The organism is Acidovorax sp. GW821-FHT10A04, assembly GCF_059415825.1.
This window is the reverse complement of the sequence record NZ_JBWKNZ010000021.1, coordinates 57672-113703: the sequence shown is the minus strand read 5'-3', so window position 1 is coordinate 113703 and position 56032 is coordinate 57672. Positions and strand designations below refer to the sequence as shown.

The window sequence follows — 56032 nt, the reverse complement described above, 5'->3', positions numbered from 1 at the left end:
TTCAGGAACAAGAGCGAAGTGACATTGCCCAGGCGCACGCGCCCCCAGCCGGGGTGCGCCAGCCCGACCCAGGCCGCGCGCGAGAACACCGGGTCCGCCGCGACGTTCACCGGCGCGGGCAGGGCGTCGCTGCGCCCGCTTGCGCCCGAGTCGTTGCGCAGGAAGGACGACAGCTCGAACGTCGCCGTGAGCCCGCCGCCCAGGTCCTCGTTGCCGCGCACGCCCCAGTGGCTGGTGGACATGCCGCCGCTTTCGAGCTTGCCGATGGGCCGGTCCAGCGCGTTCACACCGGCGGCAGCGCCCTCGAAATGGCCCACGGCCGCATCCACCAGGCCATAAAGCTGCAGGCCCGGGCCGGTGGCCGGCTGGGCGTGCACGCTGGTGGTGCCAAAGGCGGCCAAGGCGCTGGCCACGAGGGCGGATTTGTTCAGGGGGGATTTCATGGTCTGTCTCCAATCGGTGGTTGCTGGTGGATGGGGAGGAAGGTCGGGAAAAGGCCGCACCCGTCCACGGCGCGCTCGCAAGGCGAGCGTTCCGAGGGGCAGGGCGTGGTGGGGGGGCGCCGGGCAGGCGCTGTCTCTGGCGCCCCCGCCGTCCTGGCAGGGGCGCGCGCGGGCTCACGCACCGGTGGCATGCCACCGGTGCGTCGAAGCGGTGTCGTGGGGCTGCCTGTGCCGCGTCAGGGCGCGCCGGTCAGGCGCATGGACTGCGGGGCCATCAGTGCACCGGCCCGCCGCAGGCGCCGCGCATGCCGTGGGCGATGAAGCGCACCAGCAGCGGCCCGGCCGTGGCTTCGTCGCCGGGCTGGTTCTGGCCGAACGAGAGGCGCTCGATGCGCCGGTCGTTCACGTGGTGCAGCAGTGCACCCAACGCGAATTGGTAGCACCAGGCTACCTGGCCGCGTGTGGCCTGGGGCAGCGCGCTGGCGATGGCGTCGATGAAGGAGTGCGCGAGCGGGTCGAACAGCTCGCGGATGATGGGCTCGTCCTCTTCCAGGTGGTCGCTCATGCCCCGCGACAGCAGGCGCAGGAAGTGCTGGCCCGTCGGCTGGCTCGCCACCCCCAGCACCGGCAGCACGAAGGCCTTGACGATCTCGTCCAGCAGGTGCTCGGGGGCGGCGGCGCGCTGCGCATCGGCCAGCGATTGCAGGCGCACGCCGATGTAGCCCGCATGGGCGCGAAAGATCGCGTGGTACAGCGACAGCTTGGGGCCGTAGTAGTAGCCCACCAGGGCCAGCGGCACGCCGGCCTCGTCGGCAATGTCGCGGATCGACACGCCATGGAAGCCGCGCGCGGCAAACAGGCGTTCGGCCGCCTGCAGGATGTTGGCCTGGCGGTTCGGCGCCAGCTTGTCGTCGGGGCTGGCCAGGGCCTTGCCGGTGGTGCGCTTGCGCGGTGCAGGGAATGCCTCGGGCAAGGCGGGGGCAGTGGATTTGGTGCGTGGCATGGTCCGGTTTATACGTATGTACAAAACAATTGAACACTCGTACAAACCCCAGTGATGCAATGTTTGTACGTTCGTATAATTTTTCGCAGAGGCGGCTTGCACAGGGCCTGCCGCCTTCACTACGCCGTTTGTAGCAGCCATTGCAGTCCATTCCCGCAGGAGACAAATCCATGACCACCCGCCGCCGGTTCACCCAGCTTTCCGCAGCCGCGCTGCTGCCATCCACCTGGGCCCGGGCGTCTCAGGCCGCCACGGGCATCCCGGATGTCGCGCGCATCCTCATCGGCTTTCCGGCAGGCGGACCCATCGATGCGCTGGCCCGCCGTGTGGCCGACCGCATGCGTGGCAAGTACGCCGGCGCCGTGGTGATCGAGAACAAGCCCGGCGCGGGTGGGCAAATCGGCATCCTCAGCCTGCGTGACAGCCCGGCCGACGGCACCAACCTGCTCATCACGCCCTCGTCCATGCTGTCCATCTACCCCTACACCTACCCCAAGCTGCGCTATGGGCTGGCCGATGTGGCGGCCGTTTCGGTGGCTGCCCACACCGACCACGGCCTGGCCGTGGGCCCGGGCGTGCCCGACAGCGTGCGCACCCTGGCGGACTTCCTGGCCTGGCTCAAGGCCAACCCCAGCAACGCCAACTACGGCAGCCCCGGCGCGGGCTCCATGCCGCACATGGTGGGCGTGCTGCTGTCGCAGATCACCCAGCTGGACATGCGCCACATCGCCTACCGCGGCACCGTGCCCGGCGTGCAGGACCTGCTGGGCGGGCAGGTGCCGGCGTTCTGGGGGCCCATCGGCGACTACCTGCAGCACACCAGAACCGGCAAGCTGCGCGTGCTGGCCATTGCCGGGGGCAAGCGCTCGGTGTTCCTGCCCCAGGTGCCCACCCTGCAGGAGCTGGGTTATCCCCTCAAGGTCAGCGAGTGGTATGGCTTCTTCCTGCCCGGCAAGGCCACGCCCGAGGTGGTCAAGCGTGCGTCCGACGCGCTGCAGGCCGCGCTCACCCAGCCCGAGGTGGTCGATTTCGGCAAGCAGTACGGGCTGGAGATCCGCGCCTCCAGCGCACCCGACCTGGCCCGCATGCTGCAGGCCGACGCCGACCAGTGGCGCGGGCTCATCAAGCAAACCGGCTTCACCGCGGAATCCTGAGAAAGTCTTTCAGCCATGTCCACCCCATCCCCGCGCCGCATCGTCGATATCTCGATGCACCTTGAAAACGATGTCGTCTCCGACCCCCCGGGCCTGGGCCCGCGCATCAGCTACATCGACCACCACATGAGCTTCGACGACCTGGCGCGCTTCTTCCCCGGCGTGCGCAAGGAGGACCTGCCCGACGGCGAATCCTGGGCGGTCGAGGACGTGCAGCTCAACACCCACAACGGCACGCACCTCGATGCGCCCTACCACTTCGCATCCACCATGGACGGCGGCCAGCGCGCGCTGTCCATCGACGAGGTGGACCTCGACTGGTGCTTCCAGCCCGGCGTGAAGCTCGACTTTCGCCACCTGCCCGATGGCTACGTGGTGCAGGCCGCCGACGTGGCGGCCGAGCTCGCGCGCATCGGCCACACCCTGCAGCCGCTGGAGATCGTGGTCGTCAACACCCGTGCGGGCAGCGCCTACGGCACGGCGGGCTACACCCGCGCGGGCTGTGGCATGGGCTACGAGGCCACCATGTACCTGCTGGAGCGCGGCGTGCGCCTCACGGGCACCGACGCCTGGAGCTGGGACGCCCCCTTCGCCTACACCGCCGAGCGCTATGCCGAAACCCGCGACGCCTCGCTGATCTGGGAGGGCCACAAGGCCGGCCGCGACATCGGCTACTGCCACCTCGAAAAACTGCACAACCTCGAAGCCCTGCCTGCGAGCGGCTTCTACATCTCCTGCTTCCCGGTCAAGGTACGCGGCGCCTCCGCCGGCTGGACGCGCGCCGTCGCCATCTTCGACCCGGCACTCCCCCTGCGCAAGGAACCGGCATGAAGCTCGCCACCCTCAAGAACGGCCAGCCCGACGGCCGCCTGGTCGTCGTTTCGGCCGACGCCAGCCACTGCGTGGATGCCAGCCCCGTGGCGCCCACCCTGCTCGACGCGCTGCAGCGCTGGGACGCGGTGCTCCCGGCCCTCACGCGCCTGTCGCAGGCCCTGGACATCCCCGATGCCCGCACCAGCGTGGGGGCCATGGCCTTCGATCCACGCCAGTGCGCGGCACCGCTGCCGCGCAGCTTCCAGTGGCTCGACGGCTCGGCCTTCCTGAACCACGGGCGGCTCATGGAGCGCGCCTTCAAGACCCCGCCCATTGCCGACTTCGAGACCATCCCCCTCATGTACCAGGGTGCGGCCGACGACTTTCTGGGCCCGCACGACCCGGTGCCGCTGCCTTCGGAAGACGACGGCATCGACTACGAAGGCGAGTTCGGTGTGGTGCTGGGCGCCACGCCCATGGGGGTCAGCGCCCGGCAGGCGCTGCAGCATGTGCGCCTGGTCGTGCTGCTCAACGACTGGAGCCTGCGCGGCTTTGGCCCGCGCGAGGCCAAAAGCGGCTTCGGCTTCGTGCAGGCCAAGCCCGCCACGGCATTTGCCCCTATCGCCGTCACGCCCGACGAGCTGGGTCCCGCCTGGCGCGAGGGCCGCGTGCACCTGCAGTTGCAGACCTACCGCAACGATGCCTGGTGCGGCCACCCGCACGGCGGTGCCATGCACTTCGACTTTGGCCAGCTGATCGCCCATGCCGCACGCACACGCCGGCTGTCGGCCGGCACGGTCATCGGCTCGGGCACCGTCTCCAATGCCGATGCGGCCATGGGCTCCAGCTGCATTGCCGAGCGCCGCATGCTCGAAACCCTGGCCCAGGGTGCGCCGCGCACACCCTTTCTGCGCTTTGGCGAGCGGGTGCGCATGGTGGCGCTCGATGGGCAGGGCCACCCTGGTCCCTTCGGCCAGCTCGACCAGGTGGTGCAGTGCGCAGGGGCCCTCGCTGCGGGTTGATGTGAGCACAGCGGCTGCCGGGCGTCCATAGGGCGCTTTCCCCTGTTGTCGTTGTTTTCCCGGGGTCGGCTTGACCGGCCCGCGGGCCGCGCCTATTCTGGCTGGAGAGGACTGCCGTGCCCGGCAGTGCCCGGATCCCTGTGGAACCCCGCCTGTTGCCCATGCACAAAGAATTCAACCACGACGCCCTGCGCCGCCTGCAGGCGTTGATTGCCCGCGAGACAGGCGCCCCGCTGGGCGAGGCGGCCGCGGCCGAGGCGGCCGCTATCCTGCGCGGCGCCGACGGGCCCGAAGGCGTGCCCGCGGACGACAGCGTGGTGGCGGCACCGCGCGAGGTCACCATTTTGCTGGCCGACCTGCGCGGCTTCACGGCGCTGTCGGCATCGCTGCCCGCGGGCGTGGTGATCGCCGCGCTCAACCGCTGCCTGGCCGTGCTCAGCGAGGTGGTCTTCAAGCACCAGGGCGCCATCGACAAGTTCATGGGCGACTCCATCATGGTGCTGTTCGGCGCGCCCACGGCCAGCGACGACGATGTGGACCGGGCGCTGATGTGCGCCGTCGAGATGCAGATGGCCATGCGCGACCTGAACCTGGCCCACATGCGCGAGCGCCTGCCCGAGGTGTTCCTGGGCATCGGGGTGAACACCGGCACGGTGATGGCCGGGCGCTTCGGCTCCGACGTGTACTCCGAATACACCGTGATCGGCGAAGAGGTCAACCTCGCCTCGCGCATCGAGGCCTTCAGTCTGCGCGGCCAGGTGCTCATCAGCGAGGCCACCTACCAGCGCTGCTGGGGGCTGGTGTCGGCATCAGCCCCCATGCAGGTCTATGTCAAGGGGCGCCAGCAGCCCGTGGGCCTGCGCGAGCTGGTGGCCATCCCCTCGCGCAAGCTCAAGGTGCCGCGCCAGGAGTTTCGCCGCAGCCACCGCGTGGACACGCGCCTGCCCTGCCTGTGCCAGCGCATCCAGGACAAGATCATCGTGCCGCAGATCGTGCACACCGCCATCCGCGACATCGGTTACCACGGCCTGCTGGTGGAGATGACCGAGCGGCTCGCCCTGCACAGCGAGATCAAGCTCGAATTCGACCTGACCCTGGTCGAGTACCGCGCCACCGATGTGTATGCCCGCGTCATCACCCTGAAGCCCGAGGGCGAGCAGTGGCTGGCGGGCCTGGAGTTCACCTCCATCAGCCCCGAGTGCCACGCCAAGGTGCAGATGTTCGTGCAGCTGCTGGTGGCAGCGCGGTAAGGCTTCGTTCTTCTCCGCTGTCAGGGTTGATCAGGCGCTCAGCAGCCCAGCCGCTGGGCTGCGTCCACGATATCGCGGGTGTGCAGGTCATTGCCTGGCTGCGGAGTGCAGTCCTTGGGGCGGGCAGCGCCCAGTTCCAGGGGCCGCTCCACATAGATGGTGCGCAGCCCGCAGGCGCGCGCCGCCTCCAGGTCGTCGTGGTGGGTGGCCACCAATGCCACCTGGGCGGGCTCCAGGTCGAAGATGCGCGCCACGCCCAGGTAGGTGTCCGGGTGGGGCTTGTACGCGCGGAACACCTCCGCGCTGAGCACGCAGTCCCACGGCAGTCCCGCGCGCTTGGCCATGTGGGTCAGAAGGCTGATGTTGCCGTTCGACAGGCTGGTAATGGTGAAGCGCTGCTTGAGCCGCGTGAGCCCGGCCACGCTGTCGGCCCAAGGGTCCAGCCGCTGCCACACATGGTTCAGGTGCCAGCGCTCGGCCTCGGTGAGGTAGGCCAGACCGAATTTCGGCAGTATCTCGTCGAGGATGCCGCGGTGCAGCGCGTCGATGCGCGTCCAGCCCTGCTCGCCGCGCATCACGCGCGCCATGGCCGGCTGGTAGCCGCTGCGCCAGGCGATGGCGAAGGCATCTCCATCCACGGCAGGGTATAGCGCCTGCATCTCGCGCACGATGCTGCCGTGCCAATCCACCACGGTGCCAAAGATGTCGAAGGCCAATACCTTCACGGTGCTGGCAAGCTCGTCTGCGGTGCTCGGTGGTGTGGTCATTCGCTGGCCTTGGTTGGGAACGAAGGCCAAAGCGTAGCAGGCCCGCCGCCAGCGCGTTTTGGCCAGGCATGCTATGGTTACAGGATTCGGGTTTACCCCCGTAACTCCGTTTCTTCTCCACACCCTGCATGTCCTGCGCTGCGCCATCGCGTGCAATGCAGTGCTGCCCTGTTGCTGCTGCCGCCATGACCGCGCCCCTGTCTCCCACGTCGTCGCCCATCGCCCACACCCCCACCGACGACCGCACCCTGGTGCGCGCCGTGCTGGCCCTCGGGGTCGGCGGCTTTTCCATCGGCACGGGCGAATTCGTCATCATGGGCCTGCTGCCCGAGGTGGCGCGCGACATCGGGGTCACCATCCCGCAGGCCGGCCACGTCATCAGCGCCTATGCGCTGGGCGTGGTGGTCGGCGCCCCGGTGCTGGCCGTGCTGTGCGCCAACTGGGGCCGGCGTGCGCTGCTGATGGCGCTGATGGTGGTGTATGCGCTGGGCAACTTCGCATCGGCCCTGGCGCCGGGCTACCTGTCGCTCAGCGCCATGCGCCTGTTCACCGGCCTGCCGCACGGCACCTACTTTGGCGTGGCCGCCCTCGTGGCTGCGGCCCTGGCGCCGCCCGGGCGCCGCGCGCGCGCCGTGGGCTGGGTCATGCTGGGGCTGACCACCGCCACCCTGGTGGGTGTGCCGATTGCGGCGGCGCTGGGCGAATACTTCGGCTGGCGCGCGGCCTTCGTTTTCGTGGGGCTCATCGCCGTGGCCGCCGTGGTCATGGTGCGCCTGTGGGTGCCCGACATGCCGGCGTCGCACGGTGCCAGCCCGCTGCGCGAACTGGGCGCCCTGGCGCGCAAGCAGGTGTGGTTCACCCTGGGCATCGGCGCCATCGGCTTTGGCGGCATGTTCGCCGTGTTCAGCTACATCAAGCCCACGCTGCTCGAAGTGGCCGGCCTCTCGCCCGCCTATGTGCCCTTCGTGCTCTCGCTGTTCGGCCTGGGCATGGTGGCGGGCAACATCGTCGGTTCGCGCATGGCCGACAAGGCCCTCATGCCCGCCATCGGCAAGGTGCTGCTGTGGTCCATCGTGGTGCTCGCGCTGTTCGTGCCCGCCGCACACCACCCGGTCAGCGCCGCGCTGGCCACCTTCTTCCTGGGCACACTGGTCGCCATCGGCCCTGCGCTGCAGATCCGCCTGATGGACGTGGCCGGCGATGCGCAGACCCTGGCCGCAGCGCTCAACCACTCGGCCTTCAACGCCGCCAACGCGCTGGGCGCCTGGCTCGGCGGTGTGTCCATCGCGGCCGGCCTGGGCTGGACGTCCACCGGCTGGGTGGGCGTGGTGCTGGGCATCTGCGGCGTGGGCATCTTCGCGTGGTCGATGGGCAGCGAGCGGAACACGCAGCGCGCCACGGCGGGCCTCAAGGCCTGAGCGTAGCGGCGGCGCTACAGCGCCGCCCTCTGCAGACCGGCCACCGCGTTCTGCGTTACAGTGAACGCGGGCCAACCCCATTGTTGGCCACGTCGCTCGGACGGTTCCGGGCGCTTACGTGAAAGTTCACCAGCATGTCTGCTTCTCAGGGCAAGCGCCGCTTTGCGCGCATCGATCGCCTCCCCCCCTACGTCTTCAACATCACGGCCGAGCTCAAGCTGGCTGCCCGCCGCCGTGGCGAGGACATCATCGACATGAGCATGGGCAACCCCGATGGCGCGACCCCGCCGCACATCGTGGCCAAGCTCACCGAGGTGGCCCAGCGGCCCGACACCCACGGCTACTCCGCCAGCAAGGGCATCCCGCGCCTGCGCCGCGCCATCAGCCACTGGTACAAGGACCGCTATGCGGTGGACATCAACCCCGACACCGAGGCCATCGTCACCATCGGCTCCAAGGAGGGCCTGGCCCACCTGATGCTGGCCACGCTGGACCGGGGCGACACCGTGCTCGTGCCCGACCCGAGTTACCCGATCCACATCTATGGCGCGGTGATCGCCGGGGCCGACATCCGCAGCGTGCCCGTGGCACCCGACGTGGACTTTTTTGCCGAGCTCGAAAAAGCCATCCGCGGCAGCTACCCCAAGCCCAAGATGATGATCTTCGGCTTTCCGAGCAACCCTACGGCGCAGTGCGTGGAGCTGTCGTTCTTCGAGCGCGTGATCGCCCTGGCCAAGAAGCACGACATCCTGGTGGTGCACGACCTGGCCTACGCCGACATCGTGTACGACGGCTACCGCGCCCCCAGCATCATGGAAGTGCCCGGCGCCAAGGACGTGGCGGTGGAGTTCTTCACCCTGTCCAAGAGCTACAACATGGCCGGCTGGCGCGTGGGCTTCATGGTCGGCAACCCCGACCTCGTGGCCGCGCTCGCCCGCATCAAGAGCTACCACGACTACGGCACCTTCACTCCCCTGCAGGTCGCGGCCATCGCCGCGCTCGAGGGCGACCAGCAGTGTGTGAAAGACATCGCCGCCCAGTACCAGCGTCGCCGCGACGTGCTCTACAAAGGCCTCACCGAAGCCGGCTGGGCCGTGGACTGCCCCAAGGCCAGCATGTACATCTGGGCCCGCATTCCCGAGCCCTACCGCGCCCTGGGCTCGCTCGAATTCGCGCGCCAGCTGCTCGACAAGGCCAAGGTCTGCGTCTCGCCCGGCATCGGCTTCGGCGACCAGGGCGATGAGTACGTGCGCTTCGCCCTCATCGAGAACGAGGCCCGCATCCGCCAGGCCGTGCGCGGCATCCGCGCCATGTTCAAGGCCGATGGCTTGCTGAAGGTGCCGGCGGCGACCGGGGCAGCGTGATGCGGCATTGATGCCGGCCTGTCGTTGGGGCTGTGGGTGCGCGCGCCTGGGTTTTGGACCCGGCGCGCTGCACCACAATCGGCACCGTGAATTCACCTACCGCCATCCCTCGTCTCTTTTCTTCTGATTCTTCATTTGCATGCCTGGGCCGGGCGCGTTCCAGCGCTGCAGCAGCTGCGGCAGTAGCGGTTGTCGTGGCGCGGTCGTGTCTGCCGGTGCATGCCCAGGGCGCTGCGGCCCAGATGGCTGTTGCCACGCCCGCTGCGGCGTGCTCCTTTGCCGGCACGGGCGTGTTGCCCCGGGACACCATCGTGATTGCAGCGGGTAGCTACGGTGGGCGCCCCGCCGGCTTCCAGATCGACCAAAGCGGCAACGACGCCACGGTCTTCGACGTCACGGTGCATGCAGACAAGCCAGTGGCCCTGCTTCTGGCCGCGTACGAGCCGTCTGTCTGGTCCGTCGGCTGGACAGCGGGGACCCGGGTCGTCGCGGTGTTTGCCACGGGCTACCACCGCCAGGCTGTGGCCGGGCTTCCTGCCGGCACGCCCATCATCACCTCGGCCCACACTGAACAAGGCGAGTGTGGCTATGCCTATCTGGGCGAAAGCCTGGCCTGGGTCAACCCGAAGTCCCGCGCCGTGTTCGGCAAGGAGGCCAAAAGGGTTTACGACAAGGCGCCCGAGGGGGCCATCCTCATCACAGAGTCCTCCCGTGCGCCGACGGCGCCCATGCGCTCGCCCGATACGGCGGTCGAATCCTTTCGCAGTCCCGATGCGCTGCTGGCCGGCAAGGCCGGCCTGGAATTGGGCGTGCGCAAGGGCCTGCTGCGCATGGCGGTCGAGGGCGACGTCCAGGCCGTGCGCAGGCACTACCAGAAGCTGGCCGCAAACAACAGCCGAGCGGGCAAGGCCGACATACCCCCCGTCGCAGGCCAGGCACCCGGCGCGGGGCCTGCAGTGCAGATACCGAACCTGTACCTGGGCAACACCTACGTCGTGCTCAAGCCCTTCACCCTTCCCGCAGGGCTGTACGGGGGCACTCCGCTTCCTTCATCGTGCCCAAGGGCGTGCCCGCCCCCGGCGGAGACCTGGGGCACAGCATGGTCGTCAACCTCAACAGCAGCCAGGAAAAGCAGGCCTGCACGGGATCGGGTTGTCGTTGAGGGCGCGTGTTGGGGCCGCGAGTGTGCGAAACGCATGCAACAAAACCATACGTCTGCTTACCGCTGGAATGCCCAGTCGCGGTTTAGACTGGCAGGTATGCACATGCTCGACTACAACCCCGACGACCTGGATGTCACCATTTCTGAAATGCTGGTCGCCACCAGCGACTCCGCCGACCATGAACTTCCCGAAGTGGTTCCAGCGGTGTTGAAGCTGCTGCGCAAGCGCCTGGGCATGGACGTGGCCTTCGTCTCCCAGATCGCCGATGGCCGCCGCACCTTCAAGGCCGTGGACAACGCGCCCGACTTCCCGTTGCTTCAGCCCGGCATGTCCGATCCGGCCGAAGAAAGCTGGTGCCAGTATGTCGTCGAGGGCCGTCTGCCAGAGAAGATCGACGATGCAGCGCCCCTCGTCAAGGCAGGGAAGGCGCCCGACCCCGGATTTACCATCGGCACCCACCTGAGCACCCCCGTGCGCTTGGCCGACGGCCAGGTCTATGGCACCCTGTGCTGCTTCAGCCGGGGTGTGCAGAAGGATGCGGACATCGACCGGCTGCGGTACACGGCGAACCTGCTGGGCGAGAAGTTATCGGAGGGGGCAGGAGAGACTTCTCGTTGAACTCGCGGTGATGGGGTGGCGACCACGGCGCGCTTGTTGGGGCCCCGCTGCCCCTCAAGCCTTGCGCAACCCCTGCAGCGTCTGCAGCAGCACCACCCGCGTCTGCCCCAGCACCATGCCCTTCCACTCCTCGTTGTCGCAGTAGAACGTGTCGCGCAGCTGGGCGCGGATCTCGCGCTGCTGCGCTGCGGGTGCCTCGGGGTGGCGGCGCAGCCAGGTGTCCGCGCGCAGGCGGTACAGCATGTCGGGCTCGGGCACGGTGCCGAACTCCAGGCCCATGGGCGCGATGCGGGCGTTGGGGCATTCGTCGAATGCGGTGGTGACCACCGGGCCCGACACATCGGCCGAGGCCGAGTCGCCGGAGAACGGCGAGAACACGTCGGCGCCCCACCAGGACTGGGCCAGCGCCAGGTCTTCGGGCGTGTTGCGGCCCGGGTAGATCTTCTCGCCATGGCCATAGGGGCCCAGGCCCGTGTGCACGTCGATCCAGCCCAGGTGCGTGGCGGCTGCCGCGTACTTGCGCAGGATGGCGCGGATGGTCCTGTTGCTCCACGACGGGGCGGTGCCGCCGTAGAACAAGCCGTCGGGCGAGGTGTACTGCCCCTTGAACACGGCATTGCGGAAGGCGGCCATGCCGTGCCGGGCAATATAGGCGTCCACCGCTGCGTCGTCGGCGGGTGTGGGTGGCCAGGTGGCGGGCAGCACCAGCGGCTCGACCTCGGCATACGCCGTGTTCACCGGCAGCGGCGCGCTGAAGTCGATGTGGTTGCGGTTCAGGTCGATGTTGTCTTCGTTGGTGCGGTGCAGGTGCGAGAACCCGTGCGGGTTGACCGCATGCACCAGCAGCAGTGCCACGCCGGCCTGTTCGAGCCGCGCGAGCAGGTCGGCATCGTGGAGCGTGGCGACCTGCGTGCCCGAGCCGCAGAAGCCCTCGGGCCCATGCGTGCCCGAGGTCACAAGCAGGATCTTTTGCGCACCGATGGCGCCGACCAGCGCCACGTCGGTGGCCAGCTCTTCGCCCAGCGCACCCCGGTGCTCCGGGTGCACAAAGGACTCGATGGCCGCGCCGCTGTGCGCCGCGGCTTCGAGGAACTTGGTGCGGGCTTCGGCGTAGGTGCCCGAGAAGTGGCGCGTGGCCGCGCTGCGTTGCGGTGTAGGCATGGCGAATGGCTCCTGTGTGGGGTGTGTCGAGTGGGGCTACATCGCCCAGATCCGAGGCGCCTCGCCCTGCAGCGCCCACATCTGCTCGCGCCAGGCCACGCGCACGGCCTTGAGCAGCTTCATCGCCGGCTCCACCTGCGGGGCCAGCACGCGCACCACCACCATCTGCGCGTTGGGGCTGGTGGCGCCTGCGGTGGCGGTCAGGGTGGGGTGCGCATCCATCACCGCGCGCGCCGCGTCCAGTGCGGCGTCGCGGCGGTTGCGCTCCAGCGCGCTGCCTGCGGCAAAGAACATGCTGGCCATGCAGCGCTGGCCGGCCAGGCCCAGCGGGCTTTGTAGCAGGCGCTCGTCGGCGGCGTCGATCACGCCGCGCTCCAGCCACAGGCCGGGCACGGTGAGGTGCTGCACGAAGCGGCCCTGCACAAAGGGCTGCTCGGCATGGGGCAGGCCCAGGGCGGTCACGTCCCAGCCCATGCATTCGGCGCCAGGCGCCAGGTTCAGGGTGAGGTGGTTCTCGGCATTGCAGGCGCTGTAGCACAGGGCCTCCAGCGGCAGCCATTCCAGGCGCGCGCCCTCGGCCAGTGTCAGGTGGCTGCGCTGCAGCGCCAGCGGGCCGGTGGAGCGGTAAAAGCGCGTGGCGCCCGGCGTGGTCACCAGGCCGTGCGCGCCCGGGCCCACGGTGGCGGTGATGTCCAGCGTGTCGCCGCCCACCAGGCCGCCGGGCGGGTGCACCAGCACGTTGTGGCAGATGCCATCGCCCTCGGGGTACAGGCTTTGCAGGATGCGCAGCGGGCCGTTGTGCTCGTACCGTGCCACGGTGCGGGCGTTGGGTTCTTCAACGGTGTAGTCGAGCTGCAGGCGGGCGTGCCAGGACATGGATGAATCACTGCCGAGCTGCGCGGCTGCTATTAAATGAATAGCTGATTATGCCTCTGCGACTTTTTGCACGGCGGCTTTGAAGGATCGCGTTCAGCCGGATAGCTAGGCGGTGAGCCGCAGACAGTGCTTTTGCACGGCAAGGCTCCCCAACGACGCTAGCTGGTTGAAGGCAAATCCGCAGGGCACTAAGCCACCTTGGCTACAGGAGGTACCCAGCTGCGCAGCTTGCCGGGGTTGAGCAGGCCCTGTGGATCGAAGCGCTGCTTGATGCCCACCACTGCCGGGTCCAGGTTGTTCTGCTTGCCGTCTTCCACGATGTAGACGTGCGGGTTGTTGATCTGCACGCCATGGTCGCGGTAGATCTGCATGATCTGGTTCAGGCGCTCCTCGGTGCTGTAGCGGATGATCTGCAGCCCGCTGCAGTTGAAGGCGCCTTCCTTGGTGCGCAGAAACTCCAGGTGCATCATCACCTCGCCGCCCAGGGCCTTCTCCAGCGCCTTCACCTGCTCCAACCGGGTGGCGGGGTTGAAGCCGCTCTGGATGTAAGTGAGCGTCTTGTCCACCTTCAGCGCGTGCAGGGTGGTGTGGTTCCAGGTGTATTCGAGCAGGGTCTTGTGGCTCTTTTCCACCTCGTCGGCGGTCTTGCGATAGCTGACGCTGCCGCCATACTTGGTGGCCATGTCGCGCATGCCGTCTTCGGAGTGCGGGGCCACCAGCAGCATCACCGCATGGCAGCCCGCGGGCAGGTGCTCGGCCAGGCTGGTGAAGTAGGCGGGGATGGGCGCGGCCAGAAAGCACACCTCCTTTTTCTCCAGCCCCGGCGCGGCGCCGAAGCGGTCGGCAAACTCCAGCGCGGCGTCGAAGTCGGTGAAGGTGACGATGCATTCCGTCCACGCCACCGTGGGGGTCAGCGCCACCTCCAGCTCCAGCACGATGCCGTTGGTACCGTAGGTGTGGTGCAGCAGCATGGCCTCGGGGCCGCGCAGCTCGATGACCTGGGGCTCGGGCTCCACCGTCATGGCACGCACCGCCAGCACGTTGCCAGGGGCGGCCAGCGGGCCGTGGTTGATCGACCCGGCCCCGCCAAAGCCGCCGCCGAACAGCCCGCCCAAGGTGGCGCTGCGGTAGGTGGAGGGCAGCCAGCGCAGCTCCTGTCCCAGGGGCTTGGCCTGCGCGTCGAAGTCCGACAGGCGGATGCCTGCCTGCGCCCGGCCCACGCCGCCACGCACCCAGCCAAAGCCGTTGTAGCCCGACAGGTCCAGGATCACCCCGCCGTGCAGCGGCGTGCTCTGCCCGTAGTTGCCGGTGCCGCTGCCGCGCACGGTGAGAGGGATCTGCGCCTGTGCGCAAGCCGCCACCACCTGGCGGATCTCGTCCTCGGTGCGCGGGCGCACGGCCACGTCGCCGCGCTTGCCGGCCAGGTCGCGCTTGAGCACGGGGCTGAACCAGGCAAAGTCCTGCGACAGGCGGCCCACGCGCAGCGGGTCGGCAATCCAGTCCAGGCCGGGCAGCAGCTCGGGCAGTTGGTGGGCGGTGAGGGTGTTGGTCATGTCTGTCTCTCCTGTCGGTGCGGCGGGCGGCGTGGGGCGGGCAAAGCGCAGCCCCCACCACGCGTGCGCGGTGTCAAAAAATGGATGCGGTCCGGGTGGGTGGTGGGCTCAGTCGTGCGAGTTTTCGCTGGCGTGCCAGCTGCCCAGGGCCAGCCGGGTACCCCAGGCCATCAGGGCGAACAAGGCGACACCGGTCAGCGAGATCAGCAGCAGCGCAGCGAACATGCGCGGTATGTTGAGCTGAAACCCCGCCTGCAGGATCTGGTAGGCCAGGCCCGCGCCCTGGCCGCCGGTGCCGGCCACGAATTCGGCCACCACGGCGCCGATCAGCGCCAGCCCGCTCGATATGCGCAGCCCGCCGAAGAAGTAGGGCAGCGCGCTCGGAATGCGCAGGCGCAGCAGGGTCTGCATGCGCGTGGCGCGGTTGAGCTTGAAGTAGCTTTGCAGGTCCGGCTCCACGCTGCGCAGGCCCAGCGTGGTGTTGCTGATGATGGGGAACAGCGCCACCAGCGCGGCACAGATCACCATCGACGCGGTCGGGTCCTTCACCCAGATGATGATCAGCGGCGCCACCGCCACGATGGGCGTGACCTGCAGCAGCACGGCGTACGGGAACAGCGCCGTCTCGATGCGCTTGCTCTGCACGAACAGAAACGAGATCAGCACCCCGGCCACCGTGGCCACGGCAAAGGCCAGCACGGTGATCTTGACGGTGACCCAGAGCGATCCGCCCAGGGCCGCCCAGTCGGTGAACAGCGTCTTGAGCATGAGCAGGGGCGAGGGCACCAGGTAGGGCGGCAGCTCCATTGCCGTGACCAGGCCCTGCCACAGCGCGATGAGCACCAGACCCACGAGCAGCGGGTAGACCACGCGCTGCACGCGCGGTTGGGCCATGAGGGGCACGCGCGTTGCGGCGGGCTTGGGCGCCTTGGCGCGGGCGGGTTGCCCGCTGCGCTCGACCGGTGCGGGCGCTGCAGGTGCAGTAGGGTAGGGGGTGCTCATGTTGCGGTCTCCTCGGTGTCGGCGCTGGCGCGCAGCAGGCTGTCCTGCAGCTGCTTGGCATAGCGGCTGAATTCGGGCGAGACCATGAAGTCCGCCGTGCGCGGGTAGGGCGCGGCTATGCGGAACTCCTCGACCACGCGGCCGGGGCGCGCGGCCATCATCACCACGCGGCTCGACAGGAACACCGCCTCGTGGATCGAGTGCGTCACGAAGATCACCGTCAGCTTCTTCTTGCGCCACAGGTCCAGCAGGTCGGCATCGAGCTTGTGGCGCGTGATCTCGTCGAGCGCGCCGAAGGGCTCGTCCATCAGCAACAGGTCAGGCTGGGTCACCAGGCCGCGCGCGATGGACACGCGCATCTGCATGCCGCCCGACAGGGCGCGCGGCAGTGCATTGGCAAACTTCGATAGGCCCACCAGGGCCAGAGCCTCGGCCACGCGGCCATCGGCCTCCTGGCGCGGCATGCCGGCCAGGTCCAGCGGCAGGCGCACATTGGTCTGCACGCTGGCCCAGGGCATGAGCGTGGGCGACTGGAAGACAAAGGCCATCTTCTTGCCGCTTTCCTCCAGCTGCGCCACGGGCTTGTGCCACAGCTGCAGCCGGCCATCGGTGGGCTCCAGCAGGCCGGCCACCATCTTCAGCAGCGTACTCTTGCCGCAGCCCGAGGGGCCGAGCAGGGTGACGAACTCGCCTTCCTCGATGGTCAGGTCCACCGGCAGCAAGGCCTGCGTGCCGTTGGGGTAGGTCTTCTCGGCCGACAGCACCTGCACGGCGGGCGTGGGGCGGTGGGTCGTTGTCGGGTCGGCGGGGGTGGGCTCAGCAGACTGCATGGGGTCGCCTTTCGATGGATGCGGCCCGCTCCGCTGCGCGCGGGGCCGGGGCCGCTGTTTCAGGGCAGGGTGGGCTTACGGAAGAACCTTGAGGTCCTTGACGAAGGCTGTGCTGTACGTATCGGCCAGCTTCACCTTGGCCGGGTCGATCAGCTTGGCCTCCACCAGGAAGTCGTAGCTCGCCTTGGCGCGCGCATCGGTCATCACGCCGATGCCCATGCTGGCCGCGTCGCCACCCGTCACCATGCCCATCTCCTTGAGCTTGGCCACGCTGTAGGCCAGCTGCTCATCGGTCATGTTCGGGTTGTCCTTCTTGATCAGGGCATTGGCCGGGGCCGGGTCGGCCAGGTAGCTCTTCCAGCCTTCCATGGTGGCCTTCACGAAGGAGGCGACGGCGGTGCCGCGCTCCTTGACGGTCTTGTCCATGCAGCTCACCGTGGTGGCGTAGGCGGGGTAGCCCTGGTCGCTGAACATCAGGGTGTTGGCCTTCACACCGGCCTTGGCGATGGCGAAGGGCTCGGACGTCAGGTAGCCCTGCTGGGCGGTGTTCTTGTCGGCCACGAAGGGCTGGATGTTGAAGGTATAGGGCCGCGTCTGCGCGTCGTTGAAGCCGTACTTGGCCTTCAGCCACGGCCAGTAGCCGCGCTGGGCCGACGATGCGATGAGGATGGTCTTGCCCTTGAGGTCCTCGAACTTCTTCACGTCGTCGTGCGCGATCAGCACCTGCGGGTCTTTCTGGAAGACGGCCGCCACCGTGGTCACGGGCACGCCGCCCTCGCGCATCTGGATCATCTGCAGGTCGCTCGATCCCATCACGCACTCGGCCTGGCCGGCCGCCATCATCTGCACGATGTTGACCTGCGGGCCACCCATCTTGATGGTCACGTCCAGCCCGTACTTCTTGTACAGGCCCGTGGCCACCGCCTGGTAGAAGCCGCCATGCTCGGCCTGCGCATACCAGTTGGTCATGTAGGTGAACTTTTCCTGCGCGTGGGCCTGCATGGTGCCGGCGGCACCAACAGCGAGCAGTGCGGCTGCACCAAGTTTGGAAAGGCGGGAGGCGGTCTTCTTCATCATGGCAGTGCTCCGGTAGGTGGTGGAGGGGGAACAGGGACGAAAAGGGGGGATGGATACGGCTGCGTTCGCAGGTTTCAAGCCAGGGCGGTGGAGCTCTCCACATGGCCCGTGTGGTTGGCGCGGCCCCAGGTGGCTTCGGCGCGCGGGGCCCAGCGCAGCTGGTGCAGCTCGGTGATGGCGGCGGCCCAGCTCACGGCCAGCGAGTCGAGGATTGCGTGGCCCTGCTCGGCCGTGGCCGGCAGCGGGTCGCCGATGATGCCGCTGGGCCCGAAGTCGCGCGCGCTCCAGGCGCAGGCCGGGCGGCCGTCGGGCGACAGAAGGGGCGAGCCGAACACGGGCGGGTAGTTCACCACCGCGCGTTCCATGTGCACGGTGTCGGGCGCCAGGGCCAGCATCAGCGCCGTCTCGGCATGGCCGGCGTGCATGGCCAGCTTCTTCTCCTGCTCCGACAAATACTTGCCCGCCACGTGCGGCACGCGCCAGGTGAAGCTGGGCACCACGATGAAGTCGCCATGGCGCAGGCGCAGCTCGCGCGCGCACATCTCCATCACCTGCGGCTGGCCGCCATGGCCGTTGACGAACAGCAGCTTGCGAAAGCCCGCGCGGTAGACCGACTCGCCCACCTCGTTCATGGTGGCCAGCAGGGTCTCGCCGCTCAAGGTGACCGTGCCGGGGAAGTGCAGGTGCTCCTCCGACTTGCCGTAGGTGATGGGTGCCATGGCAAAGGCCGGCACCTCGGCGGGCAGGCGCGCCAGCGCATGGCCCACCACGCCCGCGCTGATCACCGTGTCCACCGCGCAGGGCAGGTGCGGGCCGTGCTGCTCGGTGGCGCCCGTGGGCAGCACGATCACGGTGTTCTCCTTGTCCGGCAGGTCGACGATCTCGGTCCAGCTCAGGTAGGGCAGGTAGCGGTGGGGCGGGGTGTAGCCGTGCAGCATGGGCGGGTCTTTCGTGAAGGGGGATGTGGAGATCAGCGCAAGGGGAGGTAGGCGGTCGCTTCCACCTCGATCAGGATGTCGGCCGTGGGCAGCATGCCGGTGACCTCCACCACGGTGGAGGCCGGCGGCTCGCCCGGGAAGAACAGCTTGCGCACGCGGCTGTACTGGGGAAAGTGGTCCAGGTGCTTGAAGTACTGCACCAGCTTGAACACGTCGGACATCTGGCCGCCCGCGGCCTCGATGGTCAGGCGGATGCGGTCGAGCACATACCAGCTCTGCGCCAGGATGGGCCCCTCCTTGATGTCGCTGCTGAACTCGCCCGTGCGGCCGATCAGCGTGGCCGCTTCGTCGGGGATGTCGGCGTAGCCGCGCACGATGCGGCTGGCCGCAGGGTCCACGGCGATGATCCCGGACAGGAACACCAGGTCGCCCGCGCGGCGCCAGGCGGCATAGCGGGCCAGGGGCTGGGCAATGCCCGAGGGGGTGGTGGAAGCGGTCGTCATGCAAGGCTCCGGTCAGGAATGGGGGAGGGGGCTGGGGTGGCGTTGGCCACATGCCACGCCGCGCTGGCATGGCCGCTGGTGACGCGGCCCTGGCGCAGCACCACGCGCTGCTGCGTGCGCGATGGAAAGCCCCAGCCATCGGCCTGCTGGAAGACGATCAGGTCGGCCGGCATACCGGGCTGCAAGGGCAGGGCATCGGGCCCGCGGTGCAGCCAGTCGCTGCGGCACAGCGCCTCGGACCAGCGGTCGAACGGCGCGTCGAGCTGCGCCGCCAGCACGCCGGTGGCCAGGGCCTCCAGCGGGTCCAGGCTGCCTACGGGGCAGAACGGGTCCTGGATGTTGTCGCTGGCCACCAGTACCGGAATGCCGCGCGCACGCGCCTCCTTGATGAGGGTGATGCCCCGCTGGCGCGGCGTGCGGCCCGTGGTGGCGTCCTGCAGCAGCAGGTTGGTGATGGGCAGGGTGACCAGGGTGATGGGGCAGCGCGCCACGGCGTCCAGCGTGGCCAGGGCGGTGGCCTCGTCCTGCGCGGCCAGCGCGCAGGTGTGGCCGCAGACCACGTGGCCCTCGAAGCGCAGCTCCTGCAGCAGCGCGGCCGTGGTGGCCAGGCCCTGGGCGCCGGGGTGCAGCTCCTCGTCCACATGCAGGTCCACGTTCAGGCCGTGGTGCTGCGCGGCCTCGAACAGGTGGCGCAGGGCCTGTGGGTCCCAGTTCGTGGAATGCACGAAGCCCCCCAGCAGCGCGCCCGGGCCGCTGTCGGCCACGGTGGCGGCCAGCCGCATGGCGGTGGTGCGTTCGGTGTACAGGTGCAGGGGGATCAGGGCGACGCGCTCCAGCAGCAGGCGGCCGGCCCATTCGTGCGCCAGGCTGCGCAGCACATTCCAGGCGAGCGGTTGCGCATCGGGCTCCCACCAATCGCAGTGGGTGCGCAGGTGCACGGTGCCGGCCTCGTACGCCCATTGCAGGGCGCGGCTGGCACGGGCGCGGATGTCGGCCTCGGTCCAGCACTGGCGGTCCACCATCATGGCCTCGATGGCGCCCAGCAGGCCAGGCTTCACCGTGCCCATGCGCGGCAGGGTAAAGGCCTTGTCCAGGTGGGTGTGCGCGTCCACCAGGCCGGGCAGCACCAGGGCGCCAGCCAGGTCCCAGGTAGCGCCTGCGGGGGCAGCTTGCGCGGGGCTGTGCGGCGCGATGGACTCGACGCGGCCCTGCACCAGGTGCACATCGGCCAGCTCGGGCTGGCTGCCTTGCGTGGGCCAGTGGTGCGGCAGCAGCCAGCGCGGCAGCCGCGCGCGCAGCAGGTGGTCGGGGGCGTTGGATGCGTGCATGGACAAGATCCCCTCAGGCAAAGCGCGCCATGGCCTGGCCCACGCGGGCCTTGAAGGCCTCGAGCCGCGGTGGCGTGGCCACGTTCATGTGGTAGTAGGCGTGGTAGTCCACGCGCGCCTTGCCGCCCGTGAGCAGGCGCATGTAGCGCGTGACGGACTTGCGCGGTGGGTCGCCCATGAGCAGCGCCGTCCAGCGCGGGCGGCCATAGGTCACCACGGCCGAGATGCGCTTGATGTGCGTGAGCGAGGGCTTGACGTTGTGCGGGTCGCTGATGTCGAAGGCCACGCCGGGCATCAGCACCCGGTCGAAAAAGCCCTTGAGCATGGCCGGCATGCCGAAGCACCAGGTGGGAAAGCAGAACACCACCGCCTCGGCCCACATCAGCCGGTCCACATAGCCCTGCACGGGCAGGCGGTTGCTCGGCACCTCGTGGTAGCCCAGGCGCTCCTCGCGGCTGAGCACGGGGTTGAAGTCCTCGGCATACAGGTCGCAGTCGTCCACCGCGTGGCCGGCGCCGCGCAGCTGCTGCACCACCTCGGCATGCAGGGCCGCGTTGTAGCTGGTCTCCACCGGGTGGCAATAGATCACGAGGATGCGCATGGCGGGGGCTCCTTCTTCAAAGGTCGAGCGTGAGCGTGGGCCCGTGGCTGCGCGCGCAGCACACGGCCACATGGGTGGCCTGCTCCTCAGGGCTCAGGCAGCTGTCGCGGTGGTCGGGCGCGCCGGCCAGCCAGCGCGTGGCGCAGGTGCCGCACACGCCCTGTTCGCACAGCGTGTCGATGGCGATGCCGGCGAGCTGCAGCACATCGGCCATGCTTTCGCCGGGCTCCACGGGCAGCCGCATCTGGCTGCGCGCAAGCACCAGTTCAAAAGAAGCCGGTTCCGTGGCGGGCAGCGGCGCTGCCGGGGCTGGGGTTTGCATGTTTGACCACTTGATTTGATCGATTGGTCAAACTATTGCAAATGCTGTGCCAGCAGGGCTTTTGGGGCTGTTGCCTGGCTTGCCCTGGGTCAAGGCGCTGTGTGGGCGCTGCTGCTACGCCCGCAAGCGTGCAGGCCTGTTCACTCTGGTGCGAAATCGGGTGCCAGGCCACAGCCCAGCAGCACGAAATTGGTGAGCTCGCGCACGATGGGTTCGCGGTCGATGGTTTCTTCAGGCGCCAGGCCCAGCATGATGTGCACCTGCACGCCGTAGTCGGCGTAGTGCTGCGTCATGCCCCAGATCTGCATGAGCAAGAGGCGCGCGTCCAACCGGCGCATGCGGCCCTCGGCGATCCAGCGGTCGATCAGGTCCACCTTCTGCTGGGTGGACTTCACGGCCACGGGCCAGTACCGGCCCAGGTTGCGCCCGCCGCCCAGCACCTCGGTGGTGAAGATGCGCGACAGGCCCGGGTTGTCCAGCGCGTAGTCGAGCTTCTTGCGCACATAGGTGCTCAGCACCTTCTTCGGGTCGTCGCTCTGGCTGTCGAACTGGAAGGCACCCGACCAGCCGTTGAGCACCGAGTACAGCAGCTCCTCGTACAGCTCTTCCTTGCTGGCGATGTAGTAGTGCAGCTGCGGTTTGGTCAGCCCCGCGCGCTCGGCAATGGCCTTGGTGGATGCGCCCTTGAAACCATGGCGGCTGAACTCGGCAATCGCTGCCTCGCGGATCGCACCCAGGATGCGCTCGCGCCCCTGCTTGGAGCGGCTGAGCAGGGCGCCAGAGACATTGCTGCTGCCATCGGCTTCGGGTTCGGTCACGGAGGGGGCTTTGGGCGGCATGGCGGGGATTGTCGCTGGTCGCTCACGATTTCCAGAAGCCGACATGGGGGGCACTCGCCTCTTCGAGCAGAGCTGGGCCAATGCACTCGATGGCGTGCGGCGATGCGGCGAACACGTCGCGGCACGACAGCTCGGCATCGCGCTGCTCCGCGCGCTCGCCGCGGAACTCGCGCAGCCGCACCGCGTCGATGCCGAACACCACCCGCCCGATGCCCGACCAGAAGATCGCGCCCGCACACATCACGCAGGGCTCGGCCGACGAATACAGCGTGGCCTGGGCCAGCGCATCGCGGCCCACGCGCGGGCTGAGCTGGCGCACCGCATTGGTCTCGGCGTGGCCGGTGCAATCGCCCGTTTCGGTGGCATTGCAGTAGGCCTCGGCCAGCAGCTCCCCATCGGCCCCCACGATAATCGCCCCGAAGGGCCGGTTGCCGCGCGCCCGCGCCGTGCACGACCAGGCGATGGCCTTGCGCAGGTAGGTGCCATCGGTGTCGTCGATGTCGGCAGGGTCGTCGAACTGGTGGTGCGGCACGGCGGCCATCAGGGCATGCATGGGTGTCTCCGTCAGGATGATCGGTTGCTGTTGCCACCGCTATGCATTTGGCATGCCACGAACAATGTGTGACATGTATGCATGCCTTTCCGGGCCCGGCCTCAGGTTTTCCACGCGCCCTGGTGCGAGGTCGAGCATTCCTCGATCAGCGCCGGCCCTATGCAATCGATGGGATGGGGCGAGCTGTTGAACACATCGCGGCAGAACAGTTCGGCATCGCGCTGGTCCAGCCGCTCGCCGCGGAACACGCGCAGGCGCACCGCGTCGATGCCATAGACCACGCGCCCGATGTTGGCCCAGTAGATGGCGCCGGCGCACATCACGCAGGGCTCGGCCGACGAATACAGCGTTGCCCCGGCCAAGGCCTCGCGGCCGTGCACCGGGCTGGCCAGGCGCACGGCCGAGGTCTCGGCGTGCGCGGTGCAGTCGCCGTTCTCGCCGGTGGAGTTCCAGGCCTCGGCCAGCACCTGGCCGTCGGCCGCCACGATCAGGGCGCCAAACGGCCGGTTGCCGCGCGCGCGGGCCTTGTCAGCCAGGGCGATGGCCTGGCGCAGGTATTTGCCGTCGCGCTCGTCGATGCTTGCCTCCTGCGGCAGCAGCTCTACCGGGGCGGCGCCGTTCATGCCACCACCTTGCGGTCGGCCAGCGCAGGCAGGAAGGCGGCGTTGAACACCCGCTCGGGCGCAGGCTTGCGCGCCAGGTTGAACACGGCCGCCACCTCCTCGATCTGGTGCGCCAGCACGGTGCCCTGCACGCCGCCCAGGCCCACGGCCTGCGATTCGGCCGTCTGCAGGTACTGGCGCGTGATGGCCCAGCGATCGCGCTCCACCTCCATGTTCAGGATGGCCTCGCGCGCCTTGATGGCGGCAAACGCCGCCTCGGGGTTGGCCAGCGTCTCGCGCAGCGCGCGGTTGCTGGCGCGCAAAAAGGCCTTGGCCACCTCGGGCTTCTCCTGCAGCAGCTTGCCGGCCAGCACGGCATTGCCATACAGGTTCAGGCCCGCCTTGTTGTATTCGAGCACCGACAGGTCCTTGGGCGGCACGCGTGCGAACAGCGACACGGCCGAGTCGTGGAAGTAGGTGGCGGCATCGACATCGCCGCGCACCACCACGTTGTCGCGCGCGCTGAAGTCGGTGGTCACCCAACTGAACAGCTCGGGCGGGGTCTTGAGCGCGCGGGCCACCATGGGCCAGCTGCGGCGCGTGGCTTCCACCGCGGCTGCAGCCACCTTCTTGCCCTTGAGCGACTGGAAGTCGGTGGTGATGCCCCGATCCTTGCGGCCGATGATGACGAAGGGCGCACGGTTGTAGTACTGGTAGATGGCCTGCACCGGCGTGTCGCCGTTCTGCGCGTGGAACTCGGCCAGCGAGCTGATGTCGCCCAGCCCGATGTCGTAGGCCCCGCTGGCCACGCGCGTGATCGATGCCACGGAGCCTGCGCCCACGTCGATGGTCACGTCCAGGCCCTCGTCCTTGAAGTAACCCTTGGCCTGCGCCAGGAAGAAGGGCGAGGTCTGGCTGGTCACGCGAAAGTCCAGCGTGAACTTGAGTGGGGTCAGCGCGCCCTGCGCATGCACCACGGCAGGCGCGGCCAGGCTGGCAGCGCCCAGCGTGGTGGCGATGGAGGAGGCGAGGGTGGTCGAGAGAAAGCGGCGGCGTTGCATCAGCATGGCGGTGGCCCAGGTTCGGTGGAATGTCCCGGGCCCACAGGCGTGTGCCGCCGCAGGACCGGGTCGAACTGAGCAATTTCCGGGCGCCACCAACAGCAAAGAAAGGTGGCAGCGCTGAACGCTTCTACTCGGCAGGGGCTGATGCAGAAAGCGTGCCCGGTGCCGCAAAAGCGCCGCGCTGGGCTGCGCCCCAGGTCCCTTTTTGCCAGTGCCTTGCCTTGGCGCAAGCCACTGCGGGGCCGCCTGTGCATCGTGTGCAAAAAGGGTTGGCAAGCGCTGCGCACGCACCTGTGTTGCGCAGGCTTGGTGCGTTGCTGCCCTGGTTTGGTGAGTGTGGGGGCCCCGGAACTACGCGGCGCCGTGGTGCCTCCCTGTGGGGCGCCCGAATGTGTTGCTGGCCTGCTGTTTGCTAGCATTTGCACTGAGAGTAGAAGCGTTCAGTCCAGCCCATCCGCATTGCGTGGACCGGCTGGCGGGTCATTGCTCTTGAAGCCGGTGGCGGCTTGCGTGCGGTGCGCGTGCCCTTTGAGGGCCCGCGCAGCCTGCGGGCCGTTGCCATTGTTCCCTTCAAGAGCCACATGGCGCCGCGCCGCTTCTTCTGCCTGCGGCCTGCCGTGTGCCTTGTTTGCCATTGATCCAACGAGGAAACCACGCCATGCACAGCAGCACCACTGCCACCCCCACGGCATCGTCCGTCTACGAGCCCACCGTCGCCCCCGACGTGCTGGGCGAGCTCGAAAAAGAATCGCGCATGGGCGGCGCGATGGACGGCGAGACCTCCACGCGCGAAGTGCGCCGCATCGACATCTCCAACTTCGACGAGCGCAAGGAAGAAATCGCCGAGCAGCTGTGGGCCGCATCGGTCGACATCGGCTTCTTCCAGGTGACGAACCACGGCATCCCCATCGAGGACATCCGCGCCGCGTTTGCACGGGCGCAGGCCTTCTTCGACCAGCCCAAGGACACCAAGGCCCAGTGGCCCCTGTCGCGCAACTCCGGCTGGGAGCACAAGGCGCAGATCCGCCCCTCCACGCGCACGCCGGACCAGAAAGAGTCGTACCAGGTCACGCGCCCGCGCATGGCCGGCCTGTGGCCCACCGAGGCCGAGCTGCCCGGCTTCCAGGCCGCCACCCTGGCCTTCGAGCGCCAGTGCTGGGAGGTGGGCATGCGCCTGCTCTCGTGCTTTGCCTACAAGCTGGGCTTTGATGCGGACTTCTTCACCCGCGCCCACCAGCCCGACCTGCCCACCTACCAGAGCACGCTGCGCATGCTGCATTACTTTGCGGTGGACCCTGCCCTCAAGGACGAGCTGGGCCTGTGGCGCGCCGGCGCCCACACCGACTTCGACTGCCTCACCCTGCTGTTCCAGCGCCCCGGCCAGGGCGGCCTGCAGGTGCTGCCCGGCAAGGAGGCCGAAGGCCGCCAGTGGACCAGCGTGGAGCCGGCCGAAGGCGTGATCACCTGCAACATCGGCGACATGCTCACGCGCTGGAGCGACGACCAACTGCCCAGCAATTTTCACCGCGTGCGCAACCCCCTGCCGCACGAGTACCAGGGCGCCCGCTACAGCCTGGCCTTCTTCTGCCAGGCCAATGAAGACGCCGTCATCGAAGGCCCCGCCAAGAAGTACCCGCCCATCACCGGCGCCGAATACCTGCGCCAGCGCATCAGCGCCAACTTTTCCAACAAGTACTGATTGAGGGGGGCGCGCGCGCGGGGCTCGCTCAGGCCCCGCCGCGCATCCACAGGTAGGCAACCACAGTCGCCACCAGCACCACGGCCACCACGATCCAGTTGCCTATGCCACCGCTAGGCTGCTGGCCGGGCGAAAGGCCCGTGGTGCCCGCACCCATGCCGATGGATGCCGGCTCGGCCATGGACTGCTCGATCGCATCGGCCCGCTCCTTGGCCTCCTTCAGGCCCAGCCCCTCATGGTCGCGCAGCAGGCGGATGGCCTCGATCTTGTTGCCCTCGGCCAGGGCCTGGCGCACGGCGTCGGGCACGTGGAAGCTGCCATCCACCGGCTGCGCCGCACGGGCTGCCACCGACACCGCTTCGCCACGCTGGTGCGCGTCGATCAGGTCCTTGGCCTCCTTGAGTCCCAGGCCCGTGGCGGCGCGCAGGCGTTTGATGGCTTCGATGAGCTGGCCTGCATCGAGTGCGGCCAGCACGTCGGGTGGGAGGGAAGGGCCGGCATGGCGCATGGCAGTTCTGTTCAGCAGTGGCGATGAAAGGGGTTCTATCACGGCCGGGTGCGAATGTGCAGGGGCCCGGCCCATCCTTGCATTCCGTTGCAAGGTGAGGCGGCTTGCTGCTTGGACTGGCCAAAGGCAGCCAACTCACTGGCCGCCATACGGTCGAAGAAATCTCGGTCTTCTACTTGGAGCGTGGCGCCAGGCAGGTCGTTGCCAAACTTAGGCCTGCAGGCACTTACTACGCGCAACGCAACGGCGCATCGGGCATCGCACCTGGCCTGCGCGTCGAGCGTGTGGTCGATATCGTGGGGGCTGGTGATGGACCGGTCTGAAGAATGGTGTCTAAAACACAAATCAGTGTAAAGTTGGAGCTATGGATAACAAAATCAAGTACTACCGCGCTAAGCGTGGGCTAACTCAAGCGCAACTTGCAGAGCTGGCCGGTACAAGTCAGCAGCAGATTCAAAGGCTAGAGACAGGGAAGATTGCTGCCCGACTCGAACTGGCTACAAGCCTAGCGAAAGCTCTGGAAGTGACCATGGCCACCTTGTTTCCAGGTTCTGCTCGCGCACTCACGGCAATGAAGAAGGAACAAGAAGGCGAGCCGAGATATCTTCCAGCCGATAAGACCTACGGACGGGTAGCAGCGACAGGTGTAGAAGCCGATTCGCGTTATTGGATCTTCCGCGTTCAGTTGCGTGGTCAGTCCGATGTGCTTGACTTCTACGTGGAGCCGGAAGAAAAGCGACGACTGTTTAGCGCGGTTCAGAGCGAGTCAGGTGATGACGAAGAGTTGAGCTTTATTGTGTTCGATACAAAGGACGAACGGATTGGGCTGAACCTTGCACATTGTCTCTACTGTCACTTCATCTATGAGGCAAGGGAGATGGGCTCGTCGGATGAAAATGATAGCGACGAGGAAGAAGCAGGTGGCGTGCAAGCATACTTCGCTGATCTGTTGACCCCTGTGAGGTTCTCCGTTGATATGGATCGTGGAGAGCCGGGCGATGAAGAGGATGCAGGCTGTTTCAGAACGATCTTCTTCTATATGGACATCAATGTCGAGCGTAACCAGCGCTTCTACTTTGAAGACGGTGATGGCGAGAACGTTTTCATCCGGGCAGCTGATTTGGCACTCCTCAAAGTGCCTCTTTGGGTTGTTGACCCTGACTTCTTGCTGATCGACGACGAGGACGAAGAGCGCACTGAGAACGCCTGACTATGCGGCCGAATGTGTGAATCGCGAAAGCGCGAGGATCCCAATCGAATGGCGTGTTGCCCCACAATCTTTTCCACATGCAGTGCCATGAAGGCGAGATATCGTTGCGCGCGATGGCTTATCACCTGTAGGTGGCGAAAGATACGCTCCTTTTGGCGGGGGCTTGTGCGCTGGCTACCTCGCGCGCCTAGTCAATGCGCTGGCGGCCATTCCGATGACCGCCCAGAGGTTCGCTGTCGCCGGTAAACCTCGGCTCTTCCAGTGATACCTACGCAGCGCTTGAAGGTGGCTTTCATTGCTAGAGGGAGGTACGTCAATCAGTTGGCTAACATTCACCAACTGTTGTGGCACCATGCAGGCAGCAACCGCTTATAAGAACCTAGAAACGGGGGAGGCCAGCCATGCAGGTGGACATCGTCGGACGGATTCGCAATCTCCAGTTGCCTGTCACCCAGCCGCTCATCCCGCTGTTTGAATGCTTGGTGAACTCCATCGAGGCCATCGAAGACGCTGGTATTTCAGATGGCCGCATCGACGTTTATCTGGAGCGAGAGCCCCGGCAGGTGGCATTGGCTGGCAGCGAAGAGACGGCAATGGCCGCTATTCGGGATGTCACGATTGTCGACAACGGCGCCGGTTTCAATGATGGCAACGTCCGCGCCTTTTTCTTGTCCGACTCAACCCGAAAGGTCACGCGCGGCAACAAGGGTATCGGGCGCTTCACTTGGCTAAAGGTGTTTCGTGAAGCCGCCATCGACAGCACCTACCTGCAGGACGACAGCGACTGGATGCGTCGGACCTTTCGGTTCGTGGTAACGACCGAAGGGGTTGAAGGCGAGGAGGTCAACGACGCCGAGAGCAAGGAACGCCGAACGTCAGTGAGGCTGACCGGGCTCCGTGCCGAATATGAGAAGCACTTCCCTAAGTCATTGGAGACCATTGCCCACAAGGTCATCGACCATCTGCTCATTCACTTCGTAGGTGGCCAGTGTCCTCAAATTACCCTGCACGACGCCGATGGCCAGTCCTGCAGCCTGAACTACATCTTTGCTGAGGAGGCGAATGAGCGGGCTCAGGAGGTCATCTTCAAACTTAAGGGAAACGACTTTAAGGTGACCGTGTTGCGTTACCAGTCGAGCGCGGTCAAGAACCACACTATCTCTTACTGCGCCAATCAGCGCGAGGTGATCGGGTGGAAGGCCAGCAAGGCCATCCCCGACCTGCAGGGGCGTCTGACAGATGATCAGGGCGAACCGTTCGTCTTCCGCACTTACGTGGCCGGCCCATATCTTGATGCCAAGGTCAACTCGGAGCGCACTGCTTTCATGTTTATGCAGGAGGCAGACCTCGACTTCCCCGATGAGATTACGCGCGAGGAGCTCGATGGCGAAGTAGTCCAGGCGCTCAAGCAAGTTGCCGAACCGTACACGACCCAGCTGCGCGATGAAAAGCGCCAGATTATCGAGAACTTCATTCAGCAAGATGCGCCGCAATACCGCTTTCAGCTCCGGGAGCGTTATCGCGAGAGGTTGGAGCGCATTCCTGCCAACATCTCACGGGACCAACTCGACGTCGAGCTGTACAAAGCCCAGAAGGACATTGAGCTTGAGCATCGCCAGCGTGCGGCCGAAATCAAGAAGGTCCCCCTCGACACCTCGGTCGGCTCGCCTGAATACGCGGCCCTGTACAAGCAGTATCTGGATGAGGAGAACGAGCTTGGCAAGGCAGCCCTTGCCAAGTATGTCGTGCATCGTCGCACTATCCTGGAGATGCTGGATACGGCGTTAAAGGTGCAGGACTCTGGTGCCTACGCACGCGAGGACCTCGTGCACAGTCTCATATATCCAATGCAGGCGGACTCAGAAGATGTCGAGTTCTCGCGGCAGAACTTGTGGGTCGTTGATGAGCGGCTGGCCTATCACTCGTATCTGGCGTCCGATCTCCCGATGAGCAGGCTAAAGGCTGTAAATGCGAAGGGCGGTGATGAACCCGACCTAGCTATCTTCAACACAGCACGTGTGTTTTCTGAGACCAAGAGCCCATATCAGTCGGTTGTCATCGTCGAGTTCAAGAGGCCCGAGCGCAACGAGTACCCCGCAAAGGATGAAAACCCCGTGGAACAGGTTCTTCGTTACGTCCGAAAAATCAAAGCAGGCACAGCCAAGGACAAGGACGGCAAAACTATTAATGTCGGGACTATTCCGTTCTATGCCTACATCCTTTGCAGCCTGACGCCGCGAATCAAGTCCATTGCCGAAACTCACGACTTCGTCAAGACGCCTGATAACGAGGGCTATTTCAGATACCACCAGTCGGCAGGCTGTTACATAGAAATCGTTTCCTATGACAAAGTGCTGAACGACGCCAAGAAACGCAATCGCGCGTTCTTCGAGCGGCTACAGATACCGATGACTTGATGCTCGGAAAGCTGCACAGGGATTGGTCCCTTGTGCCGCAAGCTTGTTGCTTGAAATCAATTCCACGGTACCCCGGTGGTGGTGGCTCGCACTCCCTAATCTATCGAGCCCCCACACACCCTTCCCCCATCCCCGCCATCCCAGCCAACTTCTGCAAACTCGACCGCTTCTCCAGACAAGCCTTGTACTCCGCCTCCCGCACCTTCTCCTGCGCCAATTGCGCAGCACGCGCACGCTCGGCATGCAACTGAGCTATCCGCTCGCGGATCTGCGGCATAGCGGCCAGGGCGGCTTTTTCGCCTTCCAGAATGGCGCTGGCGCGCTGGGCGAAATCGGCGGGGCCGATGTCCAGCACCTGGGGCCGGATCACCACGTCCGCGCGGGTCAGTTCGGCCTCGCCGAGCTTCTGGCCCATGATGGCGATGGACTGGCCCAGGGTGCCCAGCATGTCGCCGGGCGACTTGCCCCGGGCCTTGTTCGAGATGTCCACGGCCACCACCACGTCGGCGCCCAGCTGGCGCGCGGCGTCCACGGGCACGGGGCTCACGATGCCGCCGTCCACAAAATGGTACTTGCCGATGGTGACGGGCTGGAACACGCCGGGCACGCTGCTCGATGCACGCACGGCCTGGCCGGTGTTGCCGCGGGCGAACACGGTGCGCTCGCCGTCTTCCAGGCGCGTGGCGACCACTACGAAGGGCTTGGCCATCTGCTCCAGGCTCTTGCGGCCGACCTGCTCGTTGACGTAGTCCTCGAGCTTCTTGCCCAGCACCAGCCCGCCGGTGGAAAACTGCAGGTCGCGGATCTTGGCTTCGTCCAGCGCCACGGCCTTTTCCTGCATCTCGAAGGCGTTCATGCCGCTGGCGTACAGCGCACCCACCACGGCGCCCGCGCTGGTGCCCGAGACGACGGCGGGCGCAAAACCATTGGCCTCCAGCATCTTGATCACGCCGATGTGCGCAAAGCCCTTGGCCGCGCCGCCGCCCAGGGCAATGCCGACCTTGATGGGGGCTGGCGCTGTGGCTGTAGTGGTGGTGGCTGGTGCTGCAGCCGCTGCCGTGGGCTGGCTGGGGGTGGTGCCGCCGCCGCATGCGGACAGGCCGGCCACGGCCAGTGCAAGCGCCAGGGGGTGCAAAAAAGTGTCCAGGCGCATGGTGCCGAAAGATCCTGTGGTTACAGGGCGGCGAGTATATCGACGGGCGCTTTCCGGCGTTGCTGCCAGGGTCGGCCTGGGCAGGCTCAGCGCCAGAAGTCGCGATGCAAGGCCGTGATCTCGGCTTCAAGCGCCGGCACCGGGCCCAGCACCTCGGTGGCGCGCTGGCCGGCCGCAAACACCGTGCGGCAGGGCAGGTCCAGTGTCGGGTTCTCGGGGTGGTCACCGGTCAATGCCTTCAAGGCCGACTCTTCGGCGCCGTAGAGCACCCGGCCGATGCCGGCCCAGTAGATGGTGCCCGCGCACATGGCGCAGGGCTCGAACGTCGTGACCAGTGTGCACTGCGCCAGGTAGGCCCCCGGGTAGTTGGCCGCCGCCGTGCGCGCCAGCGTGCTCTCGGCATGGTTCACCGTGTCGATGTTGCCCTGCTCGGCCAGCACGGTCTCGCCGTCGGGCGCGACCAGCAGGGCGCCAAAGGGGTGGCGGCCCATGCCCATGGCGCGCTGCGCCACGGCGTTGGCGCGGCGCAGCAGGGTCGCGGCCTGGGCTTCGCCCAACGCCATCGTGTTATTCACCCTGGGATCCGCGGTGTGCCCAGCCCGTGGTGCGCTTTTCGACCCAGCTGAACAGCTCGTACATCACCATGGCCATGGCGCCCACCACCATCAAGCCGGCAAAGGCCAGGCCCATCTGCATGGACGAGCCCGCGCTGATCAGCAGGTAGCCGATGCCTTCGTTGGCGGCGGTCATCTCCGACACCGTGGTGCCCACGAAGGCCAGGGTGATCGCCACCTTGAGCGAGCCGTAGAAGTACGGCATGGAGCGCGGCAGGCCCACCTTGGTGAGCACGTCCCAGCGCTTGGCGCCCAGCACGCGCAGCACGTCTTCCAGCTCGGGCTCCAGCGTGGCCAGGCCGGTGGCGATGTTCACCATGATCGGGAAGAAGCTGATGAGGAAGGCCGTGAGGATGGCCGGCCCCACGCCAATGCCGAACCACACCACCAAAATGGGCACGAAGGCCGCCTTGGGCAGGGCGTTGAAGGCGGTCATCAGCGGGTACACGGCGGCATACGCCAGGCGCGAGCTGCCGATCAGAAAGCCCAACAGCACGCCGACCACGATGGCGAGGCCAAAGCCCGCCATGGTGACCCAGAAGGTGCGCCAGGCGTGTGCGGCGATGACGCCGGCAAACTCCACCAGCTGCACGCCGATGGCCCAGGGGCTGGGGAAGATGAATTCCGAGACGTTGAAGGCCGAGCAGATGATCTGCCACAGCAGGACGATGGCGACGAGCAGGATCCAGGGGGACCAGCGTTCCGCGGTTTTCTTGTGCATGGTGTGTCTGGATGCTTATCTATTGCTGGATGGGCGCGCCGGCCTTGCGCATGGCCCCAATGTGGCCGCGCAGCTCGTGCACGATGTCGGTGAACTCCTTGGTGTAGGTGATCTCCAGGTCGCGCGGGCGTGGCAGCTCGATGTCGCGGCGCACCACGAAGCGGCCGGGGCTCTTGCTCATCACGTACACCGTGTCGGCCAGAAAGACCGACTCGCGCAGGTCGTGCGTCACCAGGATCACGTTGAATTTCTGCTCGGCCTGCAGGTCGCGCAGAATGCACCACAGCTCTTCGCGCGTGAAGGCGTCGAGCGCGCCGAAGGGCTCGTCCAGCAGCAGCATCTTGGGCTCGTGGATCAGCGCGCGGCAGATGCTGGCGCGCTGCTGCATGCCACCCGACAGCTGCCAGGGGAACTTGTCCTCATACCCACCCAGGCCCACCTTCTGCAGCAGGGCGCGGGCGCGGGCTTCGTACTCCTTGCGCTTTTGCTTGAAGTTGCTGCGGTGGGGCTCCACGATCTCCAGCGGCAGCAGCACGTTGTCCACCGTGGTGCGCCAGGGCAGCAGCGAAGGCGCCTGGAAGGCCATGCCCGAGATCTTGAGCGGCCCGGTCACGGGCTGGCGGTCGATCAGGATCTTGCCCATCGAGGGCATCTTCAGGCCCGTGGCCAGCTTCATGAAGGTCGACTTGCCGCAGCCCGAAGGCCCGACGATGGCGATGAACTCGCCCTGGCGGACCTGCAGGTCGATGGCTTCGACAGCGAAGTGGTTCTGGGCGAGCAGCTCGTCGTTGTAGGCGAGCCAGACGTCACGAAAGTCCACGAAATAGGAATCGGCAGCCGTCATTGGATGGTGTTCTTGTGGGGCTGGGCCCGCCAGCCCGACACTGCGGCGGGGCGGGCGGGCCGGGGGAGGGAATGCATCAGCCAGCGGCACGCCGCTGGCCGCGGGGTCACTTCTTGGGCAGGATGTTCAGCTCGGCTGCGGGGGGCAGGAAGCTGTCGGTCCACACGTCGTCGGCCTTCACGCGGGTCTTGGTGTTGAAGGCGTCGGACACCTGCGATGCCATCAGCGACAGGCGGCCGGGCACGGCCTTGCCAAAGCCTTCGGCGCGCGCGTCGGGGCTGTTGATCACGGTGTCTATGGCCAGCTGCAGGCGGCGGGTTTCCAGCGGCACGTTGACGATGCCGTCACGGGCCTTCACATGCTCGATAGAGGCAGCCGGGTTGGCCATGACTTCCTTGGCGCCCTTGGTGAAGGCCTTCAGGAAGGACTTGATCGCCTCGGGGTTCTCCTTGATGAGCTTGGGCGAGGCGATGATCACGTTGCCGTACAGCTTCACGCCGAAGTCGGCATAGGGCAGCACCACCACGTCGGCGGCCTTGGCGCCGCGCGCCTCCAGGTTCAAGAGCGAGGTGAAGGTGAAGCCGGTGATGGCGTCCACGTCGCCGCGCACCAGCATGGTTTCGCGCAGCGGTGGGTCCATGGCGGTCCACTGCACGTTGCCCACGCCATTGGCCTTCTGGAAGATCGGGAAGGCGCGGCGGCCGGCGTCGAACACCGGGGCACCGAGCTTCTTGCCCGCCAGGTCGGCCGGCTTGGTGATGCCGCTCTTCTTGAGCGCCATGACCGAGGCCGGGGTGTTGTTGTAGACCATCATCACCGCCACGGGCTTGTTCTGCGCGTCGGGGTTGTTGGCGTGGAATTCCATCACCGCGGCCAGGTCGGCAAAGCCCATGTCGTAGGTGCCCGAGGCCACGCGCTGCACGGCGCCACCCGAACCGTTGCCTGCATCCACCGTCACATCCAGGCCTGCTGCCTTGAAATAGCCCTTGGCCACGGGCTGCAGGAACAGGGCAGCGGGGCCCTCGAAGCGCCAGTCGAGCTGGAACTTGATGGGCGTGGTGGCCTGTGCATGGGCGACGGAGAAGCTGCCAGCAGCGACCAGCAGCGCGGCGGCTTGCAGGAGGGATCGTTTGTTCATAGGTGGATTCCTGTCAGAAGACGGCAGGGGAAGTTGCGCACATGCGCTGGCGGTCCGGATGCACCGCCCCCGTGCCTTGGTGGGGAGTCAGCAAAAACGATGCCCGCTTTCAGGAGCGCCAAGGCGGGATGGAGCCTATTGTTCGCCAGATTGGTGCACGCCCTTCTAGAGGCTTTCCCGAAATGGTGCACCAGCAGTGCATACCACGGTGGTACATCGTCGATTCACCAGGCCGGTGCGCACATTGGGGCAAACGCGCACCCACGGTCGGCGTGCCAGTGGTACAACGAAAGTCCATTCGAATCCAACGGACAAGGAGGGAGCCCCATGGCGAATATCCAGGAATTCTTCGAGAACGTGCAGTTGCCCACCATCCCCGACGTGGCGCGCGAGCTGATCGCCACCATGAAGGACGACGACATCCCCTTCGAGAAAGTGCGCGGGGCGATCTCCAAGGATCCGGCCCTCACGGCCAAGCTCATCCGCCTGGCCAACAGTGCGCGCTTCGGCCTGCCGCGCCAGGTGGCCTCGCTCGACGACGCCATCACCATGGTGGGCCTGAACCAGGTGCGCACGCTGGCCCTGGCGTCGTGCATGTCCGGCGTGTTCAAGGACGCGCAGGGCGTGGACGCCGAGGCTTTCTGGAAGGAAAGCATGGCCATCGCCGGCTACTCGCAGTGGCTGGCGCGCACCCTGGGCTCGGACGTGCAGGAGTCCTGGCTCGCCGGCTTCCTGGTGCGCCTGGGCGAGCTCATCATTGCGCAGAAGATGCCCGAGCAGATCCCCGCCATCGAGCAACTGCCGCACCACGCGGGCGGCCGCTGGGAGCGCGAGCGATCCCTGCTGGGCTTCACCGAGGCCCAGGTCACCGGCGAACTGGCGCGGCGCTGGCGCTTTCCCGACACCATCGTGCGCGCGCTGGAGACGGCCGAGGACCCCGTGGCCTCCGCCCCGTTCTGCCGCCTGGGCGGCATCCTGCATGTGGCCACGCTGCTGGCCGAGATCGGGCTCGAAGAACCCAAGTCCCCCGCCGACACTATCGCCAGCCTGCCGGCCGAGGTGACCAAGGCCCTGCAGCTCGATGCCGACTGGCTCGTGGAGCACCTGCCGCCGGTGGCCAACTACGTGGACGTGTCAGTACGCTGAGCCCGCACGGCGGCTCGAAAAAAAAGAGGCCCGAGGGCCTCTTTTTTTGTGGGCGCTGCTGCAGCAGATCAGCGCGCGCGCGTGGCTGCGCTGGCAACGGCCAGGGCAGTCATGTTGAACACCCGGCGCACCGTCGCCGCGGGGGTCAGGATATAGGCCGTGGCCGCACCGCCCATGAGGATGGGGCCCACGGTCACGCCGCCGCTGGTCGTGGTCTTGAGCACGTTGTAGAGGATGTTGGCCGCATCCAGGTTGGGGCAGATCAGCAGGTTGGCCGAATCGGTGAGCGTGGAGTCCGCCATGTAGGCATTGCGGATGTTGGGCTCCAGCGCGGCGTCGCCGTGCAGCTCGCCGTCGCACTCGATGTCGGGGTGGGCGGCCACGAACAGGTCGCGTGCCTCGCGCATCTTGCGGGCCGATGGGCGCTTGGACGAGCCATAGCTCGAGTGCGACAGGAAGGCCACTTTGGCCGGCAACCCGAAACGCTGCACCTCCTGCACCGACATCCAGGCGATGTCGGCCAGCTGCTGCGCCGTGGGGTTCTCGTTCACGTACGTGTCGGCAATGAACAGCGTGCCGCGGTTGGTCATCAGCGCATTGAGCGCGGCGTAGTCGTTCACGCCCTCCTGGCGGCCCAGGATGCTGTGGATGCGTTCCAGGTGGGTCTCGTAGGTGCCCACCAGGCCGCAGATCATGGCGTCGGCATCGCCCAGCGCCACCATCAGCGAGGCGATGATGGTGTTGGAGCGGCGCACGGACGCCTTGGCCACTTCGGGCGTGGCGCCATCGCGCTTCATGAGGCTGTGGTAGTGCTCCCAGTACTGGCGAAAGCGCGGGTCATCCTCGGGGTTGCACACCTCGACGTCCTTGCCCAGCTGCATGCGCAGGCCGGCCTTCTCGATGCGGGCGGCGATCACGGCAGGGCGGCCGATGAGGATGGGGTGGGCGATCTTGTCGTCGATCACCATCTGCGCGGCACGCAGCGCGCGCTCGTCCTCGCCATCGGCGTAGGCCACGCGCTTGTTGCCTTCGGGCAGGGCTTTGGCCGCGGTGATCACCGGGCGCATCAGCATGCCGGTCTGGTAGACGAAGCGCGACAGGGCCTCCTTGTAGGCCTCCATGTCGGTGATGGGGCGTGTGGCCACGCCCGACTCTGCCGCCGCCTTGGCGACGGCGGGCGCGATCTTGAGGATCAGGCGCGAGTCGAACGGCGTGGGGATCAGGTAGTCGGGGCCGAAGGTGAGCTCCTTGCCGGCATAGGCGCTGGCCACCTCTTCGCTGACGTCGGCCTTGGCCAGGTCGGCGATTTCGCGCACGCAGGCCAGCTTCATGGCCTCGGTGATCTTGGTTGCGCCGCAGTCCAGTGCGCCGCGGAAGATGTAGGGGAAGCACAGGACGTTGTTGACCTGGTTCGGGTAGTCCGAGCGGCCCGTGGCGATGATGCAGTCCGGCCGCACGGCCTTGGCCAGTTCGGGGCGGATCTCGGGTTCGGGGTTGGCCAGCGCCAGGATGATGGGCTTCGTGCCCATGGTCTTGACCATCTCGGCCGTGAGCACACCAGCGGCCGAGCAGCCCAGGAACACGTCGGCACCGTTGACCACGTCGGCCAGGGTGCGTGCCTCGGTCTTTTGCGCGTAGCGCTGCTTGGAGGCATCGAGCCCGCCGGGGCGGCCGTCGTAGATCACGCCCTTGGAGTCCACCATGAAGACGTTCTCGCGCTTCACGCCCAGGCCCACCATCACGTCCACGCAGGCAATGGCCGCGGCGCCCGCGCCCGAGACGGCGATCTTCACCGCGCCGATCTCCTTGCCCACCAGCTCCAGGCCGTTGAGCAGCGCAGCGCTGGAGATGATGGCCGTGCCGTGCTGGTCGTCATGGAAGACGGGAATGTTCAGCCGGTCCGACAGCTTCTTCTCGATGTAGAAGCACTCGGGTGCCTTGATGTCCTCGAGGTTGATACCGCCCAGCGTGGGCTCCAGCGCCGCGATGATCTCGACCAGCTTGTCCGGGTCGCGCTCGGCCAGCTCGATGTCGAACACATCCACGCCGGCGAACTTCTTGAACAGGCAGCCCTTGCCCTCCATCACCGGCTTGCTGGCCAGGGGGCCGATGTCGCCCAGGCCCAGCACGGCCGTGCCGTTGGTGATCACGCCCACGAGGTTGCCGCGCGAGGTGTAGTCGAAGGCCTTGGACGGGTCGGCCTCGATATCGAGGCACGGATAGGCCACGCCCGGCGAGTACGCCAGCGACAGGTCGCGCTGGTTGGACAGGGGCTTGGTGGGGGTGACGGCGATCTTGCCCCGGCTGGGGTTGCGATGGTATTCGCGGGCCGCGTCGCGCAATGCCTCTTCGGCAGCGGAAAGGTTCTGTGTCATACGGAAATCCTGCAGGAGATTCTCAGCAAATGCCGAAAATGAGCTTACTCCAAGGAGAGAGCTGTCGGAGTGAGGGTTAATGCGTTGATTGCATGGGATCCAACCTTGATGCCATGGGTGCCATGGTGTGGGGGGTGGAGGCCTGGCCTTGCCCGGTGGGGCTGGTGAGGCGGTGGGGGTTGTGGGCCCCGGTACATGGCAAAAACCGGATTGTCTTCCTTTTCAGAAAGCCAATAGGCCTATCCAGGTTTGGTCAGTCGTGCCTTTTTGTTGGCCTCCACCTTGCGGGTGGCCGGCGCCAGGCCGGGGATCTCCAGCGTGGACAGGTCCAGCTGCGTCACGCCCATGCTGCGCAGCAGCAGCAGAAAGTCGGACGCCTTGAAGGCGCCCCGGCTCTGCTTGGTGGTCAGGTTGTTCGGGGTCTGGTCGATGCCCAGCTCGGTGAGCAGCTCCGACACCTCCTGCCAGCCCCAGCGCTTGTCGTTCTTCGCGGCGGTCAGGGCCCTGCGCACCTGGTCGCGGGCCAGGGCGTTGACGTCGTCGCTGCCGCTGTTCATGGCCTGGCCTTCACAGGCGCAACTGGCTGCGCACGCGCTTCATCTCGGCATGCAGTTCGTCGGTGGTGCGGTGCTTGAACTTCTCGGGCAGCAGGCTGCGGCGCGAGGCCTCGGAGATGGCCAAGAGCTCCATGTACTCGATCATCAGCGTGTCGCGCGTGGGCATGTAGTCCACTGCGGCCTGCAAGAACACCTCGCGCGTGAGCCGGCCATCGCCGCGCTCGGCCAGGTCGATGGACAGCAGGGTCAGCGCCTCCAGCTCGGCGTTGGAGAACTCGGTGTCTTCCAGCGCCGCCTCCATCCAGCCTTCGCCGATGCCATCATCGTCATCCTGCGGCGCCGGCTCCTCGACCGCCTTGCCAAAGCGCTTGAGGATCACGCGCACGATGTTCGCGCGCTCCGCCCCGTTCTCGGGGAAAAACAGCGGAATCTTGGTGTCGAAGCGGCCGGGCCGCTTCATGTCGGCGTCAAGCTTGTCGGGGCGGTTGGTCATCATGATGAACAGCACCTGGCCGCGGTTGTCGGTGTCCGACATGAACTCCTTGAGCCGCGCCGTGACGCGCGACGACGTGCCGCCGTCCTCGTCGCCTTCGCCGCCCAGGCTGCGGTCGCCCTCGTCGATGATGAGCGCGATCGGCCCCATGGCCTTGACCATGGCCAGCACCTTCTCCAGGTTGCTTTCGGTCGCACCCACCCACTTGGAGCGGATGTTCTTGAGCATCACCGCCGGTATCCCAGCCTCGCGCACGAAGGCCTTGGTGACGAAGGTCTTGCCCGAGCCCATGGGCCCCACCACCAGGATACCCATGGGGATGCGTGCCACGTTGCCCGAGCGCACGGCCGCGGCAATGGCGGCCAGCTCGGCCTTCACCATGGTCATGCCGCCCACGCCCTCCAGGCCCATCTTGGGCTCGACGAACTCGATCAGGCCAAAGCACTCCTGCGTCACCAGCTCGCGCTTGCGCGTGCGCAGCAGCGCCGCGATCTCCTCGAAGGCATTGCCCTTGGCCGGTGCCTTGCTGCCCGGCTGCAGCAGGTGGCGTATCTGGTCATTGGTCTGGCCGCTGGTGAGCTTGGTCAGTTGCTTGGCACGCGCCTCGGCGTCCTCGGTGCCGGCGATCAGCTCGCGGATCAGCGCCTCGCGCTCGGCATCGTTGGGCGCGGGTGCCTTGCTGTCGTTGCCCAGCAGCCCGAACAGCTGCACCAGGCGCAGGCCCGAGGCCTGCTGCGCCAGCCGCGTGACCTGGCCGGCATCGAGCGAGGCATCGGCCATGCGGATGGTGGTCTCGCGCTCGGCCTGGCCGGGCATGGGGATCTCGACGGTGGCGATGCGCGGGTTCGACAGGATCTGCGCGTTCAGCTCGGTCAGCGATTCGACCAGCAAAAACACCACGTTGTCGCTGTCGCCGATCTGCGGGTCCAGCGACCAGCGGTGCAGCTTGGCAATCGCCTGGCGGTCCTGCATGGTCATCATCGACGGGTCGCCCGCCGGGAACAGCGAGCCCGCGTAGTGGATCACCACGGCCGTGCCGCTCTCGTGCGTCAGTGCCTGCTCGATGCCCTCGAGCGGCTCGGCCTCGGCATCGAAGGCCCGGCCCGCCAGGGCCTGCGTGCCCGAGGCGATGCTGTGCGAGAGCACGCGCTTTTTCTTGCCCTCCAGCAGCGAGCGGAACAGGTACTGCTCCAGCTCCACGAACTTGCCATCCAGCAGGATGCGGTCGTAGATGTTGCGGTACAGCACGAAGACCGAGGCATCGCCGCCCAGGTAGCGCCGGCGCACCGTGTCGACCCAGGCAGGCGTGGCAGGCGTCGCGGTCGTTGCGGAAGGGGAGGGTGTGCTCACGGGATTCCTCGGGCGGTGGCAGGCGTGCCGCTCTGGTGGTCTTTGGGCTTACATCTGCTTGGCGCCAGCACCTTGCGCGCGGGCGGCCTTGAGCTGGGCCAGTTGGGCTTCGGCCGTGGCGCGCGAGGCGCCCTTTTGCAGGCCCTTCATGCGCACGTCCAGGTCGGCGCCGCGCAGCTCGTCACCCAGGTTGGCTTCGGAGATCACGTTGGCGATGTGGCCGCGCACGTTGTCCAGCGCACGGATCTCGGCATCCACCGACAGGCCTTCGAGCTGGCTGTGGATCTGGATCTTGGCCTTGGCGCCGGCCAGCTTGGCCAGGTTGCGGTCGCGCTCGTCCTCCACGCGCTTGATCTCGCTCTTCATCTCCAGCAGCGCATCCTTGATCTTCTCGGCCTCGGCCATGGCCGTCTCGGCCTCGGCCGTGAGCTCGGTCACCGACTGGTCGTTGTCATTCTTCATCTGCAGGATGCTCACCGCCAGGTCGTCCTGGTTGGTGTCCATGGCCTGCTGCAGGTTGGCTTCGAGCTGGGCTTGCTTCTGCTTGGCGTTGTGCAGGCGCGTGGTCACGTCGTCGCGCTGGCGGATGATGGCGCCCGCCGCCTTCTTCAGGCGGTCGTAGTTGGCCTTCATGCTGTTGATCGAGTTCTCGTACGCGATCTCGGGGTTGTTCTTTTCGATGCCCGAGACGAACAGCGAGAGGAAGCCGGTGAACAGGTTGCTCAGGCGGCCGAGGAAGTTGGAAGAAGCCATGGTGCAGGTTCCTTGCTTAGCTGATGTTGACGTTGTCGAAGAAGGTGCGGTGGTCCTGGGCAAAGGCGGCAAAGCCCTGCTCGACCTGGGCCAGCATGGCCGCGCGCTGTGCGGGGTCGATGAAGTCGAAGGCGGCGTTCACGCCCTGGGTGGCCCACTCGAAGTGGTCGGCCTCCACGGCGCCGCCCTCGCCCGAGTGGATGCCCACCCAGGACAGGGCCTTGTGCTGGGTGCCGCCGATGTCCACCTCGGTGTGGAACAGGCGCTCGGCCAGGCCGCCGCCAGCCTCGCGCAGCGTGGCGCCGATCACGGTGAACTCGCGGTCGGCCAGCAGCTCGCTGCCCAGGTGGTAGCCCATGGCGCGGAAGATCGCCTCCAGGGTGTCTTCCTGCCCGCCGCCGTAGCCGCGCAGCACGCCCTGGTTCAGCGCCTTGAGCCAGGCGGGCTCGGCCGCCAGCGCATTCACGGTGGCCATGTCGGCGCCCGGCATCGTGGTCTGCACGATGCCCTTGAGGAAGGCCTGCGCCAGGCTGCGGTGGGGGTCGCGGGCGCGGGTGGAGTGGTCGTCGAACTCGTCGCGCGCCGCATCGAAGATGTAGCTGGCCACCAGCACATTGCGGTCGGCCGCCGGCAAAAAGGGCTCGGCCGGGTCGGTGAACAAATGGCGCGCGCAGCCGATCTTGCCCGCCAGGGATGCCACGCTGCAGCCGAAATAGCCGTTCCAGGCGATGTAGCGCGCGAAAAAGCGCACCAGCCTGCCCGGCTCGTCGGACACGATGGCGGCCTTGAGCGCAGCCTCCATCAGGCGCGTGTACTCGTCGAAATCGACGAGGGTCTGCAGGTGCGATTTCTGTACGGTGGTGGTCGTCATGGCAGGGGTCATTTCATGGCTTGTGCCGTGGGGCGGGGGACAGGGGCGGCCGCGGCCTTGGCCACGGCGGGGCTGGGCACATGGACGCCGATGGTGTCCAGCTCCTCGCTGATGTCGGCTTCCAGGTTCTCTTCGATGGCCAGGCGGTCCACGCTCTCGCGCAGCCGGGCCGAGGCATCGCTGGCCATGGGCATCGACACGGCCTGCTGGAACACCTCCTCGATGATGTCGGGCATGGACACCATGGCCGCTTCGATGGCGAACATGCGGCTGCTCAGGCGGCTGCTGCTCTCCAGCAGGCGCTGGTAGTCCTTCTTCGCCTGCAGCAGCTGGCGGCGCTCGCGTTCGTCGGTGGTGGCGGCCAACTGGTCTTCCACGCTGCGCAGGCGGTCGGCAATCTCCCGCTTGCTCAGCTGGCTCTGGCGCTCGTTGGCGCTCACGATGGCCAGCCAGCGCGCCAGATAGTCGCGCGTCACGTCCTTGAGGCGGTCGATGTCCTCCACGCTCAGCGCGCAGGTGCGGGCCTTGACCATGCGCTCCAGTGCGTCGATGCGGTCCAGCGTCTGCAGGTACACGCGCATGCGCTTGGAGCTGGGGTCGCACTCATTGCGGTCGCCCAGTTCCTTGAGCAGGCTGTCCACCTGCGCCTGGTAGCGCAGCGTGGCGTACTTGCGGCGCACCGCGTAGCGGAAGGTGGACATCCCCGGCACGTACAGCAGGGCCAGCCCCTCCACGGCCGCATAGGCCGTGCCCACGAAGATGAAGCCCGGCAGCCCATAGGGAAAGGAGGCCAGCACCGCCAGCGCCGCCGCACCCAGCGAGGCCGTGACGTTCCACTTGCCGGTCAGGAACTCCTGGATATAGGGGGGCTCTTCCCGTTCGCCCGGGGCGAATTTCATACGCTCAGCGTGATCTGGCCATGGCCCTTGGCGTCGCGCAGCGACGTGAGGATGCGGTCCTGCATGCGCAGGGTCTCGGTCGAGCGCGCCCAGGCCTCCGAGCGCGGGTGCTCGGCATGGATCACGAAGTCATCGGCGATCTTCGCGGGCTGGGGCGAGAGCACGATCACCCGGTCGCCCAGGGCCAGGGCCTCGCTCACGTCGTGCGTGACGAACACCACCAGGCAGGGGTTGGCCTTGCACAGTGACAGCAGCAGGCGCTGCATCTCCTCGCGCGTCTGCGGGTCGAGCGCGCCGAAGGGCTCGTCCATCAGCAAAATGCGCGGGCGCAGCACCAGGGCGCGCGCCAGCGCCACGCGCTGGTTCTGCCCGCCCGAGAGCTGCGCCGGGCGCATGGCCTTCTTGTCGGCCAGGCCCACGGCGGCGAGGATTGTGTCCACGCGCTCCTTGATCTCGGCCTGGCTGATGCGCCCCTTCCAGAGCTTGAGCGTGAACGGAAAGGCCACGTTGTCCCACACCGTCAGGTCGGGGCGGTTGGCGTACTGCTGGAACACGGTCACGGCGTCGTCGTGCTGGTCCAGGCACTCCTTGCCATCGATCGCCACCCGGCCGATGGTCGGCGTCTTCACGTTGAACGGGCGCACCCCGCCCATCATGCGCATCAGCGTGGACTTGCCGCAGCCCGAGGGGCCCAGCAGCATGTTGATGCTCGGGTTTTCCAGGTGCAGGTCGATGCCGTCGATCACGCGCAGCACGCCCCGGCCGTTGGCGGCAGGGTACTCCTGCACGATGCCGGTCATCTGGATGGAAATGCTCACAGTGCTCGATGTCATGCTTGGCTTGTGGTTGTCGGGGTTCTCAGGGCGTTCACACCGTGCTTTCCCACGGGAACATCTTGCGTTTGGCCCAGGTCATCACGCGGTGCGTGATCAGCGCCAGCGCGATGATGGTGATGATGCCCGCGAACACCTGGTCCATGGCCGAGAAGCGGCGCGCGTTCTGGATCAGCTGGCCCAGGCCCTCCTTGGCGTTCACGTACTCGGCCACAGTGATGTAGGTCCACATCACCGAGATGGCGATGATGATGCCGTCCACGATGCGCGGCATGGCCATCGGGATCACCGCGCGCCGGATGCACTCCCACGGCGTGGCGCCCAGGTCGCGCGCGCTGATCCAGTACGACTGCGGCACCGAGCGGATCGCATCGCGCACCAGGGGGATCAGGTAGACCACCGCACCCGAGAACAGGAAGACGATCTTCATCTCCTCGCCAATGCCGAACCACATCACCATGATGGGCAGCAGCGCCACGATGGGCGCCGAGCGAAACGGGTCGATCAGCGGCGACAGCGTGGCGTTGATGCGCGGCGAGGCCCCCATCAGGATGCCGATGGGCAGGCCGATCAGGATCACCAGAATGCCGGCCACCACCAGCCGCCCGCCGGACCACAGCACCGAGGTCAAGAGCAGGCTCTCCTGGCGCACCGGGTCCCAGGCCAGGCGCGAGAAAGCCATGGCCACCTCCCACGGTGCAGGCAGCCGGTTCGAGTTGACCAGGCCCGAGGCGCTTACCAGCGCCCAGGCCACCAGCACCACCACCACGGCGCCCACGCCCAGCATGCGCTGGGTCTGGGGCGAGATCGGATGGCTGGGGTTCCAGAATTGCGCCATCGCCGGCCCCTCAGCGTGCCAGCACGGCGATGCGGGTGGCGCGGTTCATCTGGCGGCAGGTATCCAGGTCCACCTCCAGCGCGCCGGGGTTGCCTTCATTGCAGATCGGGTTGTTCGATCCATTGCCCACCACCTTGAAGCGCGCGGCCGGAATCTCCCACTGCGTGACCACGTACTTGGTCACCGCATCGGCACGCGCCTTGGACAGGCGCTGGTTGGCCTGCGCGCTGCCGGTCGAGTCGGTGTTGCCCGAGATCTCGAAGTACGCCGAGCCATTGCTGTTGATGAACGGCACCACCTGGGTGTCGATCACCTCCTGCGCCTTCTTGGTCAGCTCGGCCTGGCCCACGGGGAAGTTCACGCTCACCGGCTTGGTCAGCGCGGCGGGGCGGGCTTCGGCCTTTTGCATGCCGGCCGTATCGAAGGTGAACTCGGGCTTGGCGGCGGCAGCGCGCGCGGCCTGGTTGTCCTTGAGCAGGGCGTTGATGAAGCGGTAGTCGAACGAGTTCTGCGGCGAGACCACGGGCGAGTTCGGGTTGGCCAGCGAGCCGGCGGCGCGGTAGATCGCGTCGAACTCGCGGTACACGCGCTCATAGTGGTTGGTGTCGCCCGCCAGGCCCAGGATGCGGGCGTTGTCGTCCAGCCCCGTCCACACCAGGTTGGAGAACAGGCTGCTGACGAAAGGCATGCCTTCCTTCTTGGCCAGTTGGTCGAAGAAGGGCTCGGTGCGCACCAGCGCCTCGGCCGCGCCCGCGGGGTTGGCGCGGGCGGCGGTCACGCCATCCATCCAGCCCTTGACGAAGCCCTGGAAGGCCGGCAGGTTGGCCGGGTCCTGCAGCAGCTTCTGGTTGCAGACCATCACGTCATAGATCAGGTTGGTGGCCACCTTGGTGGAGTACACCACGCGCGCGCCGGGCGTGGCCTTGACGGCCAGCGACAGGTCCGGGTCCCACAGCACGGCTGCGTCCACGCTGCCTGCGGCAAAGGCCGCGCGCACGCCGGGCGTGCCCTCGTCGGCGTTGATGTAGACCACGCGGTCGAGCACATTGGCCTTTTGCTTGGCGCTCAGGCTGGAGTTGTTGATGGCGTTGATGAACAGGCCGTGCGAGGGCGTGTACTTGAGCAGCGCGACCTTCTTGCCCACCAGGTCCTCGATGCGCTTGATGTCCGGGTCGCGCGCGATCACCGCGTCGGCGCCCTGGGTGTTGTCCACGATCATGATGGCGCGGCCATCGAGCTTGGTGTTGATCAGGTTGGGCTGCTCCTGCGCCCAGAAGTCCGAGGTGCGCCACGCGCACTGCGCCGTGTTGCTCTCGAAGATGGTGGTCAGCGTGGGGATGTCGTCCTGGATGATGAACTCCACGTTCACCCCCGCCTTCTGGAAGATCGAGCCCGGTTGGGTCTTCAGGCTGTTGCCGTTGGCCACCAGGGCCGGCGCATAGCCGTGAAAGCTCACGATGCTGACCTTGAGCGGGTTGCCGGGCGAACCCAGCGCGCCGCCCTTGGGCGCGGCCACCGCAGGCGATGCCGCGGGCGCATTGCCGCTGCTGCCGGCCGCCACGGCAGGCGCCGAGCCGCTGCTTTGGTTGGCGACCTCGTGCGAGGCCTCCGTCTTGCCCAGCTTGTCCTGCACCCACATCTTGCCGCCCATGTTCCACAGAACGGAGCCGGCAGCCCCCACGACGATGACCGCGATCAGCGCCTTGCCCAGACCAGTCAGTTGCATTGCTCTACTCCTGTTATTTTTGAATCGGTGAACCACCGGCGAACGTGATGACGACCTGGCCGAGGCGGTTCATTTCCGCATCCAGCCGGGCCGACTCCCTGTCCCCCGCCTCCTGGTTCGTTCTGGCGGCCGCACGCACGTCGGCCGTCTGCTGCGCGGCACGTGCCACGCCGCGGTCCAGCAGCGCCGTCAGCTCGGCAATCTGCTTGCGCACCTGGGCGCTCTTGTCCTGCTCCTCGGCCTGGATGGCCGCGATCTCCCGGTCCGCATTTTGCAGCGCCGAAGCCACTTGCTGGGCGATTTTCTGCTTGGCGACGGCCAGCGCCTTCACCTTGCGTTGCGCGTCCAGCACGGAATCGTCCACCGTCCAGCTCTCATCGGCCTCGTCCATGGCGCGCACGGCCTGCTTGCGCACTTCCATGGGCATGCTTTCCAGCCCCGCCATCAGCTTGAGCAGCTTCTCTGCGGTATAGGCCACCACGGGCACATTGGCCTCGCGGTACAGGTCGGCAAAGTCCTTTTGTTCCGCCACCACGCTCTGCTCGGGCGCGAGCACGGGCTGTGGTACTGCGGCGGGCGCAGGCGAGGGTTCCGGCTCCGGCTCGGGTTCCGAATAGGCCTCTGGCGGTGGGTCGTCCTGGGTCTGCTCTTCCGGGTCGAGTGTCACGAGTCCGGTGGCCGCCAACATCTTGCTGAATTTCGTGCGCATGGGATTCCTCGCAAAGGAGCAATCAATGTAACGTACTGCACGGTACGTCAGCTTGCACGGGTGCAAGTTGCGCACTGCCTGAGCGCCTGTGGTGCCGTGCGCCAGAGGAGAAACAGCCCACGGGGGCTGTACCTGCTTTTCCATCGGTGTTGCATGGGCTTTTTTGCACAGCGGCCCCCACCGGCCTCCTGGAAAGCAAAAAAGCCCCCGGCGGACAGCCGGGGGCCTGGTGGATTCGAGCGGGCCGGGTCAGTGGGCTTCGGCCTGGCGCGCTGCGTTCACGGCAGCGCTGGTGTCCTTGCTGGCACCGTTGAAGAACACATTCAGCGCCACTGCCGTGATCGAGGCCAGCAGGATGCCCGACTCGATCAGCGGGTGGATGGCATGCGGCATCCACTGGCGGAAGCTCGGGGCGATCAGCGGGATCATGCCCACGCCGATGGAGACCGCCACGATCATGCCGTTGAAGCGGTTGTTGCGGAAATCCACCCCGCCCAGGATGCGGATGCCCGTGGCCGCCACCATGCCGAACATCACCAGCCCCGCGCCGCCCAGCACCATGGTGGGCAGCGACTCCACCAGTGCCGCCATCTTGGGCAGCACGCCCAGCACGATCAGGATCACGCCGCCGGCCACGCAGACAAAGCGGCTCTTCACGCCCGTCACCGCCACCAGGCCCACGTTCTGCGAGAAGCTGGTGTACGGAAAGGTGTTGAAAATGCCGCCCAGCAGCGTGCCCAGGCCGTCGGTGCGCAGGCCGCGGGTCAGGTCGTCCTGCTCGATCTTGCGGTCCGTCATGTCCCCGAGGGCCAGGAACATGCCGGTCGACTCGATCATCACCACGATCATCACCAGCGTCATCGTCAAAATCAGGATGGGGTCGAACACCGGCAGCGCGATCTCGAACGGCAGAACCAGGTCGAACCAGTCGGCCTTGCCCACCTTCTCGAACGACATCAGCCCCATGGCCGCCGCCACCACGCCGCCGATCACAATGCCCAGCAGCACCGAGATGTTGGCGATGAAGCCCTTGGCGAACTTGGCGATCAGCAGGATGGACACCAGCACCAGGGCCGAGATGCCCACGCCCGTCAGGTCCGCATAGCGCGGGTTGGGCACCGTGGGCACCACCGCAAAGCCCTTGGGCACGGGTGGCAGCGAGGAGCCCGGCGCGCCGGCGGCCGACTGTGCCTCGGTCAGCCACTTGATGTGCTCGGGGTTCACCACGTTGGGCGCCGTGGGGCCCACCGGGTTGCCAAAGATCCAGTTGATGCCCACGCGCATCAGGCTGATGCCGATGACCGCGATGATGGTGCCCGTGACCACCGGCGGAAAAAAGCGCAGCATGCGGCTGACCATGGGCGCGATCAGGATCGATATCACCCCCGCCCCGATCACCGAGCCGAAGATCAGCCCCGCCCCCGCCGTGCCGCTGGTGCTCTGCGCCATGGACACCATGGGCGCCACCGAGGCAAAGGTCACCCCCATCATCACCGGCAGCTGGATGCCGAACCAGCGCGTGGCCCCCAGTGCCTGGATCAGCGTGACCAGGCCGCAGACGAACAAATCGGCCGAAATCAGCTTGGCCACCTGGTCGGGCGTGAGGTTCAGCGCCCGGCCCACGATCAGCGGCACCGCCACGGCCCCCGCATACATCACCAGCACATGCTGCAAGCCCAGCGCCCCCAGGCGCGCTATGGGCAGTTGTTCATCCACGGGGTGCACGGACGCTGACATGGGAGAGCTCCTTCGGGGTAGGTGGGTCGCGTTATTGGGTTCTAAGGACGGCATCCATCTTCCGTGTACAACCATCCATACAAAAAGTGTATACACAACATGGCGACAACCTTATCCCGGTAAACCCTAGGGAGCGTTTTGGAAGGAGGGGGCGCGCAGTCGGCGGCTGCGCGCGGAAGGTCAGGCCAGCAAGGCCTTGACCAGGTCGAGCTGCCGGTCCGGCCGCCCGGTGTCCAGCGCCAGGTTCGCCTCGATGCGCTGCAGGTGCTCCGTCATGCTCGCCACGGCGGCGGCCACGTCGCCGGTCTTGCACAGCGCCAGGAAGTCCGCATGCTCCTCCGACGAGCAGTGCGGGTCGTTCGACGAGTCGTACAGCATGGCGATCAGCGAGCTGCGCGCCACCAGGTCGCGCACCAGCTGGGCCAGGGTCTGGTTGCCGGCCGCCTCGGCCAGCACCACGTGGAAGTCGCCCAGCAGCTTTTCACGCACCCGGCCCGTGGTCGTGCTCTCGCGCAGCGCCGCCCGCTCGAAGCGGATGTGCTGCTCCAGCATCTGGTAGTCGGCCGGCGTGGCGCTGGCGATGAACAGGCGCACCACCTCGGCCTCCAGCACGCGGCGCACGCTGAACACCTCGCGCGCCTCCTGCACGCTGGGCCGGCTCACGAAGGCGCCCTTGTCGGGGATGATCTCGATCAGCTTGTCCTTGGACAGCATCACCAGCGCCGCGCGGATCTTGGTGCGGCTCACGGTGTAGACGCGGCCCAGCGCCTCCTCGCGCAGCCAGGTGCCCGGCGGCAGGCGCTTTTCGACGATGGCCGTGGCCAGGTCCTGGGCAATGCTTTCGGTGGAGGCCAGGCGTCCGTCCGCCGCTGCCGCCTCGGGTGCGGGGTCGGCAGCAGGCGCCAGGTCGGCGGGAAGGGCTTGGGGGCTCGTGCGGGCGCGGGGCATGGGGTCCGATTGTGGCCCGATTCGTGCCGGCCCCCTGTTTGACGCCTCAAGCCGCGCGGGATATGCGCGCCGGCGGCACCACCGCCACGGGCGGCAGCGCAAAGCCGGCCAGCGCCCCGGCCATGGCCTTGGGCAGCGGCCGCGCCAGCTCGTCATGCTTGCTTGTACGCAGGCCCAGCAGCACCAGCGATTCGACCATCGACGTGGCGGCCGCCACCCCGTCGATCACCGGCACGCCCAGGGCTTGCGAAATGTGTTCGCACAGGTCCGCCATGCCCGCGCAGCCCAGCACCAGGGTGTCGCAGCCGTCCTCGGCCAGGGCGCGGCGGCACTCGTCGGTGATGCGCTCGCGCGCGTTCGATCCGGGCACCTCCAGCTCCAGCACCGGCAGCTCGCAGGCGCGCACGTTGGCGCAAAAGCGCTGCATGCCGTAGATCTCGGCCAGGTGCCAGGCCTGGCCCATGGTGCGGCCCAGCGTGGTCACCACCGAAAAGCGTGCGCCCACCATGCTGGCCATGTGCATGGCCGCCTCGGCAATGCCCACCACCGGGCCGCGCGCCAGCTCGCGCGCGGGTTTCAGGCCCGGGTCGCCAAAGCAGGCGATCACATAGCCGTCCACCCCGTCGCGCTCGCCAGCTGCAATCTCCTGCAGCAGGCCGGGCACGGCCAGCGCCTCGTCGTAGTGGCTCTCGATGGAGGCCGGGCCCATGGCGGGGCTCACCGCCACCACCTCGGTGCCCGGTCGCGCCACGGCGCGCGCGCAGGCCCCGATCTTTTCGGTCATGCTCCAGGTGGTGTTGGGGTTGATGATCTTGATGCGCACGGCTTCAGCTCTCTCTTTCTTGTATTCAGTTCAGTTCTTGCGGTTCAGCACCAGGTAGATGACGAAGCCCAGCCCCATGCCGATGAACCATGCGTAGTTGGCGGCCGGCCGCAGGGTGGGCACGATCACGCACAGGATGGGGATCAGTGCCGACGGCACCATGGTCCACACGGCGCGCGGGTTGTAGCCCTTGCTGTACCAGTAGGCGCCGTGCTTGCTCATGGTGTAGAGCGCGTCCACATCCACCTGCTGGCGGCGCACGATGTAGTAGTCGGCGATGAGGATGCCGAACAGCGGCCCGATGAACGAGCCCAGCACGTCCAGCGTGTAGTGGATCACCTCGGGGTTGGCATACAGGTTCCAGGGCGTGATGAAGATCGAGCCCACGGCAGCGATCATGCCTCCCGTGCGCCAGCTGATGTGCTGCGGCGCCACGTTGGAAAAGTCGAACGCGGGCGACACGAAGTTGGCCACGATGTTGATGCCCACCGTGGCGATCATGAAGGTCAGCGCGCCCAGCACCACGGCCGTGGTGCTGTCGATCTTGCTCACGGTGTGCACCGGGTCGGTGATCAGCTCGCCGAACACCGGCAGCGTGGCCGCGGTGGTCACCACCGTCAGCAGCGAGAAGAACACGAAGTTCACCGGCAGGCCCCAGAAGTTGCCCTTCTTCACCGCGTCAAAGCTCTTGCCGTAGCGCGAGAAGTCGCCAAAGTTGAGCATGGGCCCGCTGAAATAGCTCACCACCAGCGCAATCGCCGACAGCATCACCGGCAGCGCATCCCAGCCCTGGAACTTGACGCCGCCCAGGTTCAGGTCGATGTTCTTCCAGCCCGCCTTCCACACCAGCCAGCCGCACAGCACCGCCATCACCACATACACGGCCGGGCCCGCCCAGTCGATGAACTTGCGGATCGCCTCCATGCCGTGCCAGAACACCAGCGCCTGCAGCACCCACATCACCATGAACGCCACCCAGCCCAGCGTGGACAGGCCGGCAAAGCCATGCTGCGCCACATCGGCATACGGTGCCAGGTTCGGAAAGAAGTGCAGCGCCAGCAGCAAGAAGGCGCCCGACGCCAGGTAGGTCTGGATGCCGTACCAGGCCACCGCGATCAGCCCGCGGATGATGGCTGGGATATTGGCCCCCAGCACCCCGAACGACGCGCGGCAGATCACCGGGTAGGGCGTGCCCGTCACCTGGCTGGGCTTGGCCACCAGGTTGCAGAAGAACTGCACGATCACGATGCCCACCAGCAGCGCCACCAGCACCTGCCAGCTCGACAGGCCTAAAGCGAACAAGCTGCCCGCCGTGATGTAGCCGCCCACGCTGTGCACGTCGGACATCCAGAACGCAAAGATGTTGTATTGGCCCCAGGTCTGGCGCTTCAGGGGCGCCAGGTCCTCATTGGTCAGGCGCGGGTCGTAGCCCGGCTTGATCAGGGCATTGCCATGGTGCGGCCCGGCGGACTGCGCGCCCCCGGCGGCTATCGGTGTGCTGCTACTGCTGACGGCTGTGTTCACGGGTGTCTCCTCGTGTGGAAAAGGACGGTTTCCAGGCATCTGCGGCCCGGTTGAAAGTTGCACCCTATATTTGTATACAAAAAATGGATGCAATAAAACACCGCTCGAACGGGAAATGACTGGGGTTTACCCGGGGTGTCTGCGGCACGCGCAAAACAAAGCCGCCCGGGTCTTGGCGGCCGGGGCGGCAATGAGAGACGGGGAAAAGGGGAGGGCGGCTCAGCCGTCCGTGTCAGAGCGGGTGCCCGCCAGCGGGCTCAGCGAATCGCGCAGCCGGTCGCGCACCAGCGGCTGGCCTGGGTTCAGCGCCGCCTCCACATGGCCGATGTGGGCCAGCAGGCGCTCGCGTGCCAGGGCGGTGTCGCCGGCTTCCAGCGCCTCGACGATGGACTCGTGCTCGGCGCACGACTGGCTGGCCTCGTGCCGCGACTGGTAGAGCGAGGCCGCCAGCGTGGTGCGCGCCGTCAGGTCGCGCAATATGTCGCTCAGGCTGCGGTGGCCCATGCTCTCGGCCAGGCAGACATGAAAGTCGGCCAGCAAAAAGGCGCGCGTCGCCGCGTCGGCCCCCTCGATGGCCTGCTGCTCCTCGGCAATGTGGGCGCGCAGCCGCGGCGTCACCGACTGCAGCGGCCGCCCCGCATCGGCCAAGATGCCCGACTCGATGATGCGCCGGGCCGAGAACGCATCGCGCGCGTCCTCCACCGTGGGCTCCACCACATACCAGCCCCGGCGCGGGCGCACCTCCACAAAACCGCGTGCCTGCAGCTGCATCAGCGCCTCGCGCACCAGGGTGCGGCTCACGCCGAACAGGTCGGCCAGCTCCTGCTCGCCCAGGCGCTCGCCGGGCGCGAGCTTCTGGGCCAGGATGGATTCGACCACCTGCTGGGCGATCTGCGTCTGGCTGCTGGTCGGGGTGGTGCTCATGCAGCCGATTGTGGCGTGACTCGGGCCGCTGCCATCTCGGGGGCGGGCTCGATGGGCGCCACATCCTGTCCGTCCAGCACCGCATGGGCGCGGCTGCGGTCGATGTCACCCTCCCACGCGGCAATCGCCACCGTGGCCACGCAGTTGCCGATCAGGTTGCCCAGGGCGCGGGCAATGCCCATGAACCAGTCTACCGACAGCACCAGCACCAGGCCAATCGCCGGAATGGCCGGAATCGCCTGCAGCGTGGCTGCCAGCACCACGATGGCCGAGCCCGGCACCCCGTGCGCACCCTTGGACGTGACCAGCGAGATCGCCAGGATGGTCAGCAGGTCGGCCATCGAGATCGGCGTATTGGTGGCTTGGGCAATGAACACCGCCGCCAGCGTGATGTAGATCGAAAACGCGTCCAGGTTGAACGAATAGCCCGTGGGGATCACCAGCCCCACCGTCGAATCGCGAATTCCCATGTGCTTGAGCTTGGCCATGATCTGCGGCAGCACGCTGTCCGACGAGGTGGTGGCAAACACCACCGCCAGCTCTTCGCGCAGGTAGCGCAGCAGCTTGAACAGGCTGAAACCCGACACCCGCATGATGGTGCCCAGCACCACCACCACGAAGATGACCACCGCCGCATAGAACAGCACCACCAGCATGCCCAGTTGCTTGAGCGAGCCGATGCCGTACTTGCCCACCGTGAAGGCAATGGCACCCAGCACGCCCAGCGGCGCCAGCTTGATGATGATGCCCATGGTCTTGAACAGCACGTGCGACAGGTCCTCGATCAGCACCGTGACCCGCGCCCCGCGCTCACCCAGCATGGCCAGCGCACAGCCGAACACGATGGAGAACAGCAGCACCTGCAGCACATCGCCATTGGCAAACGCGCTCACCGCCGTGTTCGGGATCAGCTTGAGCAAAAAGTCCGTGAACCCGCCCCCCGTGAGCTTGCCCGCGTTCTCCACATAGGCGCCCATGGCCTTGGGGTCCAGCGCCTTGGGGTCGACGTTCATGCCCACGCCGGGCTGGAACACAAAGGCCAGCACCAGCCCCAGCACCAGCGCCACGGTGGTCACCAGCTCGAAGTAGATCAGCGACTTCACCCCCACCCGGCCCACGCGCTTGAGGTCCCCCGTGCCGGCGATGCCGTGCACCACCACGCAGAACACGATCAGCGGGATCAGCATCTTGATCAGCTTGATGAAGCCGTCGCCCAGGGGCTTGAGGGCGATGGCGGTATCGGGCCAGACCAGCCCCACTACCACACCAAGGACCACGGCCAGGACGACCTGGCCGAACAGGGATTTGAAAAACCGGGGCATGCCAATGTCTCCTTCAGGTCAACGCAGTCTTGAAAGCAAATCTTGCATACAAGAAATGTAGGCAAGTTGGGATGTGCGCGTATGAGGGTATGCCCGGGTGGCAGCGTGTCGTAGAGGTTTGCTAAGGAGGGTCTGCAAAACCCCTGAAAGTCAGGGATTGTGCAGGCGGATGAGTAGATTTTATTCCGTGTTGCAACCAAGGCGTTTATTTAATTTATCCCGATTTTATTTTGGATATTACTTGTTGCATTCCAATAGGCTTGAAGCCATCAGCCGCCATCTTTGTGGCAAGTAGATTTCTAAAGCCTTCATAATTGGTAGGTATTTTTTCCGTAGAAATTAGTTGTTTTAAAATATCTCTCCCTGGTATATTTGATTTCCATGTCCCGCTGCCAAAACTTGTTTCAATAGCTGTACGAAGTTCTATTTCCTTTTTTGCGAGCATATCTGCGGTAAGATCTTCTGACACTGCTTTGCTTATCCTTTCAAATGACCTTTCGATTGACCTTCCAAGGTCTGCACTGATCGTCAAGGTTGTCGGGTTAAATCCCAGGTTAATTCCTGAAATTAATTTTGAATTTGCGTATTCTGTCATTTGCTGGATTAATACGCTTGGTACTACAAGTCGTGCGGCTGTGCTGAGTTTTTCCAGCGCCTCTTCACTTGTTATTTTATTGTTAAGATTAAAAGAATTTATGGCGTCGGCTATATATTTGGGTTCCAGTAGATAGTTCTCTATATGATAAACATCCCATGAGAATTGAGTAATTACTGTGGCGTCTGGATTGGAGGATTCAAAATCTCTATCAACTATCGCAAAAAACTTTGTTGGCAAATCGCCCTTTGCGTGCGCCCTGCTAAGTACCTCATGCAAGGCACGCACCTTGGCCTTATTCGATCCGGAGACAAGATTTATTCCACGAAGATCTTCTGGAAATAGTGTTAACGCCAGCGTTTTGTCAAAATCAGAGTCACCTCCGCCCTCAAATATTAACCCTTTGCCGCCAGGCCTATATGTTGCCAGATCGCCTACTAGGTCGGTCATCACCTGTTCAAGATCACTGCCAGCAGAAAGTTGTTTTAGCTGTGTTGTAGAAGAAGAATCGACCCCACATGGAAGCATGTGGAAAACATTGAATCCGGGCTTGCCGACTGCTTCGCGAATTAATGCGTCAGAGTGAGTGACTAGCCACAATTGGTTTTCCAATGATTCGCCCAAATGCTTGCGATAAAATTCTGGTAATCCTTTAATTAATCTCGGATTTAAATGAAGCTCCGGCTCGTCAAGTAAGATTATTGAATCTCTCGGGGCGGAACTGCGAATGCGGAGATACCCGTAGAGAATCTCCTTTTCTCCTGAGCTTAACTCATCTAAGTCATGAATTGTTCCATTGGCAGTTTTTACTGGAAACGCGAGTGACCCTTCTTGTGTAGGTTGAGGGCCAAGAAATTGTTTGTCAGGGAAGAATGAAGTAAAAAGTTCTTTCATGGATTCGGAAAGTGACTGCTCACCATCAGAATCTTCCGCCCCAGCCTTTTCGGATAGCATCTCACTAATGAAATTTCCAGCCATCTCGCTTTTTACGTTATTGTACTTTGCGCTATAGTTATAGAGCGAACTCTGACTGTTATTTTG

The 56032-nt window shown here is 66.2% G+C and carries 53 protein-coding genes (2 of these 53 only partly in view); 12 read left to right on the top strand and 41 right to left on the bottom strand.

Going from position 1 to position 56032, the window contains the following annotated elements:
• Both AC07PF_RS30840 and AC07PF_RS30835 read right to left on the bottom strand, forming a co-directional pair.
• Positions 1 to 443 carry the beginning of a porin gene (locus AC07PF_RS30840; protein WP_494614446.1) on the bottom strand. 700 nt of this gene lie to the left of the window's left edge, so 443 of the gene's 1143 nt are visible here — the first part of the coding sequence; the start codon lies at positions 441 to 443; its stop codon lies off the left edge, out of view.
• Positions 444 to 717: 274 nt separating this feature from the next.
• Positions 718 to 1446, bottom strand: a complete 729-nt coding sequence (locus AC07PF_RS30835; protein ID WP_494614445.1) for a TetR/AcrR family transcriptional regulator — start codon at positions 1444 to 1446, stop codon at positions 718 to 720.
• A gap of 170 nt (positions 1447 to 1616) precedes the next feature.
• Here AC07PF_RS30835 and AC07PF_RS30830 point away from each other — a divergent pair, with 170 nt between their 5' ends.
• From AC07PF_RS30830 to AC07PF_RS30815, 4 genes are all read left to right on the top strand, one after another.
• Positions 1617 to 2600: a tripartite tricarboxylate transporter substrate-binding protein gene (locus tag AC07PF_RS30830; protein WP_494614444.1), complete on the top strand. Its 984-nt coding sequence runs from the start codon at positions 1617 to 1619 to the stop codon at positions 2598 to 2600.
• Positions 2601 to 2615: 15 nt separating this feature from the next.
• Complete coding sequence (locus tag AC07PF_RS30825; protein ID WP_145695155.1) at positions 2616 to 3431, top strand: cyclase family protein; 816 nt, start codon at positions 2616 to 2618, stop codon at positions 3429 to 3431.
• Entirely contained in the window at positions 3428 to 4435 is a 1008-nt protein-coding gene (locus AC07PF_RS30820) for a fumarylacetoacetate hydrolase family protein (protein ID WP_494614443.1), read from the top strand. Before AC07PF_RS30825 ends, AC07PF_RS30820 begins: the two co-directional genes overlap by 4 nt.
• Positions 4436 to 4596: 161 nt before the next feature.
• Complete coding sequence (locus AC07PF_RS30815; protein WP_494605232.1) at positions 4597 to 5685, top strand: adenylate/guanylate cyclase domain-containing protein; 1089 nt, start codon at positions 4597 to 4599, stop codon at positions 5683 to 5685.
• Between the two features lie 38 nt (positions 5686 to 5723).
• Here the strand turns inward: AC07PF_RS30815 and AC07PF_RS30810 are convergent, their stop codons facing one another.
• Entirely contained in the window at positions 5724 to 6452 is a 729-nt protein-coding gene (locus AC07PF_RS30810) for a haloacid dehalogenase type II (protein WP_494605230.1), read from the bottom strand.
• Positions 6453 to 6637: 185 nt separating this feature from the next.
• On the opposite strand from AC07PF_RS30810, the gene AC07PF_RS30805 reads away from it, so the two are divergent.
• From AC07PF_RS30805 to AC07PF_RS30795, 3 genes are all read left to right on the top strand, one after another.
• Positions 6638 to 7870 carry an MFS transporter gene (locus tag AC07PF_RS30805; RefSeq protein ID WP_007858188.1) on the top strand — a complete coding sequence of 411 codons (1233 nt, stop codon included), beginning with the start codon at positions 6638 to 6640 and terminating at the stop codon, positions 7868 to 7870.
• A gap of 134 nt (positions 7871 to 8004) precedes the next feature.
• Entirely contained in the window at positions 8005 to 9234 is a 1230-nt protein-coding gene (alaC, locus tag AC07PF_RS30800) for an alanine transaminase (protein ID WP_494614442.1), read from the top strand.
• Between the two features lie 86 nt (positions 9235 to 9320).
• Positions 9321 to 11015 (top strand): GAF domain-containing protein, encoded by a 1695-nt coding sequence (locus AC07PF_RS30795; RefSeq protein WP_494614441.1) that lies wholly within the window; start codon positions 9321 to 9323, stop codon positions 11013 to 11015.
• Positions 11016 to 11069: 54 nt separating this feature from the next.
• Here AC07PF_RS30795 and AC07PF_RS30790 read toward each other — a convergent pair whose 3' ends face one another.
• The 15 genes from AC07PF_RS30790 to AC07PF_RS30720 all read right to left on the bottom strand — a co-directional run bounded on the left by AC07PF_RS30790 (position 11070) and on the right by AC07PF_RS30720 (position 24261).
• Positions 11070 to 12176, bottom strand: coding sequence for a M14 family metallopeptidase (locus AC07PF_RS30790; protein WP_494614440.1), 1107 nt, complete (start codon positions 12174 to 12176; stop codon positions 11070 to 11072).
• 36 nt (positions 12177 to 12212) lie between these two features.
• Positions 12213 to 13052: an urease accessory protein UreD gene (locus AC07PF_RS30785; RefSeq protein ID WP_494614439.1), complete on the bottom strand. Its 840-nt coding sequence runs from the start codon at positions 13050 to 13052 to the stop codon at positions 12213 to 12215.
• A gap of 188 nt (positions 13053 to 13240) precedes the next feature.
• Entirely contained in the window at positions 13241 to 14605 is a 1365-nt protein-coding gene (locus AC07PF_RS30780; protein WP_494614438.1) for an FAD-binding oxidoreductase, read from the bottom strand.
• A gap of 108 nt (positions 14606 to 14713) precedes the next feature.
• Entirely contained in the window at positions 14714 to 15607 is an 894-nt protein-coding gene (locus tag AC07PF_RS30775) for an ABC transporter permease (protein WP_494614437.1), read from the bottom strand.
• Entirely contained in the window at positions 15604 to 16437 is an 834-nt protein-coding gene (locus tag AC07PF_RS30770; protein ID WP_494614436.1) for an ABC transporter ATP-binding protein, read from the bottom strand. Before AC07PF_RS30770 ends, AC07PF_RS30775 begins: the two co-directional genes overlap by 4 nt.
• A 75-nt stretch (positions 16438 to 16512) precedes the next feature.
• Positions 16513 to 17511 carry an ABC transporter substrate-binding protein gene (locus AC07PF_RS30765; RefSeq protein WP_145695473.1) on the bottom strand — a complete coding sequence of 333 codons (999 nt, stop codon included), beginning with the start codon at positions 17509 to 17511 and terminating at the stop codon, positions 16513 to 16515.
• Positions 17512 to 17588: 77 nt separating this feature from the next.
• On the bottom strand, positions 17589 to 18452 hold the full coding sequence (locus AC07PF_RS30760; protein ID WP_494614435.1) for a creatininase family protein: 864 nt from the start codon (positions 18450 to 18452) through the stop codon (positions 17589 to 17591).
• Positions 18453 to 18484: 32 nt separating this feature from the next.
• Complete coding sequence (locus tag AC07PF_RS30755) at positions 18485 to 18955, bottom strand: RidA family protein (protein WP_007858201.1); 471 nt, start codon at positions 18953 to 18955, stop codon at positions 18485 to 18487.
• The gene (locus tag AC07PF_RS30750) at positions 18952 to 20283 is read right to left on the bottom strand and encodes an amidohydrolase family protein (RefSeq protein WP_494614434.1); all 1332 of its coding nucleotides are present in this window, start codon (positions 20281 to 20283) and stop codon (positions 18952 to 18954) included. The genes AC07PF_RS30755 and AC07PF_RS30750 overlap by 4 nt, the downstream gene beginning before the upstream one ends.
• A 13-nt stretch (positions 20284 to 20296) precedes the next feature.
• Positions 20297 to 20884 carry an NAD(P)H-dependent oxidoreductase gene (locus AC07PF_RS30745; protein WP_494614433.1) on the bottom strand — a complete coding sequence of 196 codons (588 nt, stop codon included), beginning with the start codon at positions 20882 to 20884 and terminating at the stop codon, positions 20297 to 20299.
• A gap of 16 nt (positions 20885 to 20900) precedes the next feature.
• Positions 20901 to 21206: a 2Fe-2S iron-sulfur cluster-binding protein gene (locus tag AC07PF_RS30740; RefSeq protein WP_494614432.1), complete on the bottom strand. Its 306-nt coding sequence runs from the start codon at positions 21204 to 21206 to the stop codon at positions 20901 to 20903.
• A 140-nt stretch (positions 21207 to 21346) separates the two neighbouring features.
• A complete protein-coding gene (locus tag AC07PF_RS30735) occupies positions 21347 to 22045 on the bottom strand; it encodes a TetR family transcriptional regulator C-terminal domain-containing protein (protein WP_494614431.1) in 699 nt (232 codons plus the stop codon).
• Between the two features lie 22 nt (positions 22046 to 22067).
• Complete coding sequence (locus AC07PF_RS30730; RefSeq protein ID WP_409961520.1) at positions 22068 to 22598, bottom strand: nucleoside deaminase; 531 nt, start codon at positions 22596 to 22598, stop codon at positions 22068 to 22070.
• 101 nt (positions 22599 to 22699) lie between these two features.
• The gene (locus tag AC07PF_RS30725; protein WP_494614430.1) at positions 22700 to 23221 is read right to left on the bottom strand and encodes a nucleoside deaminase; all 522 of its coding nucleotides are present in this window, start codon (positions 23219 to 23221) and stop codon (positions 22700 to 22702) included.
• Positions 23218 to 24261, bottom strand: coding sequence for an ABC transporter substrate-binding protein (locus tag AC07PF_RS30720; protein ID WP_494614456.1), 1044 nt, complete (start codon positions 24259 to 24261; stop codon positions 23218 to 23220). The genes AC07PF_RS30725 and AC07PF_RS30720 overlap by 4 nt, the downstream gene beginning before the upstream one ends.
• 757 nt (positions 24262 to 25018) lie before the next feature.
• Here AC07PF_RS30720 and AC07PF_RS30715 point away from each other — a divergent pair.
• The gene (locus AC07PF_RS30715) at positions 25019 to 25963 is read left to right on the top strand and encodes an isopenicillin N synthase family dioxygenase (protein ID WP_494614455.1); all 945 of its coding nucleotides are present in this window, start codon (positions 25019 to 25021) and stop codon (positions 25961 to 25963) included.
• 28 nt (positions 25964 to 25991) lie between these two features.
• Here the strand turns inward: AC07PF_RS30715 and AC07PF_RS30710 are convergent, their stop codons facing one another.
• Positions 25992 to 26471 carry a ribosomal protein L7/L12 gene (locus tag AC07PF_RS30710; RefSeq protein ID WP_494614429.1) on the bottom strand — a complete coding sequence of 160 codons (480 nt, stop codon included), beginning with the start codon at positions 26469 to 26471 and terminating at the stop codon, positions 25992 to 25994.
• Between the two features lie 104 nt (positions 26472 to 26575).
• Between AC07PF_RS30710 and AC07PF_RS30705 the strand changes: the two genes are divergently transcribed.
• The 3 genes from AC07PF_RS30705 (at position 26576) to AC07PF_RS30695 (ending at position 30098) form a co-directional block, all read left to right on the top strand.
• Positions 26576 to 26794 (top strand): PfkB family carbohydrate kinase, encoded by a 219-nt coding sequence (locus tag AC07PF_RS30705; protein WP_494614428.1) that lies wholly within the window; start codon positions 26576 to 26578, stop codon positions 26792 to 26794.
• A 41-nt stretch (positions 26795 to 26835) separates the two neighbouring features.
• Positions 26836 to 27681: a helix-turn-helix transcriptional regulator gene (locus AC07PF_RS30700; protein ID WP_494614427.1), complete on the top strand. Its 846-nt coding sequence runs from the start codon at positions 26836 to 26838 to the stop codon at positions 27679 to 27681.
• A 401-nt stretch (positions 27682 to 28082) separates the two neighbouring features.
• Positions 28083 to 30098 (top strand): hypothetical protein, encoded by a 2016-nt coding sequence (locus AC07PF_RS30695; protein WP_494614426.1) that lies wholly within the window; start codon positions 28083 to 28085, stop codon positions 30096 to 30098.
• 100 nt (positions 30099 to 30198) lie between these two features.
• On the opposite strand, the gene AC07PF_RS30690 is transcribed toward AC07PF_RS30695, so the two are convergent.
• The 5 genes from AC07PF_RS30690 to AC07PF_RS30670 all read right to left on the bottom strand — a co-directional run bounded on the left by AC07PF_RS30690 (position 30199) and on the right by AC07PF_RS30670 (position 34568).
• Positions 30199 to 31251, bottom strand: coding sequence for a patatin-like phospholipase family protein (locus tag AC07PF_RS30690; RefSeq protein WP_494614425.1), 1053 nt, complete (start codon positions 31249 to 31251; stop codon positions 30199 to 30201).
• Positions 31252 to 31337: 86 nt separating this feature from the next.
• Positions 31338 to 31814, bottom strand: coding sequence for a nucleoside deaminase (locus tag AC07PF_RS30685; protein WP_494614454.1), 477 nt, complete (start codon positions 31812 to 31814; stop codon positions 31338 to 31340).
• A gap of 4 nt (positions 31815 to 31818) precedes the next feature.
• Complete coding sequence (locus AC07PF_RS30680; RefSeq protein WP_007861943.1) at positions 31819 to 32586, bottom strand: ABC transporter permease; 768 nt, start codon at positions 32584 to 32586, stop codon at positions 31819 to 31821.
• Positions 32587 to 32605: 19 nt separating this feature from the next.
• Complete coding sequence (locus tag AC07PF_RS30675) at positions 32606 to 33430, bottom strand: ABC transporter ATP-binding protein (protein WP_494605188.1); 825 nt, start codon at positions 33428 to 33430, stop codon at positions 32606 to 32608.
• A 106-nt stretch (positions 33431 to 33536) separates the two neighbouring features.
• Positions 33537 to 34568, bottom strand: a complete 1032-nt coding sequence (locus tag AC07PF_RS30670; protein ID WP_494614424.1) for an ABC transporter substrate-binding protein — start codon at positions 34566 to 34568, stop codon at positions 33537 to 33539.
• Positions 34569 to 34895: 327 nt separating this feature from the next.
• On the opposite strand from AC07PF_RS30670, the gene AC07PF_RS30665 reads away from it, so the two are divergent.
• A complete protein-coding gene (locus AC07PF_RS30665; RefSeq protein WP_145695183.1) occupies positions 34896 to 35714 on the top strand; it encodes an HDOD domain-containing protein in 819 nt (272 codons plus the stop codon).
• Between the two features lie 68 nt (positions 35715 to 35782).
• Here the strand turns inward: AC07PF_RS30665 and AC07PF_RS30660 are convergent, their stop codons facing one another.
• From AC07PF_RS30660 to AC07PF_RS30580, 17 genes are all read right to left on the bottom strand, one after another.
• Positions 35783 to 38089 (bottom strand): NADP-dependent malic enzyme, encoded by a 2307-nt coding sequence (locus tag AC07PF_RS30660; RefSeq protein ID WP_494614423.1) that lies wholly within the window; start codon positions 38087 to 38089, stop codon positions 35783 to 35785.
• 239 nt (positions 38090 to 38328) lie between these two features.
• The gene (locus AC07PF_RS30655) at positions 38329 to 38646 is read right to left on the bottom strand and encodes a DUF6471 domain-containing protein (RefSeq protein ID WP_007861932.1); all 318 of its coding nucleotides are present in this window, start codon (positions 38644 to 38646) and stop codon (positions 38329 to 38331) included.
• A gap of 10 nt (positions 38647 to 38656) precedes the next feature.
• Positions 38657 to 40489 carry an ATP-binding protein gene (locus AC07PF_RS30650; RefSeq protein WP_494614422.1) on the bottom strand — a complete coding sequence of 611 codons (1833 nt, stop codon included), beginning with the start codon at positions 40487 to 40489 and terminating at the stop codon, positions 38657 to 38659.
• Positions 40490 to 40537: 48 nt separating this feature from the next.
• Positions 40538 to 41242 (bottom strand): PspA/IM30 family protein, encoded by a 705-nt coding sequence (locus tag AC07PF_RS30645; protein ID WP_007861927.1) that lies wholly within the window; start codon positions 41240 to 41242, stop codon positions 40538 to 40540.
• 16 nt (positions 41243 to 41258) lie between these two features.
• On the bottom strand, positions 41259 to 42113 hold the full coding sequence (locus AC07PF_RS30640; RefSeq protein WP_494614421.1) for a hypothetical protein: 855 nt from the start codon (positions 42111 to 42113) through the stop codon (positions 41259 to 41261).
• Positions 42114 to 42121: 8 nt separating this feature from the next.
• Positions 42122 to 43012, bottom strand: coding sequence for a hypothetical protein (locus AC07PF_RS30635; RefSeq protein WP_494614420.1), 891 nt, complete (start codon positions 43010 to 43012; stop codon positions 42122 to 42124).
• The gene (locus tag AC07PF_RS30630; protein ID WP_007861921.1) at positions 43009 to 43845 is read right to left on the bottom strand and encodes an ABC transporter ATP-binding protein; all 837 of its coding nucleotides are present in this window, start codon (positions 43843 to 43845) and stop codon (positions 43009 to 43011) included. Before AC07PF_RS30630 ends, AC07PF_RS30635 begins: the two co-directional genes overlap by 4 nt.
• A gap of 34 nt (positions 43846 to 43879) precedes the next feature.
• Complete coding sequence (locus AC07PF_RS30625) at positions 43880 to 44683, bottom strand: ABC transporter permease (RefSeq protein ID WP_007861919.1); 804 nt, start codon at positions 44681 to 44683, stop codon at positions 43880 to 43882.
• A gap of 10 nt (positions 44684 to 44693) precedes the next feature.
• Positions 44694 to 46409 carry a phosphate ABC transporter substrate-binding/OmpA family protein gene (locus AC07PF_RS30620; RefSeq protein ID WP_494614419.1) on the bottom strand — a complete coding sequence of 572 codons (1716 nt, stop codon included), beginning with the start codon at positions 46407 to 46409 and terminating at the stop codon, positions 44694 to 44696.
• A gap of 13 nt (positions 46410 to 46422) precedes the next feature.
• Entirely contained in the window at positions 46423 to 47118 is a 696-nt protein-coding gene (locus AC07PF_RS30615) for a hypothetical protein (protein ID WP_145695191.1), read from the bottom strand.
• 249 nt (positions 47119 to 47367) lie between these two features.
• Positions 47368 to 48855 carry a nucleobase:cation symporter-2 family protein gene (locus AC07PF_RS30610; RefSeq protein ID WP_494614418.1) on the bottom strand — a complete coding sequence of 496 codons (1488 nt, stop codon included), beginning with the start codon at positions 48853 to 48855 and terminating at the stop codon, positions 47368 to 47370.
• A 180-nt stretch (positions 48856 to 49035) separates the two neighbouring features.
• Positions 49036 to 49803 carry a GntR family transcriptional regulator gene (locus AC07PF_RS30605; RefSeq protein ID WP_145695193.1) on the bottom strand — a complete coding sequence of 256 codons (768 nt, stop codon included), beginning with the start codon at positions 49801 to 49803 and terminating at the stop codon, positions 49036 to 49038.
• Between the two features lie 46 nt (positions 49804 to 49849).
• Entirely contained in the window at positions 49850 to 50626 is a 777-nt protein-coding gene (locus AC07PF_RS30600) for an aspartate/glutamate racemase family protein (protein WP_494605172.1), read from the bottom strand.
• A gap of 30 nt (positions 50627 to 50656) precedes the next feature.
• Entirely contained in the window at positions 50657 to 52189 is a 1533-nt protein-coding gene (locus AC07PF_RS30595; protein ID WP_494614417.1) for an NCS1 family nucleobase:cation symporter-1, read from the bottom strand.
• 180 nt (positions 52190 to 52369) lie between these two features.
• Complete coding sequence (locus tag AC07PF_RS30590; protein WP_494614416.1) at positions 52370 to 53074, bottom strand: GntR family transcriptional regulator; 705 nt, start codon at positions 53072 to 53074, stop codon at positions 52370 to 52372.
• Positions 53071 to 54396 carry a C4-dicarboxylate transporter DctA gene (locus tag AC07PF_RS30585; protein ID WP_494614415.1) on the bottom strand — a complete coding sequence of 442 codons (1326 nt, stop codon included), beginning with the start codon at positions 54394 to 54396 and terminating at the stop codon, positions 53071 to 53073. The genes AC07PF_RS30590 and AC07PF_RS30585 overlap by 4 nt, the downstream gene beginning before the upstream one ends.
• Positions 54397 to 54610: 214 nt before the next feature.
• Positions 54611 to 56032 carry the 3' portion of an AAA family ATPase gene (locus tag AC07PF_RS30580; protein WP_494614414.1) on the bottom strand. Its footprint extends 675 nt past the window's final position, so only the last 1422 of its 2097 coding nucleotides appear in the window; the start codon falls outside the window, past its right edge; it ends in the stop codon at positions 54611 to 54613.

Coding starts and splice junctions, on each gene's coding strand:
- AC07PF_RS30720 (WP_494614456.1), bottom strand. CDS start 24,261: ATGCAACGCCGCCGCTTTCTCTCGACCACCCTCGCCTCCTCCATCGCC.
- AC07PF_RS30775 (WP_494614437.1), bottom strand. CDS start 15,607: ATGAGCACCCCCTACCCTACTGCACCTGCAGCGCCCGCACCGGTCGAG.
- AC07PF_RS30770 (WP_494614436.1), bottom strand. CDS start 16,437: ATGCAGTCTGCTGAGCCCACCCCCGCCGACCCGACAACGACCCACCGC.
- AC07PF_RS30805 (WP_007858188.1), top strand. CDS start 6,638: ATGACCGCGCCCCTGTCTCCCACGTCGTCGCCCATCGCCCACACCCCC.
- AC07PF_RS30785 (WP_494614439.1), bottom strand. CDS start 13,052: ATGTCCTGGCACGCCCGCCTGCAGCTCGACTACACCGTTGAAGAACCC.
- AC07PF_RS30665 (WP_145695183.1), top strand. CDS start 34,896: ATGGCGAATATCCAGGAATTCTTCGAGAACGTGCAGTTGCCCACCATC.
- AC07PF_RS30835 (WP_494614445.1), bottom strand. CDS start 1,446: ATGCCACGCACCAAATCCACTGCCCCCGCCTTGCCCGAGGCATTCCCT.
- AC07PF_RS30755 (WP_007858201.1), bottom strand. CDS start 18,955: ATGACGACCGCTTCCACCACCCCCTCGGGCATTGCCCAGCCCCTGGCC.
- AC07PF_RS30620 (WP_494614419.1), bottom strand. CDS start 46,409: ATGCAACTGACTGGTCTGGGCAAGGCGCTGATCGCGGTCATCGTCGTG.
- AC07PF_RS30710 (WP_494614429.1), bottom strand. CDS start 26,471: ATGCGCCATGCCGGCCCTTCCCTCCCACCCGACGTGCTGGCCGCACTC.
- AC07PF_RS30660 (WP_494614423.1), bottom strand. CDS start 38,089: ATGACACAGAACCTTTCCGCTGCCGAAGAGGCATTGCGCGACGCGGCC.
- AC07PF_RS30740 (WP_494614432.1), bottom strand. CDS start 21,206: ATGCAAACCCCAGCCCCGGCAGCGCCGCTGCCCGCCACGGAACCGGCT.
- AC07PF_RS30790 (WP_494614440.1), bottom strand. CDS start 12,176: ATGCCTACACCGCAACGCAGCGCGGCCACGCGCCACTTCTCGGGCACC.
- AC07PF_RS30630 (WP_007861921.1), bottom strand. CDS start 43,845: ATGACATCGAGCACTGTGAGCATTTCCATCCAGATGACCGGCATCGTG.
- AC07PF_RS30695 (WP_494614426.1), top strand. CDS start 28,083: ATGCAGGTGGACATCGTCGGACGGATTCGCAATCTCCAGTTGCCTGTC.
- AC07PF_RS30670 (WP_494614424.1), bottom strand. CDS start 34,568: ATGAACAAACGATCCCTCCTGCAAGCCGCCGCGCTGCTGGTCGCTGCT.
- AC07PF_RS30610 (WP_494614418.1), bottom strand. CDS start 48,855: ATGTCAGCGTCCGTGCACCCCGTGGATGAACAACTGCCCATAGCGCGC.
- AC07PF_RS30815 (WP_494605232.1), top strand. CDS start 4,597: ATGCACAAAGAATTCAACCACGACGCCCTGCGCCGCCTGCAGGCGTTG.
- AC07PF_RS30830 (WP_494614444.1), top strand. CDS start 1,617: ATGACCACCCGCCGCCGGTTCACCCAGCTTTCCGCAGCCGCGCTGCTG.
- AC07PF_RS30585 (WP_494614415.1), bottom strand. CDS start 54,396: ATGCCCCGGTTTTTCAAATCCCTGTTCGGCCAGGTCGTCCTGGCCGTG.
- AC07PF_RS30640 (WP_494614421.1), bottom strand. CDS start 42,113: ATGACGACCACCACCGTACAGAAATCGCACCTGCAGACCCTCGTCGAT.
- AC07PF_RS30820 (WP_494614443.1), top strand. CDS start 3,428: ATGAAGCTCGCCACCCTCAAGAACGGCCAGCCCGACGGCCGCCTGGTC.
- AC07PF_RS30655 (WP_007861932.1), bottom strand. CDS start 38,646: ATGAACAGCGGCAGCGACGACGTCAACGCCCTGGCCCGCGACCAGGTG.
- AC07PF_RS30590 (WP_494614416.1), bottom strand. CDS start 53,074: ATGAGCACCACCCCGACCAGCAGCCAGACGCAGATCGCCCAGCAGGTG.
- AC07PF_RS30730 (WP_409961520.1), bottom strand. CDS start 22,598: ATGCATGCCCTGATGGCCGCCGTGCCGCACCACCAGTTCGACGACCCT.
- AC07PF_RS30765 (WP_145695473.1), bottom strand. CDS start 17,511: ATGAAGAAGACCGCCTCCCGCCTTTCCAAACTTGGTGCAGCCGCACTG.
- AC07PF_RS30605 (WP_145695193.1), bottom strand. CDS start 49,803: ATGCCCCGCGCCCGCACGAGCCCCCAAGCCCTTCCCGCCGACCTGGCG.
- AC07PF_RS30675 (WP_494605188.1), bottom strand. CDS start 33,430: ATGACGGCTGCCGATTCCTATTTCGTGGACTTTCGTGACGTCTGGCTC.
- AC07PF_RS30645 (WP_007861927.1), bottom strand. CDS start 41,242: ATGGCTTCTTCCAACTTCCTCGGCCGCCTGAGCAACCTGTTCACCGGC.
- AC07PF_RS30735 (WP_494614431.1), bottom strand. CDS start 22,045: ATGCCGCCCAAAGCCCCCTCCGTGACCGAACCCGAAGCCGATGGCAGC.
- AC07PF_RS30780 (WP_494614438.1), bottom strand. CDS start 14,605: ATGACCAACACCCTCACCGCCCACCAACTGCCCGAGCTGCTGCCCGGC.
- AC07PF_RS30725 (WP_494614430.1), bottom strand. CDS start 23,221: ATGAACGGCGCCGCCCCGGTAGAGCTGCTGCCGCAGGAGGCAAGCATC.
- AC07PF_RS30750 (WP_494614434.1), bottom strand. CDS start 20,283: ATGCACGCATCCAACGCCCCCGACCACCTGCTGCGCGCGCGGCTGCCG.
- AC07PF_RS30680 (WP_007861943.1), bottom strand. CDS start 32,586: ATGCACAAGAAAACCGCGGAACGCTGGTCCCCCTGGATCCTGCTCGTC.
- AC07PF_RS30615 (WP_145695191.1), bottom strand. CDS start 47,118: ATGCGCACGAAATTCAGCAAGATGTTGGCGGCCACCGGACTCGTGACA.
- AC07PF_RS30810 (WP_494605230.1), bottom strand. CDS start 6,452: ATGACCACACCACCGAGCACCGCAGACGAGCTTGCCAGCACCGTGAAG.
- AC07PF_RS30715 (WP_494614455.1), top strand. CDS start 25,019: ATGGGCGGCGCGATGGACGGCGAGACCTCCACGCGCGAAGTGCGCCGC.
- AC07PF_RS30635 (WP_494614420.1), bottom strand. CDS start 43,012: ATGAAATTCGCCCCGGGCGAACGGGAAGAGCCCCCCTATATCCAGGAG.
- AC07PF_RS30760 (WP_494614435.1), bottom strand. CDS start 18,452: ATGCTGCACGGCTACACCCCGCCCCACCGCTACCTGCCCTACCTGAGC.
- alaC (WP_494614442.1), top strand. CDS start 8,005: ATGTCTGCTTCTCAGGGCAAGCGCCGCTTTGCGCGCATCGATCGCCTC.
- AC07PF_RS30700 (WP_494614427.1), top strand. CDS start 26,836: ATGGATAACAAAATCAAGTACTACCGCGCTAAGCGTGGGCTAACTCAA.
- AC07PF_RS30625 (WP_007861919.1), bottom strand. CDS start 44,683: ATGGCGCAATTCTGGAACCCCAGCCATCCGATCTCGCCCCAGACCCAG.
- AC07PF_RS30595 (WP_494614417.1), bottom strand. CDS start 52,189: ATGCCTGGAAACCGTCCTTTTCCACACGAGGAGACACCCGTGAACACA.
- AC07PF_RS30825 (WP_145695155.1), top strand. CDS start 2,616: ATGTCCACCCCATCCCCGCGCCGCATCGTCGATATCTCGATGCACCTT.
- AC07PF_RS30685 (WP_494614454.1), bottom strand. CDS start 31,814: ATGGCGTTGGGCGAAGCCCAGGCCGCGACCCTGCTGCGCCGCGCCAAC.
- AC07PF_RS30690 (WP_494614425.1), bottom strand. CDS start 31,251: ATGCGCCTGGACACTTTTTTGCACCCCCTGGCGCTTGCACTGGCCGTG.
- AC07PF_RS30745 (WP_494614433.1), bottom strand. CDS start 20,884: ATGCGCATCCTCGTGATCTATTGCCACCCGGTGGAGACCAGCTACAAC.